This window comes from Mesorhizobium sp. M0185 (assembly GCF_040322175.1).
Classification (GTDB): domain Bacteria; phylum Pseudomonadota; class Alphaproteobacteria; order Rhizobiales; family Rhizobiaceae; genus Mesorhizobium.
The window spans coordinates 1-57,446 of sequence record NZ_JAMYSY010000005.1; the positions used below are offsets into that span (position 1 = coordinate 1).

The window sequence follows — 57,446 nt, forward strand, 5'->3', positions numbered from 1 at the left end:
CCCGCGTTCCGCCGGATGCTGACGCGCGCCCGTGCCGGCCTCGGCTCCGACATGGCGGGCGACGACGCATGGCAGGACGTCTCGGCGCGCGCCTCGCTGCTGCCCGAGGACATGCAAGGCGTGTTCATGATGATCGCTCGCGCCGCCAAGGAGGGCTGGCCCTGCCCGAGCGACGCGGCAATCGCGCGCGCCTACGGCTCGCACTCGCTACGCCGCGCCCGGCGCCTGCTGACCTATATCGAGGAGCAGGGCCTGATCGTCTGCCAGCTTGATGGCACTGGAAGGCGGACAGTGACGCTGGTGGAGCTGGCCTGGGCGACGGCGCCGGGCGATCCGAATGCGGCGGAGGCGGAGCAGGGGAGGGTGGCTGTTTGATTGGGGTGGTTTAGGCCAAAACTGACGTTACTCAACATCAGCAAAGCGCCATATCCGGACCTTGCCAGTGATGCCGTGAATGTTAAGTCTCGGCTCCGATGCGGACGTTCCGCCCGAGTTCAAAGACTGACCGCGACCGTTCTGCGGCCTTCGCATCGATAGCGCCAATGAGCGGCGTCCCACATCCCACTCCTTGTGTCCATTGGGAGGGATCGTTGTGGACCAAGCCCTACTACCCAGGCTTGTGACGAAGCCGATCCAGCGCGTCTCGAAGTGCATTGGCGGCATCGCCACGCTCGTCAGGGGACATCAGCTCCGGTTCAAGTTCCAACCTGAAGTGCGGCAGCTCGGTTCGAACAGCACGACGAGCGGCCGCCAGATTGGCCTTCAGATCGATGACGCGGTAGGTGGCGACGGGATAGGCGATCCCCTTGACCTGGACTTGCCCCAGTTCCTCACAGTCGATTGCGTCCTTCACTTGCGCAAACGTCTCGTAGGAAATGAGGATGGCCCCCGGCGGCGCCTCCTGCTCCAGGCGCGAGGCGAGATTCACGGCGCCGCCGATTATCGTGTAGTCCATCCGGTCCTCGCTGCCGAAGTTACCGACGGTGCAGTAGTCGGTATGGATGCCGATGCGACAGCGCAGCGGTGTTTCGATCCCCATGTCCCGCCAGACTTCGGCAAGCTCGCTAATCCGCTTTTGCATTGCAAGTGCCATCTGCGCGCAAGCCAGCGCGTCCTCCTTGACGCCGCGAGTCTCGGGATCGCCGAAAAACATCAGGATCGCGTCGCCGACATATTTGTCGATCGTCGCGCCGTGATCCGAAGCAATTTTCGACATTTCCGTCAGATAGTGATTGAGGAGTTGGGTGAGATCCTCGGATTCCATTTTGTCAGTGGTCTCGGTAAAGCCGGCGATATCGGAGAAGCATATTGTCAGTTTCTTCCGCTGGCTGGCGATCCTGACCTCCTGGCGGCCGGTGAATATCGAGCGATACACCTGGGGCGCCAGATACTTCGCCAGCTTGCTGGAAAGCGCCTCCAGAACCACGGATTTCTCGGCGAGGTTCTCCTCCCTTTGCTTCAGCTCAGTGATGTCCGAATAGACGGCGACCGTGCCGCCGGCGCTGATCCGCCGCTCGCTGACCATGACCCATCGCCCGTCGCCTCGCCTCTGCACCCAAGGTTCGCCAGGGTTGCGGTGCCGCGAGAGGCGCTCGGCGACCCACTCCTCGACCCGCCCCTCGGCGTCCCTGATGTAGCCGCGCTCAGCGGATCGGCGAATGATTTGCTCGAATGTCGTGCCGGGCGTCAGTTCGGTCTCCAGACCGGTGTAGAGCAATTCGCGGTAGCGGCTGTTGCTGAGGACGAGCCGGTCCTCCCAGTCGTACAGAGCGAATCCTTCGGAGATGCTTTCGATGGCATCGATGAGCCGCTGACGAGCTTCCGCAACGTCGCGCAGGTTCTTTTCCTCGACCTCGACAGCAGTATCCCGGAAGAGTCTCAGCGCTTCGGCCATGCGCCCGATTTCGTCGCTGCCCGCGGCTGGCAGCGGCGCACGAAGATTGCCCCCCGCAATCGCGAGCATGCCTTGGCTCACGGCCCCCAGTCGGGCGAGGAGGCTGCGGTCGACATAGAGCCAGACAACCAGAACCGAACTCAGGAGGCTGAGAAAGGCGGAGCCGAGTACAACCGCGGTGCCGTAGCGCTGGACGAGCGCCGCTTCGCGACCGGACGCAGCGATCTCCTGATCTGCCGTGGCGACCAGGCGATCGACGCCAGCGGTGAGATTGCGCGACAGTCGATTGTTCTCGGCCAGAAGCCTTTCGCCCTGTGCCAGGACAGCAAACTCGTCCTCCCGCACCTTGGAGATGCTGTCCTCGCCGTCGGTCAAACCCCTGAACTCGTCAACACGCTGCCGGAAGCGGGTCCGCAGCTTTTCGTCGATCTCCGTGGAAACCTTTTCAAGAGCAGTGAGCGAACGGCGTAGCGGAAAAAGGATCAACGCCAGGTCGCCCGGCGTCGGCGCGTTCGCGACCTTCACCAGCGCGTCGTTGACCGCCGAGATCTCCAGCTGCGCCTTCTGCTGGGGAATGTAAGCCGCAATCGCCTGGACCAGGTCGGCCATCGCCGCTGCGCGTCGATCGGGCGACAGCGACGTGTCGGCCGCGACCGCCCGCCATTGCGGGAGCCTGGAATCCATTACTAGGATGCCGGTGGCCACAAGGCGCTGGCTTCCGGTCGTCGTCGCGGCGAGGCGGTTCAGGAGCTCCTCCTTGCGGGCGACCACGTCGAGCCGGGCGACAACAAGAGAGTCGAGCTCCTTCAGGTTGCGCCTCAGAACAATCGCGGCTTCCTCGATCTCGGCCAAAGGCACTGTGCCCAACGTGGCATCCCGGAGGTCCGTGCGCAGGGCCTCGAGGCGGGACATCTCGAGCGCGACGGCAGCCGAGACCTCGCTGTGCTGAGCCCTGCTTGTCGCTGCTAGCACCGATGGCGCGGCAGCAGCGACCCGTTCGGCCTGGCGCGACAGCTGGAGGGAGGCGAGCGCCGACGGCACTCGATCCGTGGTAATTCGGTCCACGACGTCGCCAACCTGGAGGAAGGCATAAAGCGCCGCAGCGGTTGCCAGCACCGCAAGGGCGCTGATCCCGAAAAAGGCGAGCAACAGCCGGCCGCGTATGCCGAGGCGTTCAAGCTCGGCGAGTCGGAACAGTCCGGCCACACTGGTCTGCATCAGACTAGACATCTCAGCCGGCACGCCGGCGATCAGCGAACCCTATTCAACCGGCACGTACTCTCCGCCGCGCCAGACGTACCAAACCCAACTCTGCTTCGTGAGGTCGCCCTTGTCGTCGAAATCGACCCGGCCGATGACGGTGTCGAATTCCTGTTCGTGCAGTGCCGCAATGATGGCCTTCTGCTCCAGCGAACCTGCCTTCGAGACTGCCTGGGCCCAAACCTGGACCGCGCAGTAGCTCAACAGCGTGTAGCCCGCGGGTTCGAAATTCTCCGCACGGAACTGCTCAACGACCGCGGCCGCTTCGGGGCTTCGCCTCGGGTCCGCCGGGAACGTGAAGAGGGTCCCCTCCGCCGCGGGGCCGGCGATCAGGGCAAATTCCTCGGTCGCCAAAGCATCTCCGGATATGAGCTGAACCGTGTAGCCACTGTCGTGTGCAGCGCGAGCAATCAGCGCAACCTCGGCATGATACCCTCCCACATATAAGGCGGAGACGCCGGCGGTCTGCAACGTAGCGACCTCGGCCGAATAGTCGTCCTTCCCGGGAATGTATGCGTCGTAAACGGCCTCAGTCACGCCCGCTTGTTCAACTGCTTCCTGGTCTCGTCGGCGAGACCCTTCCCATAGGTCGAATTGTCGTGGAGGATCGCAATCTTCTTGTTGCCCCAGCGATCGGCAAGGTAGTTGCCGGCGATGAAACCTTGCGCGTCGTCGCGGCCAATGGTGCGAAAGACATTGGCACGGCCCTGTTCGGTCAGCTGCGGATTGGTCGAGCCTGGGGATATCTCAACGACGCCCGCCTCCTCGTACACTTTTGATGCGGGGATCGAGGCCCCGGAGCAATAATGCCCGACGACGAGCACGACCCCGTCAGCCACCAGCTTCTTGGCGGCCGCCACAGCTTGCTCGGGATCGCAGAAGTCGTCGACCGAGATGAGCCTCACCTTCTGGCCGAGCACGCCGCCCGCCGTGTTGACGTCGGCCACTGCCATCTCCGCGCCGCGCTGTCCCTGCTCGCCGATCCAGGCGAGCCGTCCCGTCATCGCAGCCGAGACGCCGATCAGCACCTCCGCCCGCGCGGAGCTGAACACGGCCGCGAGAACTAAGATCGCTATGGCGATGATGCGGTGCATGTGTGCACCCCCTTAACTGTAGCTTACGCCAATCCCGTCAAAGCCGACAGCCCCTTCGGCAAGCGCGACTGTCTCGGGCTGCTATTGCAGCGCACACCCAATTTGGCGAAGTAATCATACACTGGATTGGCGTGTCATAACTTCGTTCGCTGAGGTCGGAATCGCGCGCCAAATCCGGACGTTACCACTGACCGGAGTGAGCGTCGTGATTGGGTCAAAGCAGCCCCCCGCCTCAGCTTCCCCCTATCTCTCCTCCACAATCCGCAAATAAGCCGCCGTCACAAACAGCACGATTAACCCAAACAATATCCACCACGCCCCTTCCGGCATCTGCAAAATCGTCAGCAGCGTCGTCAGCGCGGTGGGGATCAGCGCCGTTGATTGATTGTGCCGGTGCAGGCGCCGCGGCCGCCGAAGATCGAGGTGCCGCCGACGACGGCGGCGGCCACCCAAGGCAGCACCAGCGGGTCGGCGAGCGACGGCCTTGATCAGGCCGATGTAGTGCAGTGCCGACGAGCACGCTCGAGATAACGTAGAGCGCCGTGATCACCTGCCAGCAGCGTACGCCGGACAGGCGTGTTGCCCGTTCGTTGTCGCCGACCGCCCCAGCACCACCGCCGCGACGCTGGCCGTCGCGTCCAATTCCTCAGGCGACGCCTGGACGCCGGCATTGTTTCCGTGAATCTCGGGATGCCGCATTGCACAATCGTCTCGCCTGCGCAAAATGCGGCATGATCCGCAAATCCCTCACTGTCCTGGTGATCGATGAAAACCACATCCGCGCTTCGATAATCGAAGCGGGATTGCGGGAGGCTGGGCATCAGCAGGTCACGGTCATCCACGACGTCGCCGGCATCGCGCGACGGATCGCCGAGATCGAACCCGACGTCATCGTCATCGATCTCGAAAATCCCAACCGCGACATGCTCGAAAACATGTTCCAGCTTTCGCGCGTGGTGAAGCGGCCGATCGCCATGTTCGTCGACCGCTCGGATCAGGCTTCGATCGAAGCCGCGGTGGAAGCGGGGGTATCAGCCTATGTCGTCGACGGCCTGCGTCAGGAGCGGGTCAAGCCGATCCTCGACATGGCGATCAGCCGCTTCAACGCCTTCTCGCGTATGGCGCGCGAACTGGAAGAAGCCCGCAGCGAGTTGGAGAGCCGCAAGGTGATCGATCGCGCCAAGGGCATCCTGATGAAGTCGCGCGGCCTGTCGGAGGACGCGGCCTACACGCTGCTGCGCAAGACCGCCATGAACCAGAACCGCAAGATCGCCGAGATCGCCCAGAGCCTGGTAACGGCGGCAGGCCTGCTGGATCCCGAGGAGAGTTGAGAATGGCGGCCGAGCACCGGATCAATGCTGGCTTCATGCCGCTCTTCGACAGCGCTATCCTTGTCGCGGCGAAGGAAATCGGCTTCGCCCTGCGCGAAGGCATCGACCTGACGCTCAACCGGGAAACGTCCTGGGCCAACATCCGCGACCGCATCGCCATCGGCCATTTCGATCTGGCGCACATGCTGGGGCCGATGCCGATCGCCTGCAATCTGGGGCTGACACCGCTCGCCTCCGATACCGTCGTGCCGTTCTCGCTCGGCCTCGGCGGCAATTGCGTGACGGTTTCGAACGCGGTCTGGGTGGGCATGGCCGCGCACGGCGCCCAACCCGATCTCGATCCGGCGCGGGCCGGCAAGGCGTTGGGAGCGCTGATTCGTGAACGGGTGAATGCCGGCGGCGATCCGCTTCGCTTCGCCGTCGTCCATCCGCACTCCGGGCACAATTATGAATTGCGCTACTGGCTCGCCGCCTGTGGCATCGACCCGTCGCGTGAAATCGAGATCGTCATCGTGCCGCCCCCGTTCATGGCCGACGCACTCGCCGCCGGCAGGATCGACGGCTACTGCGTCGGCGAACCCTGGAACAGTGCCTCGGTCGTCGCGGGCACCGGCCGTATCGCCACGGTCAAGGCGGCCATCTGGAAGACCAGCCCCGAGAAAGTCGTCGGCGTGCGCAAGGCATGGGCGGAAAGAGAGCCGGACGCGCTTTCAGCCCTGCTGCGTGCGCTTCATCACGCGGCGCGCTGGTGCCAGGATCCGGCAAACCGTGACGAACTCGCGGCCCTGATGGCGCAGCCGGCCTTCCTCGGGCTTGCGCCGGCGCTGCAGATGCCGATCCTCAGCGGCCATCTGGCGCTCGGCGGCGGCGCCGAACTCAGCGTCGGCGACTTCTTTCTGCCCTTCGGCAAGGCGGCGAACTTCCCGTGGAAGAGCCATGCGCTGTGGTTCTACACGCAGATGGTGCGCTGGGGGCATGTCGCGCACACGCCGGAAAACCTCGCTATTGCCCGCGACTGCTACCGCCCCGATCTCTACCGCTCGGCGTTGAAGCCGCTTGGCGTAGCGCTTCCCGGTGCCAATGCCAAGGTCGAGGGCGCGCTGAAGGCCGCGACTCCGGTCGGTTCGGCGGGGGCGAGCCTGGTGCTCGGTCCCGATGGATTCTTCGATGGCCAGATCTTCGATCCCGACGAGATCGACGCCTACATTGCCGGCCAGAAATTGGCGCGCGCCGAAGTCTGATCATTTCGGCGGCATTCTTGTGAGCTGCACAAAAAATGTGCGTGCAACTGCTAATGAACAATCTTTGGCTTGCTCGCCCAGCGGGCCGGCGCGCCGACGATTTTGGCATGTCGTTGATCTCGTTGATGTTTGTCATCCATTCCGAAACTGGCACGGTTCCTGCGTTGCAATAGGCAGACTCTTCTCGGGTCACGGAATAGGCGTCCAATGGCGGGCGCTACAGGCAACGCTGCCGCTCAGGTCAACACGCGATCCCGGATGGACGGACGCGCGCGGCCTGGCCGGCGGCTTTTTTGTTTTGGTCGAACACGCAATCGACGGCGCCGATCCCAAGCCGCGCCCAACCGGAGATGACGATGACGAAACGCATCAAGAGCCATTCCGCCCAAACGGCGATCAGCCGCCGCGATTTCCTGAGGATCAGCGCGGCCACCGCGGCAACGCTGGCCGCGGCGCGTGCGCTGCTGCCCTCCGGCGCCTATGCGGCGCCCGCCGCGCCGGAAGTCACCGGCGCCAAGCTCGGCTTCATAGCGCTGACCGATGCGGCGCCGCTGATGATTGCCAAGGAGAAAGGCCTGTTCGAGAAATTCGGCATGCCCGATGTCGAGGTGCTCAAGCAGGCCTCCTGGGGGGCGACGCGCGATAATCTGGTGCTCGGCGGCGAAGCCAACGGCATTGACGGCGCCCATATCCTGACGCCGATGCCTTATCTGATGCACACCGGCAAGGTGACGCAAAACAAGCAGCCGCTGCCGATGGCGATCGTGGCCCGCCTCAACTACGACTGCCAGGGCATTTCCGTCGCCCAGGAATATGCCGGCACCGGCGTCGGCCTCGACGCCTCAAAGCTGAAGGACGCCTTCGCGGCCAAGAAGGCCGCAGGCAAGGAGGTGAAGGCCGCCATGACCTTCCCGGGCGGCACGCACGATCTTTGGCTGCGCTACTGGCTGGCCGCCGGCGGCATCGATCCCGACAAGGACGTATCGACCATCGTCGTGCCGCCGCCGCAGATGGTCGCCAACATGAAGGTCGGCAACATGGACGTGTTCTGTGTCGGCGAGCCGTGGAACGAGCAACTCGTCCACCAGGGCGTCGGCTTCACCGCCGCCACCACGGGCGAGCTATGGAAGGGGCATCCGGAAAAGGCGCTCGGCCTGCGCGCCGCCTTCATCGACAAGTATCCGAACGCCACCAAGGCGATCCTGATGGCCGTCATGGAAGCCCAGCAATGGTGCGAAGCCAAGGAAAACAAGGACGAGATGGCCGCCATCATCGGCAAGCGGCAATGGATGAACGTGCCGACCGCCGACATAATCGGCCGCCTCAAGGGCGACATCAATTACGGCAATGGCCGCGTCGCCAACGGCACCGATCTCTACATGAAGTTCTGGCAGGGCGGCGTGTCCTATCCCTTTAAGAGCCACGACTCCTGGTTTCTCGCCGAAAACATACGCTGGGGCAAGTTCGCGCCGACCACCGACATCAAGGCGCTGGTCGACCGGGTCAACCGTGAGGATCTGTGGCGCGAGGCGGCCAAGGATCTTGGTGTCGCCGCGGCAGATATCCCGGCCTCATCATCGCGCGGCACCGAAACCTTCTTCGACGGCAAGATCTTCGATCCGGCCAACCCGTCCGCCTATCTCGACAGCCTGAAGATCAAGGTGTCGGCCTGAGCCTGACATAGATGCGCGGCAGACGGTGGCAGCGCCGCCTGCCTTGCACCTGCCGCCAAGGAGTTTTTCGAGAAATGTCTATCCAAGCCATCGAGGACCGCAAGGTGAAGCCGTTCCCCGCACCGGCCAAGCCCGCCGAAATCATCGCCTTGACCGCCAGGGCGCGGCGCCGCTTCGACCCGGCCGCGATCGCCGCCAAACTGGCCAGCACGCTGGTGCCGCCGGTCATCGTCATCACCATTATGCTCGTCGTTTGGCAGGTCGCCTGTTCGTCGCCCACAGCCAGCCTGCCACCGCCGAGCCAAGTGTGGAACGAGGCCTATGACCTGATCGCCCACCCGTTCTTCGACAATGGCCCGCAGGACATCGGACTCGCCTGGCGGGTGCTGATCTCGCTGCAGCGCGTCGCCATGGGCTTCGGCCTGGCAGCAATCGTCGGCGTCGCGCTCGGCGCGCTCGTCGGCCAGTCGATCTGGGCGATGCGCGGTCTCGATCCGGTCTTCCAGATCCTGCGCACGGTGCCGCCGCTCGCGTGGCTGCCGCTGTCGCTGGCGGCGTTCCGCGATTCCAGCCCGTCGGCGATCTTCGTCATCTTCATCACCTCGATCTGGCCCATCATCATCAACACCGCGGTCGGTGTCCGCAACATCCCCGAGGACTACCGCAACGTCGCCCGTATCCTCCGGCTCAACCAGTTCGAGTTCTTTGTGAAGATTATGGTGCCGGCGGCCGCGCCCTACATCTTCACCGGCCTGCGCATCGGCATCGGCCTGTCGTGGCTGGCCATCGTCGCCGCCGAAATGCTGACCGGCGGCGTCGGCATCGGCTTCTTCATCTGGGACGCGTGGAACTCGTCGCGCCTGCCCGACATCATTGTCGCGCTCGCCTATATCGGCGTCACCGGTTTCTGCCTCGACCGCCTGGTCGCGGCGGTCGGCGCCTTCGTCACCCGCGGCACAACGGCAAAGTGAGGAGAGGGACGATGACGGCCTATCTGAAACTCGACCACATCGACAAATCCTTCGCCCGCGGCAGCCAGGTCAGCGACGTGCTGAAGGACATCCGGCTGACCATCGACAAGGGCGAATTCGTCTCGATCATCGGCCATTCCGGCTGCGGCAAGTCGACCTTGCTCAACCTGATCGCCGGCCTGACCAAGGTCTCGGCCGGCGCGGTTCTGCTCGAAGACAAGGAGGTCGATAGTCCCGGCTCGGAACGCGCCGTGGTGTTCCAGAACCACAGCCTGCTGCCATGGCTCACCGTCTACGAAAACATCAATTTGGCAGTCACGAAGGTCTTTGGCCGGAGCAAGAGCCGGGCCGAGCGGCATGAATGGATCATGCGCAATCTCGATCTCGTGCAGATGGCGCATGCCAAGGACAAACGTCCGGCCGAGATTTCGGGCGGCATGAAGCAGCGCGTCGGCATTGCGCGCGCGCTCGCGATGGAGCCGAAGATTCTTTTGCTCGACGAGCCGTTCGGGGCGCTCGACGCGCTGACCCGCGCGCATCTGCAGGACGCGGTGATGGATATCCATTCGAGGCTCGGCTCGACGACGATCATGATCACTCACGATGTCGACGAGGCGGTGCTGTTGTCCGACCGCATCGTCATGATGACCAACGGGCCGGCGGCCACCATCGGCGAGGTTCTTGCCGTGCCGCTGGCCCGGCCGCGTCGGCGCATCGAGCTTTCCTCCGACCGCACCTTCCTGCGCTGCCGCGAGGCGGTGCTGAAATTCCTCTACGAACGCCACCGCTTCGTCGAAGCCGCGGAGTAAGGCCATAATTGGAAACTCGTCATCATCATTGGCAATCTGCATCGGCAATGGGCAATCTACCGCATTGCACAAATATTATGCTGCTGTGCAAGGCATTTTGACTAATCTTTGATCCGCTGCCGAGCTTGGTCAAAAGTCGCGCGGCTGCGGTTCATATTGATTTCATTCGATAATTAAGAGCGCTGTCGAATTGGCACGCTTCCTGCTTTTCAAAATGTAGGTCCGCAAGGGCCAAGTGACACGGCGTCCAATGGCGGGCGCCACAGGCAAAGCTGCCGCTCAGGTCCACACGCGCTCCCGGAAGCCCGGACGCGAAGACCTGGCCGGCGGCTTTTTTGTTTTGATGCAATCGACGGCGCTGGTCCCAAGCGGCGCCCAACCGGAGACGACGATGACGAAACGGATCGGACCTGGCGCGTCCCTCGCGGACTTCACGCGCCGCGATTTTCTGGCCGTCAGCGCGCTGACGGCGGCGCTGTTCACCGCCGCGCTCCTCCTCTTTCCCGCCGGCACCAAGACTGACGGCAAGGGTCTCGAAGTGACCGCGCAGAGGTCGGTTTCAACCAGTTCGCCGATGCTGCGCCGCTGACAGTCGCGAGCGAACAGACAAGGGCGGTGCCTCCCACGCCGCAAACCGGAGCCAGAAAATGACCGCAAATCTCCCAGCCGCGCCCAGCCAGGACAGCGCTCCCCGGCAGGCGCTTGTGATGTCCACCATCGCCTTCACCGTCTGCTTCGCGGTGTGGACGATCTTTTCAATCATCGGCGTGCGCATAAAGCAGGAGCTGGGGCTGAACGAGACGGAGTTCGGCCTGCTCGTCGGCACGCCGATCCTCACCGGCTCGCTCGTGCGTATGGTGCTCGGTGTCTGGACCGACCGTTTTGGCGGACGGCTGGTATACACCGCGACCATGCTTGCGGCGGCGATCGCGACCTTTCTGCTCGCTTTTGCGCACAGCTACGGGCAGATGCTGGTCGCTGCGCTAGGCGTTGGGCTCGCCGGCGGGTCCTTCGCCGTCGGTGTCGCCTATGTCTCGCGCTTCTTCCCGGCCGGCAAGCAGGGCACGGCGCTTGGCATTTTCGGTGTCGGCAATGTCGGCGCCGCGGTCACCAAGTTCCTGGCACCGTTCGTGCTTCTCTCCTGGGGCTGGCAGTCGGTCGCGCTGATCTGGGCGGCAGCACTCGTCGTCATGGCCGCCGTCTTCTGGTTCACGACCGGCGACGATCCGGTCATCCGCGAGCGCCGCGCCGGCAAGGCAGCGCCCGCGAGAAGCTTCTTGCAGGAATTCGCGCCGCTCAAGAACCTGCAGGTCTGGCGCTTCGCCTTCTATTATTTCTTCGCCTTCGGTGCATTCGTGGCGCTCTCGCTGTGGCTGCCCCGCTACCTGATCGGCGTCTACGGCTTCGGGCTTGCGACCGCCGGCATGATCGGGGCGGCCTATTCAATTCCGGCAAGTATTTTCCGCGCCTATGGCGGCGTGCTTTCCGACCGGATCGGCGCCCGCACCGTGCTCTACTGGACCTTCGCTGTCAGTGCCGTCGCGACTCTCGTTCTGTCTCTCCCCTCGGCAGATTACGTCGTGCGCGGTGTCAGCGGGCCGATCGCCTTCCATTTCGAGGTCGGCCCGCTCGCCTTCATAGCCGTTGCCTGTGTGCTCGGCTTCTTCATGAGCCTTGGCAAGGCTGCCGTCTACAAGCACATCCCGGCTTACTATCCGCAGAGTGTCGGCGCGGTCGGCGGCGTTGTCGGCATGATTGGCGGGCTCGGCGGCTTTATCCTGCCAATCGTCTTCGGCGCGCTCAACGACCTCACCGGCGTCTGGTCGAGCTGCTTCATGCTGCTCTTCGTCATCGTCGCCACCTGCTTTGCCTGGATGCATTTTTCCATCCGGCGGATGGAGCGCACGGCGTCTGACGAAGCTTCAGGCCTTTCCTACGCGGCTGAGTGAGACCGGAGTGGATCAGGACATGACCGAGAAACTAGTTATCATTGGCAACGGCATGGCCCCCGGGCGCATGCTGGAGCACCTCCTGGAAAAGGCGCCTGGGCGCTACCAGGTCACCATCTTCAACGCCGAGCCGCGCGTGAACTACGACCGCATCATGCTCTCGCCGGTTCTGTCGGGCGAAAAGGCCTATGAGGAGATCATCATCCATGGCGACGGCTGGTACATCAAGCACGGCATCACCCTCTACAAGGGCCACAAGATCGTCGCCATCGACCGGCAGGCAAAGACCGTCACCTCCGATCATGGCGTGACCGAGCCCTACGACAAGCTCGTCATCGCCACCGGCTCGGTGCCGTTTATCATTCCGGTGCCAGGCCATGATCTGCCCGGCGTGCTCACGTATCGCGATCTCGACGACGTCCGGGCCATGATGCTTGCCGCCCAGTCGCGGGCCAAGGCTGTGGTCATTGGCGGCGGCCTGCTCGGGCTGGAGGCCGCGGCCGGCCTCAACGCGCAAGGCATGGACGTCACCGTGCTGCATGTCATGCCGACGCTGATGGAGCGCCAGCTCGATCCAGCCGCCGGCTATCTCCTGCAGCGCGCGGTTGAAGAACGCGGCATCAAGGTCATCACCAAGGCCAACACCCAGGCGATCACCGGCAACGGCAAGGTCGGGCGGGTGGAGCTTGCCGACGGCACAGTCATCCCGGCGACGCTCGTCGTCATGGCGGTGGGCATCAGGCCGAATGCGGCGCTGGCGAAGGAAGCCGGCATTGCCGTCAATCGCGGCATCGTCGTCGACGCCGGTATGCGCAGCAACGATCCCGATATCTACGCAATCGGCGAATGCGCCGAGGTCAACGGCCAGGTCTACGGGCTGGTCGCGCCGCTCTACGAGATGGCGCGCGTCGCCGCCAGCCATCTGGCCGGCAATGAGGCGGCGGCTTTCGTCCACATGGACACGCCGACCAAGCTCAAGGTCACCGGCATCGAGCTGTTCTCGCTCGGCGACTTCGCCGAGGGCGATGACCGCCAGGAGATCGTGCTGCGCGATGCCGCGGCCGGCGTCTACAAGCGCCTGGTACTCAAGGACGACCGCATCATCGGCACCGTGCTCTATGGCGAGACGGCGGACGGCGCCTGGTTCAACGACCTCAAGAAGAAGCAGACCGACATATCCGAGATGCGCGATACGCTCATCTTCGGCCAGTCCTACCAGGGAGGCGCCCCCCTGGACCCTATGGCGGCCGTTGCAGCCTTGCCGGATGATGCGGAAATCTGCGGTTGCAACGGCGTATGCAAGGGAAAGATCACCGGCGCGATCACGGCCAGGGGCTTGACCTCGCTCGACGATGTGCGCGCCCACACCAAGGCGTCGGCGTCCTGCGGTTCGTGCACCGGGCTGGTCGAAAAGCTGATGGTGCTGACCATCGGCGATAAATACAACCCCGCGGCGGTCCAGCCGATGTGCAGCTGCACCGCGCTTGGCCACGACGAGGTCCGCCGGCTGATCAAGGCCAAGGGCTTGAAGACCATTCCCGCCGTCATGCAGGAACTGGAGTGGAAGACCTCCTGCGGCTGCGCCAAATGCCGGCCGGCGCTCAACTATTATCTTGTCTGCGACTGGCCCGACGAATACGCCGACGATTACCAGTCGCGCTTCATCAACGAGCGCGTCCACGCCAACATCCAGAAGGACGGCACCTATTCGGTGGTGCCGCGCATGTGGGGCGGCGTCACCAACGCCGCCGAATTGCGCGCCATCGCCGACGTCGTCGACAAGTTCGAGATCCCGATGGTCAAGGTCACCGGCGGCCAGCGCATCGACATGCTCGGCATCCGCAAGGAAGACCTGCCGGCGGTATGGGCCGATCTCGGCCAGGCCGGCTTCGTCTCCGGCCACGCCTATGCCAAAGGACTGCGCACGGTGAAGACCTGTGTCGGTTCGGACTGGTGCCGCTTCGGCACGCAGGATTCGACCGGCTTGGGCATCCGTATCGAAAAATTCATGTGGGGCTCGTGGACCCCGGCCAAGGTCAAGATGGCGGTGTCGGGCTGTCCGCGAAACTGTGCCGAGGCGACCTGCAAGGATGTCGGCGTGATCTGCGTCGATAGCGGCTACGAGATCCATTTCGCCGGCGCGGCCGGTCTCGACATCAAGGGCACCGAAGTGCTCGGCCTGGTCAAGACCGAGGACGAGGCGCTGGAGCATATTGTGGCGTTAACGCAGATGTATCGCGAGCAGGGCCGCTATCTCGAGCGTATCTACAAATGGGCCAAGCGCGTCGGCATAGCTGAGATCAAGCGTCAGATCATGGACGATGGCGAGAAGCGCAAAGCCTATTTCGACCGCTTCGTCTTTTCGCAGAAATTCGCCCAGGTCGACCCATGGTCGGAACGTGCTTCCGGCAAGGACAAGCATGAATTCCGGCCGATGGCTTCGGTCGGCTTTGCCCAGGCGGCGGAGTAGGCGCGTGTTCCCGAAAAGTGGAATGCGGTTTTCGGACAAGAACACGCGCAAAAGAGGAATAGCCACATGAACTGGGTATCGATAGGCACGCTCTCGGACATTCCGCGTCGCGGCGCGCGCTGCGTCGCCACGCCCGAAGGCAAGATCGCCGTCTTCCGCACGGCCGACGATCAAGTGTTCGCCATCGACGACCATTGCCCGCACAAAGGTGGGCCGCTCAGCCAGGGCATCGTCCATGGCACGGCGGTGACCTGTCCCTTGCACAATTGGGTGATCTCGCTGGAGACAGGCAAGGCGCTCGGCGCGGACGAGGGCGCGGTGCGCACCATTGCGGTGCGGATCGACGGCGAGCGGCTGTTCATTGCGCTGGAAGCGCTGGCCAACCGCGCGGCGTGAACCATGCAGATTGATGAAGCGCGCGAGGTGAGGACCACCTGCCCCTATTGCGGGGTGGGTTGCGGCGTGCTGGCGAAGGTCGCCGCGGACGATGAAATAACCGTTCGCGGCGACCCGGACCACCCGGCGAATTTCGGCCGGCTCTGCTCCAAAGGCTCGGCGCTGGCTGAGACCATCGACCTCGACGGCAGGTTGCTATACCCGGAGATCCACGGTCGCCGCACCGACTGGGACGAAGCGCTCGACCTTGTCGCTTCGACCTTCTCGCAAACCATTGCCGAACACGGCCCCGGTTCGGTCGCCTTTTATGTTTCCGGCCAGTTGCTGACCGAGGACTATTACGTCGCCAACAAGCTGATGAAAGGCTTTATCGGCTCGGCCAATATCGACACCAATTCGCGCCTGTGCATGGCCTCGTCGGTCGCCGGCCACCGCCGCGCCTTTGGCTCGGACACCGTTCCGGGAAATTACGAGGATCTGGAACTTGCCGACCTGATCGTGCTGGTCGGCTCCAATCTCGCCTGGTGCCATCCGGTACTCTACCAGCGCATTGCCGCCGCCCGGGAAAAGCGGCCCGAGATGAAGGTGGTGCTGATCGACCCTCGCCGCACCATGACCTCAGACATCGCCGACATGCATCTGGCGATCGCGCCCGACGGCGACGTCGCTTTGTTCACCGGGCTGCTCGCCTATCTCGGCCAGCACAACGCGCTGGACCGCACCTATATCACGGCGCACACGACCGGCTTCGGGCAAGCGCTTTTCGCCGCCTCGGCGCTCGATCTTGCCGGCATCGCGGCTGCCACGGGTCTCAGTGAGGACGAACTGGCCCGCTTCTACAGCCTGTTTGCCGCGACGGCGAAGACGGTGACCGTCTACAGCCAAGGCGTGAACCAGTCGTCTTCGGGCACCGACAAGGTCAACGCCATCATCAACTGCCATCTGGCCACCGGCCGGATAGGCCAGCCCGGCGCCGGGCCGTTCTCGGTGACCGGCCAGCCCAACGCCATGGGCGGCCGTGAGGTCGGCGGCATGGCCAACATGCTGGCCGCCCACATGGAGATCGAAAACCCCGAGCACCGCGAACGCGTGCAGCGCTTCTGGAATGCCCCAACCACCGCCGAAAAACCCGGCCTGAAAGCGGTCGAGATGTTCCAAGCGGTGGCCGACGGACGCATCAAGGCGCTGTGGATCATGGCTACCAACCCCGTCGATTCGATGCCGGACGCCGATGCCGTCGAGGCGGCGATCAAGGCCTGCCCGTTTCTCGTGGTCTCGGACGTGCTGGCCAAGACCGACACGGTCCGCCACGCCCATGTCCGGCTGCCGGCCACCGCATGGGGCGAAAAGGATGGCACCGTCACCAATTCGGAGCGCCGCATCTCGCGCCAGCGAGCCTTTTTGGCCACGCCCGGCGAGGCAAGAGCCGACTGGTGGATCATCGCTGAAGTCGCCAAGCGGATGGGCTTCGGCGAGGCTTTTTCGCATGTGTCGCCGGCCGACATCTTCGCCGAGCACGCGGCGTTGTCGACATTCGAGAATGACGGGGTACGCGATTTTGATATAGGCGCGTATGGCGATATCGGTGCAGAGGCCTATGAGGATCTTCTGCCGTTCCAATGGCCAGCGCCGGCCTCACCCTCCCCCTTGAGGGGAGGGTCGGCACGCGCGTTGAGCAAAGCGAAACAAGCGGGATGGGGTGGGATCGGTGGTGAAGTCTCGACCTCTCCGGGTCGCCCCACCGAGGTGGAGGCCGTCGCAGATGACCCTCTCTGGCCTGCCGGCCATCTCCCCCTCAAGGGGGGAGATCAGCCTGCTGCTCGGCTGTCGCCAGTCTCCCAGGTTGATGAGTGGGCGCAGCCGGCAAAGCCGCCAATCTCCCCCCTTGAGGGGGAGATGGCCGGCAGGCCAGAGGGGGGTGTTCAGGCTGGACATAGCTCAGCCAGCACCCGCTTCTTCGCCAACGGCAATTTCTACACGCCCGACGGCAAGGCGCGCTTCATTGCCATCCGCCCAGCCGCACAAACCCGCACCAACCCGGACTACCCGCTCGTCCTCAACACCGGGCGCGTCCGCGACCATTGGCACACCATGACGCGGACCGGCAAGAGCCCGCGTCTGTCGCAGCACATGGCCGAACCGTTCGTCGAAATCCACCCGGCGGATGCGCAGCACTATGGTATCGGCGATGCCGACATCGTGCGCGTCTCGACTGCCCATGGCGAGGTGCTGGTCCGCGCCCTGGTGACGGTGCGTCAACGCCAAGGCTCTGTATTCGTACCGATGCACTGGACCGATCAGATCTCCGCCCGCGCGCGTGTCGATGCACTGGTCCCGCCGACGACCGATGCGATTTCAGGTCAGCCGGCCTCGAAGAACGTTGCCGCCCGCATCCAGCGGTTCGCCGCCACTGCCTTCGGCTTCGCCATGCTTGCCGAACGGCCCGCATCGATCGACGCCGATTACTGGAGCCTCGCCCGCTGCCCCGCCGGCTGGCGGCTTGAAATTGCGCTGCAGGACAGCCGTGACTGGACCGGGTTTGCCGCCTCCCTGTTAGGCATGGAAGGCGAGACGCTCGCCTATCACGACATCGCCGGCGGGCACCATCGTTTCGCCCGTTTCGCGGGAACTCGGCTGGTCGGCGCGCTTTATCTTGCGCCTACCCCGGTAGCGGTGTCGCGCGGGTGGGCAGTCGAACAACTTGGTGCTGACCATGCCAATCGGCAGGCGCGGTTGGCGATTGTCGCCGGGCGGCCGGGCGGCAACAGCGTCGACCGCGGTGCCATCGTCTGCGCCTGTTTCGGGGTCGGTGCCAACCAGATCGCGGAAGCGGTACGCGGCGGCTGTACCAGCGTCGCGGCAATCGGCGCCGTCCTTCACGCCGGCACCAATTGCGGCTCTTGCCGCGCCGAGATCAAGACCATTATCGACGGGCGGCGTCTGCAAGCTGCGGAGTGATGCGCCGGGAACTCTGCCGTGCCGCTACATGATGCTTACTAGCAATTTACAAACCATGGGCTACCAACGCTCTGACTTCGATTCGCTCGGAACGGGAGCCTCATGAGCAAAGCCCTGACCTCATTCGCGCTTGCCGCCGCGCTGGCGGCCTTGCTGATGGCGCTCAGCCTGATGGTGGCCAGGCATGGCTATCCCTATGGCGCGATCGGCGCCAAGCGCTTGAGCGACATCGCCGATGCGGGGACGTTCATTCCGCTCGCGGCGATCTATTTTTTCAGCGCACTGCTGATGATGGTTCTGCCGATCAGGCTCGCTGGCATCGTCCTGACACATGCCGCCGATGCGATCTTCTGGACGGTCATCGTGTTGTTTGCGGTCTTCGTTGGATGTCTCGCCGCGAGATTTGCTTTTGGTCAGCGCGATGTGCTCTCCGCACTGCTGAACTGGCGGTTCCTGTTTGTCGCAGCCGTCGTCGGATGCCATCTGTTCATCAACGAGCTGCGCCGCAACATCTTGTTGAGAAGCCTGTTCTTCGTCGTCTTCGCCGCAGCGACACTGGCCTGCCTGTTTTGGTCCTTCACCGTCTGAGCATGTGCGACCCGTCGGGCAGACGGCCTAATTCTTGTCGACCGGCTTCGAACGCATTCGCGAAACGGTCTCACGCTCGGCCCGCTTCGAACGCATCGGCGGCAGGCCGCGGTCGACCAGGTCCATGTCTTCCAGCACCATGTCGCCCATCCGCTTGAAAGCGATGTCGAGCGCACCGGCCCGGTGGGCGGAGCGCAGGAACCCCGGCAATGTGCGGACCGGGTGATCCTGGGCAAGCGGCTCCTCAGGAAAAACATCGCTGGCGGCGACGATATGGCCGCTGCGGACGGCGTCCATCAGTGCCGGGAAATCGACCACGCCGGCTCGGCTGAGCAGGATGAAAGCGGCTCCCTTGCGCATCCTGGCAAACGCCTCGGCACCAAGGAAACCCTGGTTTTCGCTGGTCACCGAAGCGACGACGAAGATGAAATCGCTGTTCGACAGAACGTCGTCGAGAGAGGCCGGCTCGACGCCGTTTTCGATCAGGATCGACGGCGGCAGCCACGGGTCGAAGACTTTTGTCCGCGTGCGAAAGCCTGACAGCAGCCGGTTGAGCGCACGGCCAAGATCGCCGAAGCCGATAATGCCGACATCCGCGCCGGAAAGAAGCCGTGCCGTCCGGTTGCCGTCGCCGCCCCACAGCTCCTTGCCGTGACGAAATGCGAGATCGGCGTCGACGATGCCGCGGGCGAGGTTGAGCGCCATGGCAAGGCCGAGCTCGGCCACCGGTTCGGCAAACACCAGCCCGGTGGTGACGACATGGATGCCGCGCGAAAACAGCGTCTCGTAGGGCATGTTGTTGATGAGGTTGCTCTCGACATTGAAGATGCAGCGCAGCGCCTTCATTCTTTCCAGCGTCTCCGGCGCGATAGGTGGCTGGCCGACGATGTAGCGCGCCTCGGCAAGGATATCGGCCGGCAGCGCCGCCACCGCTTCGGGCGATATTTCGACGATGCGGTATTTCGATCGAAATTTCGCCAGCGCAGCCGGCGTGAAGATCAGGTCGAGCGTGCGCGGTTCGGGTGCGCTGATCACCAGCGGCAAGGCGCTGTCGGACATGATGATTTCCTCCCGTGCGATCCGCGTCGCACCACACTAGAATCGTCTTCCCCGCCCCGACACCTATCACATGCCTGTCGAGGAGGAGAAGTTTGCCTGCCTTCGGCCTTGCGGTGCGGCGGTCGGTGGTCCAGATAGACGGCGATCGAAGGACGACAAGGAAGACAGCGACATGATCCCGTTTCGAAAGAACCTCATCGATGGAGAGTGGGTAGGCGATGCCGGCTCCCGTAACATCAACCCGTCCAATCTCGACGACGTGGTCGGCGAATATGCATCGGGAGGCGCCGAGCACGCCCGGCAGGCCATCGCGGCGGCGAAAGCGGCATTTCCGGCATGGTCTCGATCGGGCCTGCTGGCACGCCATGCGGTGCTGAGGAAGGCGTCGGACGAGATCACCGCGCGGAAAGATGAAATAGGCCGGGCGTTGGCGCGCGAAGAAGGCAAGACGCTGGTCGAGGGCATCGGCGAGACTGTGCGGGCCGCCCAGATATTCGATTTTTTCGCCGGCGAGGCGTTGCGCCTGTCGGGCGAGCTGGTGCCGAGCGTGCGGCCCGGCGTCGGCGTCGAGATCACCCGCGAAGCGGTCGGCGTCGTCGGCATCATCACGCCGTGGAATTTCCCGATCGCCATTCCGGCTTGGAAAATCGCTCCGGCGCTGGCCTACGGCAACACCATCGTCTTCAAGCCGGCGGAACTCGTTCCGGAGAGCGCCTGGACCATTGTCGACATCCTGCACCGCGCCGGGCTGCCCAAGGGTGTGCTCAACCTGGTGATGGGCAAAGGTTCGGTGGTCGGCCAGGCGATGCTCGACAGTCCTGACCTCAACGCCATCACCTTCACCGGCTCGGTCGGCACCGGCAAGCGCGTCGCCGCCGCCAGCGTCGAGCACATGCGCAAGTTCCAGCTCGAAATGGGCGGCAAGAACCCGCTTGTGGTGCTCGACGATGCCGACCTTGCCGTCGCCGTCGACTGCGCCATCAACGGTGCCTACTTCTCGACCGGCCAGCGCTGCACGGCGTCGTCCCGCCTGGTGGTGACGGACGGCATCCACGACCGCTTCGTCGAGGCGCTCAAGGACCGCATGGCCAAGTTGGTCGTCGGCGACGCTCTCGATGCCAAGACGCAGATCGGGCCGGTTGTCGACCAGAGCCAGCTCAAACAGGACGAGGACTATATCGCCATCGGACGTCAGGAAGGTGCCGATCTCGCCTTCGGCGGCGAGCGGCTCGATCGCGAAACCCGCGGCTTCTATTTGCAGCCTGCGCTGTTCACCGAAACCACCAACGCCATGCGCATCTCGCGCGAGGAGATTTTCGGCCCGGTCGCCAACGTCATCCGCGTCAAGGATTATGACGAGGCGCTGGCGGTGGCCAACGACACGCCGTTCGGGCTGACGTCCGGCATCTGCACCTCGAGCCTCAAGCATGCCACGCACTTCAAGCGCAATTCGGAAGCCGGCATGGTCATGGTCAATCTGCCGACGGCCGGCGTCGACTTCCACGTGCCTTTCGGCGGGCGCAAGGGATCGAGCTACGGCCCGCGCGAGCAGGGCCGCTATGCCGCAGAGTTCTACACCACGGTGAAGACCGCTTACACGTTTGCCGGCTAAGAAAAGGCGGCAGACCAGCCAGGCAGCGAGCAAGTCGATGGCATCTGAGAATACGGACCTGACCTGGCTCAATCCGCCGCCGCACCACGCCTTCGGCAACAATACGGTGCATGTACGGACCGGTGAGGAGACCGACTTCTGGCGCGAGACGTTCTACGGCTTCTGGCGCGACAATGGCCATTTCCTCTATCGTGAGGTCGAGGGCGATTTCAGCGCCGAAGTCACCGTCAAGGGGCACTATGAGGTGCTTTACGATCAGGCCGGGCTTATGGTCCGCCTGAGCGAGACGCACTGGATCAAGGCCGGCATCGAATACACCGACGGGCTGATGTATTTTTCCGTCGTCGTCACCAACGATGCCTCCGACTGGTCGCTGGCCAGCATTCCGGCCGATCCGGACGGGGTCAGGATCCGCATGACCCGCCATGCCGAGACGATCCGCGTCCAGTATCGCGACCCATCTGACAAGCACTGGAAACCGGTGCGGCTTGCCTATTTCCCCCCGTCGAAAACGGTCGATGTCGGCATGATGTGCTGTTCGCCGCAGCGCGAGGGCTTCGAAGTGACATTCAGCGACTTTTCGATCGGCCCGCCGATCTCGCGGGAGCTTCACGACTGAGGCGCCGCGATCCGGTCGGGCGGTTTGCGTCCGGCCCCGCCTCAGTAGGTCGCCCGGCCGCCGGAGACGTCGAAGACGGCCGCCGTTGTGAACGAGCATTCCTCGGACGCGATCCAGCAGATCAGCGCCGCCACCTCCTCGACCTCGCCGAACCGCGCCATCGGTATTTTGGACAGCATGAAGTCGATGTGTTGCTGGCTCATCTGCTGGAAGATCGCGGTGCGCACGGCCGCCGGCGTGACGCAGTTCACCGTTACTTTGGTCTTGGCCAGTTCCTTGCCGAGCGATTTGGTCATGCCGATCACCGCCGCCTTGGAGGTGCTGTAGGCCGAGGCGTTCGGGTTACCTTCCTTGCCGGCAATCGAGGCGATGTTGATGATCCTGCCGTAATTGCGTTCGAGCATATGCGGGACCAGCGCCTTGTTGCAGAAGAAGACGCCGTTGATGTTGATGTCGGTGACCCGGCGCCAATCCTCCACCGAATACTCCCAGGTCGTCATGTTCGGCCCGGTGATGGCAGCACTGGTGACAAGGACATCGACCGCGCCAAGCGCTTCGATCGTCTCTCCGGCGGCGGCTTCGACCGCTATGGGGTCGGCGACGTCTAAGGTGACGCTGTGCAGGCCTGGAACAATGGCCTTGGCCTGCTCGATCTGGGCGGCATCGCGATCCCAGACCGAAACACGCCCGCCTTCGCCAGTGATCCTTTGCGCGACGGCCAGGCCGATGCCTGAGGCGCCGCCGGTGATAACAGCAGATCGTCCGGCAAATCGTCCCGCGAAACTCATCGGCATGTGGTCTTCCTCCCAATTGGCGGCGAATGTGAAGTCAACGGCGGACAAGTTCAAGCGCGGACTTGCAACCTCAGAACAGCTTATGATGGGCCAGCACCGGTCAATTGTACGGCACTGCCTTCTGGCCAAATCGTCTCGCCCGGTATGGAGAGAACGGCTGGAACGACGCGCCCGGTTGGCATCCGGGTGACAGGCGGCGCCGGATGGGTTATATTGCACTGCACAATGCGAGCGCCTGCAGGCGAGGCTCCCATCGATCCGACGAATCGGCCCACGAGCGGCCCATGAAATCGGCATTGAGCTGCAAGGACGGAAAACCGCTATCGAGATGAAGATTCCAAAATCTCTGTTGATCGATCCGGACAAGAACACGGTCTATGGCAGCTTTGCCGTTGCCGTCTCGATCTGGGCGTTTTCCTACTCGACCATTTTCGGCCAGGCCATGATCCTGGCCTACTATGCAGTCTGGCTACCGCTCATCCTGGTCGACTACCGCAAGATATTAAGGCACGCTTCCAGCGCCTGGCTTCCGCTGGCCTTTGCAACCTATGTCTGCTTCTCGGTGTTCTGGTCGGCGGCTCCCGGCACCACGGCAAGAACGGCCGTCCAATATTGCTCCCATATCGCCTGCGCCTACATTGCCGCGCGCACCGTCAGCGTCCGGACCTTGACCATAGGCGCCCTGATCGGGATTTTCGTCGTCCTGCTCTACTCGCTCAAGGTCGCGAGCTATTCCTACGACGTTCTCGATGGGACGTATAATTTCGTCGGCGCGTTCAGCTCCAAGAACCAGATCGGCTTTGTCGCATCGCTTGGCATCTATTTCTGCGTTGTCTACCTGGCCTTTCTCAGGCGCGGCCGGATAAGCTGTTTGTTGATCGTACCGATTGTCCTTCTATCGGGCTATCTGCTGGTGGTGTCGCATTCCGCCACTTCGATGGCATCTACCCCCGCGGTTCTCGCTCTGGTCGCCCTGCTTTCCATCGGCAAGCTGCTTTCGCTCCGCCATCGCCGGGTAATTTTCATAATCGGTGCGGGCGGGCTGGTCGCCTGCACCGTGATTGCGCTGAATCTCGGGCTGATGGACTTTGTCCTTGGCCTTTTCGGCAAGGATTCGACGCTCACCGGACGAACCTACCTCTGGCAACAGGGCTGGAATGCCGCGCAGCAATCGCCCATCCTCGGCGTCGGCTACGCGGCTTATTGGGTGCAGGGCTTCTCCGAGGCCGAGCGGCTGTGGAACGAATTCTATATCGCCGCGCGAAGCGGCTTCCACTTCCACAACACCTACATCGAGACCTTGGTGGAACTCGGCTTCGTCGGCGCGACACTGCTTTCGCTGATCATCCTGCGCACGCTCTGGGGTCACGTCTCGGCGCTGATATTCAGGACATGGCAAGCCGACTCCGTGATTCTTGCCGGCGTCATGGTGCTTCTGTTCATCCGATCCTTCGTCGAGGTCGAGACCCTCAATCCCTACATCATGGGATCGTTCCTGCTGTACTACAGCTACTTCAAGCTGGTGAGGGTGCCGGCCGTCGCTCCTTCCCGGTGGAGCGCCGTGAACCATCTCGAGGAACCGGACGCCGTGCGAGGCTAGAGCGGGCGGATCCAGGCGGTTCGTTGCCCGAAGGCCGCCTTGTTTTCTGATCCATAAGATCCCAAACGCAAAAACCCCGCAGACCGCTGCCTGCGGGGTTGGTGCTTTGCTCCGGTGGAAAGAAGCTACTGGATGGCCATGGGCGCCGGTTTGACCTTGATCACGTCCCCTGGCAGCACCGGCGTGTCTTCATCGGCGGTGATTTCGCTGGTCTTGCCGTCGACCACCCGCACCAGGGAAAATGACAAGGCCGCTGGTTCGTTGTTGCCGTAGAATTGCGGCATGGGGCTGCCCGACAAGGCTTCGGACATCAAGGCCTTTTCCATATTCAGCTTCAGCGTCGCCTCGTTGAGATCGGCTTCCGTCTGTTGCCGGTCGGTCGCGAGGCTGGAGTTCTGGGTGTTCTCGAGATCGATGGCGTCCTGGGTGGCCTTGCTGATCGACTGCTTGGCCGTGAGAATCGCCGTTTCGTAATCCAGGATCTGGCCCTCGAGGTCGGCGATGGTTTGCTGCGAGTTCAAAACCCGCGTGTTGACGACCAGGCCCTTTTGCGCCAGCGAGCCGATGCCGTTGAGCTGCTCCTTCGCCAGATCAACCTGCTTCTGCTGGTTGACGATCTTTTTCTGCAGCGAATCGATCTCGCTCTGCAGCAGCGCCTTCAAATCGTCGAGCGCCTGCAAGCGCAGCTTGAGTTTCTTCTGGTCGGCCGCCAGGATCGCCGTCTCATCGGCAACGATGCTGGGCAGCTTCGGATCGTCGGCCACCTCTTTCGGCACCGCGAATGTCGGCTTGTCCGCCAGTTCCGCTTCGATGCGGGCGCGCTTGACGGTCAGCCTGACCAATTGGTCTTGTAGTACGTCGAAATTGCCCTTGGCATTGATCAGGTCGCGGTCGTAGCGCTGTCCGCTCTCCGGGTTCCGCCGGGCTCCGCCGGCAATGCTCATCGCTTTCAGCACGGACAACCCAGGCACACAAGGATACTGGCCGGGCGATTGCACCTCGCCAGAGATGTAGAATGGCCGGTACTGCGCCATTTCGACGGAAGCCTCCGGCTTGTCGGCCAGAGCGAGCTTGCGCTGCAGCGCCTCGCCGAGCGATGCCGCGATCTCCGAAGTCGTCTTGCCGGATGCGGGCATCTCGCCGACGAAGGGAACCGACAAGGTTCCAGCGGGGCCGACCGTGTATTCTCCATTGATGGCCGACCAGTCACGGAACGTGCCTTCGACGGTCTGCCATTCCGCCACGCGGATGGTCAGCTTGTCCTGTGCTCCAAGCCGATAGTCGTCGGCGAAGGCAAACTGTGGCAAGGCTAGCGACAGGGTCAGGCCGGTCGCCATTGTAAGGCAAGTCGTCAAAAGCCGTACTCGCCGCATGCGTCTGGAGAGAATGCCGGTGCAAAAGATATCGATTATATCTGCTTTCAACTGAGCGTTTCCGATCTGGTTTGCCCCGCCCGATGAGCTGCCGATGCCTGAGTTAGGGGCCTGAGTTCCGGGCCCGAATTCTGGACAGCCGCTCCTCGATGCACGGCCAGCAAGCGGCCGTCAGTAGCAGCCTCGCGACATCCAGACCGCAGGTACGGTCTTGATGATGATGCGAATGTCTTCGAACATCGACCAGTTCTCGACATAGTGCCTGTCGAATGCGACGCGGCTGTCATACGAAACATCGTTGCGTCCGCTGACCTGCCAGAGCCCGGTGAGGCCGGGGCGCGATTTCAGGTAATAGACGGCCGAATTGCCATATATCTCCAGCTCATCGCGCACCACGGGACGAGGCCCGACCAGGCTCATATCCCCCTGCAGGATGTTGATGATCTGCGGCAACTCATCGAGGCTGAGCTTCCTCAGCACCGCTCCGACGCGCGTGATCCGCGGGTCGTTCTTCAACTTGCGGGTCGCTATCCATTCGGCGTTGGCCTCCGGATTCGCGGCGAGATAGGCAGCAAGCACCCGCTCGCCGTCTGCAACCATGGTGCGGAACTTGAGGCACGGAAAAATCCGTCCTCCGCGGCCGATTCGGCTGTGACCATAGAAAATCGGCCCGCCATCGGAAAACCTGACAAGCAGCGCTATCATTACGAACAGCGGGCTGAGAGCGACCAGGCCGATCAGCGAACCGACAATATCGAAGCTGCGTTTGAGCAGGCCGCCAATCGGTGGCGGAAAATCGACGCCGGCCTGCGAAAAATCCGCATCGGCCGGCTTGGCTACGTCCCTCATGCGTAAACTCCATACGTTGAACGGATGGTTTACCGCACGATACCAAAAAAATGTTGCAGCGCAACACACAATTTCTCAGACGGCTGTAATAGTCGCGTCATGAACTGACTAAATAATAAACTCGTCCTGCACAAAATTTCCCATTTATGTCGCAAAAGAGACAGATTATGGGCAATTTTGGAAAAGCTAGTCCAATTTTTGGGCTGATTTTAGGCGAATCGCTCTTTATACCCTCCTGTGGAGCTTTGCCGTCATTTAGAATTTCAAGATAATGACTGATGTTATGATAAAATACTATTCAATATTATGAATCATACTGGAGCGAGTCGATATCCGGCAATCAGTGGTGATGCCGACGTGTGCGTTGCACCATGGCGGAGTCGATCCCGAGGATTCGTTTAAAATTTATTCCGCAGCTGCCCTTGCCGCCTATTGCGCGGCTCAATAGAGTTGCAAATTGTTTCTGTCGGACTATGGACAGATTGGGCTAGGCCGGAAGCAACCGGCCAGAAGCGGGCAACCTAAATAAGCTCGCAGAGTTTAAGGGAGGTGCTCGGGGTGGGCTTGTCGACATTTTTTCCCGAGCCGGTTGATGGGCTATCGGGTATGTCACTGCCAAAGTTCATTATCGGAATGTGTTTTGCGCTGGCGATCGTGATCGTCTGGTCCTATTTGGGCGGCGCCTCGCTCGGTACGACGCTGTTTCGTGTCATCGGCTGCGCTATAGTCATCCAACTGGGTTATTTTCTGCTGGTCTTTGCCATGGTTGCCAGAAATGCCCCGACCCCGGCCGACAAAATCCGCGACGCTGAACGAAAGCTGAGTTCGAACGAAGCGGCCGAAGGCGAGAAACTCAGCGCCAGGAGAGGCCTTCACTGATTTCGGGCCTGGTCGCGGTCTGCGATGTCCATGTGACCTGTGGTTAAGCTCGCCGGTCCTCTGACGAATTGCTCGCCTCAAACGACACCGGCAGTCGGCATTCCTGCTCTTTCAATTCCTTGACACTGCGGGCCTCGACGCGCTCGCTCCGCCCCGCCGCCGTCCGGTCGGCGAGGATCAGCAACTGGTTTCTGCCAGTCGAGCGCTCTGATGGAGCGTGTAGGAACGGCTCTGCCAAGCGGCGCATTTCTGGAGCCATCCCGATTGAGGCTCGCCGCCTGCCCAACCGGGCCATGACACCCAGCAAAATGAAAAACTGGACGGCGCCGATGATTTTGGCGATGCTTGCTTCGCACTTGCAGCATAGGCGTTTGGGCCGATGCATTTCAGAATGGGCGGTGGGGCATTGAGCGGACGGGGCGAGGAAATCCGCAACGACTTCTGCAATCGAGAGGCATGTTCATGACATCATTCCAGGTCTGCGTGATCATCGCCGCCCGCAATGCGGCGCGGACAATCCCGGCTGCCATTGCATCGGCATTACGCGAGCCTGAGGTTGCGGAAGTTGTCGTCGTCGACGACGCGTCTACCGACGATACCGCGAAAGTCGCCCATGCGGCCGGCGACGGCACGGGCCGCCTTTCCGTCATCCGCTTCGACGTCAATCGCGGCCCATCGTTTGCACGCAACGCCGCGATAGCCGGTTCCAGGTCGCCGTTCATCAGCATTCTGGACGCTGATGATTTCTTTTTCGAAGGCAGGTTTCACAGACTGTTCGCCAGCACCGATTGGGATTTCGCCGCAGACAACATCATGCTTGTCAGGGATGACGCGGCAACCGACGTTTCGAAAATCGTTGCTCCACCGTTCTCGCCCGAGCCGGAATTCCTCGATTTCGAGGGTTTCATCGACGCCAACATCTCCAGGCGCCGTGTGCAACGCGGGGAACTGGGCTTCCTCAAGCCGGTGATCAGCCGCGCCTTTCTCGATCGGCATGGGCTGCGCTACGACGAGAAGCTGCGCCTGGGTGAAGACTATGAACTCTATGCGCGCGCGGTTGCCCATGGCGCGCGCTTCAAGGTCATCAAATCCTGTGGCTACGGCGCGATCGTGCGCGCCGATTCGCTGAGCGGACGGCACAAGACCCAGGACCTGAAGCATCTGGCCGATGCCGACCTGGCGCTGCTTGCGATCGACAGTTTGCCGGAGGCATCGAAGGCTGCGCTGAGAAGGCACGAGCGGCACATCCGCGACAAATACCGGTTGCGGAAGTTTTTAGACGTGAAGGCTGAGCGTGGGCTGGCGCCGGCCGCGGCCTACGCCTTGGCCGGCTCGTCCAACCTCACAGCCGTCGTCCGCGGCGTCGCCTCCGATAAGCTGGATGCGCTGTTTCGCCGCGCCGGCCTCGCCGCGAAGCGTCAGCATGTGCCGCCGCTGCGCTTCCTCATGGCCGGAACCAGCACGGCCAGCGAAAGCTAGGCCCGTCAACGTGCGACGGCGGTAGCTACTCCCTTACCCTTCGGTCGGCTCGGACCGTTTCAACGAGATTCATGAGTTTACGATCTAGGTGGTTGCCTATCCGCGCAGGGAATGGCAATCTATGTTGCGGTGCAGCAATTTTGGACGGCCAACCGAACTGGCCCGAGACATACCCTGTCGGAGGAGCTGGACGATGCAAGAAATGTCTGTTGAATGTGGACGCGCACTAAGGCCGTTCACCAGCTCGACGATGATGGGGCGCTGACTGCATGGCCTCGATCTTTCGCTTCCGATCGAGAGATCCGGCGCGCGACACGCAGACCGACACCTCGCGCCTCGATCGGTTGGCAAAGCTGCTGGACCAGATCTCGGCCGAAGTCGAGGCGGAGAAGAGCGGCCTTGAGAACCGCTACAGGACGACGGCTACCAATGCCGCCTTTCTGGTCGAGGCCATGGAGAACGGAGCGGTCTCCTCTCGCAGGTCTTCCGAAGTCGGCGAACTGACCAGGTCGATTCTGAATTGCGAGCGGCGCATCGCAGCGCTGTCGCGCCAGATGCAGATGATGAAGGATCTCCGTCATTCGCTGGATGAAATCTTCGACGAGAAGCGGCAGAACGGTCCCGACATAAGGACCGATGTTGTGAAGCCCGCCGATTCCGGCACAGGCTGAGCGAACACCCCGGGTCGGCGCAATGGTTTTAGGCACAACACGGAGCTTGGGAGCGACAGAGGTCAAGATCAGGTTGTTTCGTCACGGTTCGAACGATCGCTTTGGGGGCGCACAGCACAAGGTGAGTTTGATATGAATACAGATCCTAAAAGCACGTCCGCCCCGGCAACCCGCGGCACCCCGTTCACGCGCCCGATCCCAGGCAAGCTGCAGCGGCTCCTTTCAGACGGCGCGTTTCTGCTGGTCGTTCTCGGCAGCATGGTTGCGGGCCTGGTCCCCGTGCGCGCCCAGGATCTCCCAACCGCGCCGTCCTTTGTCGATGATTTCACCAGCCTCAGTCGCGCGCGCTGGTACATTTCCGACGGCTGGACGAACGGCAAGCATCAAAACTGTACCTGGTCCAAAAGCCTGATCGGGCTTTCCAACGGCATGCTGACGCTTGGTTTGGAGAAGCGCAAGCTGAAGGATCGCGAATTCGCCTGCGCCGAGATCCAGACCAAGCAGCGCTTCGGCTACGGCACTTATGAGGCGCGGATGAAGACCGACACGGGCTCCGGCGTCAACGCGGCATTCTTCAGCTTCGTCGGCGATGCCGACAAGCAGCCGCATGATGAAATCGACTTCGAGGTGCTGACCAAGGACACGTCCAAGGTTCAGGTCAACGCCTACATAGCCGGCAAAGGCAAGAACGAGAAACTGGTCGACGTCGCTGGCGGCACCGACAAGGCCTTCAACGACTACGCCTTCGTCTGGGAAAAGGACCGGCTGCGCTGGTACGTCAACGGCAAGCTTGTCCACGAGATCACCGATCCGGCGAAGCTGCCCACCCATTCGCAAAGGATCTATTTCAGCCTGTGGGGCAGCGATACGATGAAGGGCTGGATGGGGCCGTTCTCCGATCCCGGCCGCAAGCTCACCATGCAGGTGGATCGCGTTGCATTCACCGCACTTGGCCAGCCCTGCCAATTCCCCGAATCGCTGGCATGCAACACAAACTAGAAGCGCATCTGAACCGGCCGGCCCGAAGGTGGTCGGAAACCCGAAGCTCGAAAAGGCCCGAAACCTTGAACAGGAATGAAACCGAATGAATTTGACTGTCTTTGGAATCGGCTATGTCGGTCTTGTACAGGCGGCGGTGCTTGCCGAAGTCGGCCATCAGGTGGTCTGCGTCGACATCGATGCAAAAAAGGTCGAGCGGCTCAACCAGGGTCATGTCCCGATCTTCGAGCCTGGGCTCGAAAACATGGTCAAGGAGAACCATGCCGCCGGCCGCATCAAGTTCACCACCGACGCCGCCGCGGCGATCAAGCATGGCCAGATCCAGATGATCGCCGTCGGCACGCCGCCGGGCGAGGATGGTTCGGCCGACCTCAAATATGTGCTGGCCGTCGCCGAGGCCATCGGTCGTGAGATGGACGAGCCCAAGATCGTCGTCGGCAAGTCGACCGTGCCCGTCGGCACCTGCGAAAGGATAAAGGCCAGGATCGCCGCAACGCTGAAGGCGCGCGGGCGCGAGGATCTGGCTTTCGACGTCGCCTCCAATCCGGAATTCCTCAAGGAAGGGTCCGCTGTGAGCGACTGCATGAAGCCCGACCGGATCATCGTCGGCACCAGCAACGAGGACACCGAGGCGGTGATGCGCGAACTCTACGCGCCGTTCAACCGCAACCACGAAAAGATGATCGTGATGGACGTGCGCAGTGCCGAGTTCACCAAATACGCGGCCAATTGCATGCTGGCGACCAAGATCAGCTTCATGAACGAAATGGCCAACCTAGCCGAGCAACTGGGCGCCGACATCGAGGAGGTCCGCAAGGGCATCGGCAGCGACCCGCGGATCGGCTACCACTTCATCTATCCGGGCCTCGGCTATGGCGGCTCGTGCTTCCCGAAGGATGTGCGTGCCCTGATCAAGACCGCCGAGGCCGTCAAGTTCGACGCCAAGCTGCTGCGTGCCGTCGAGGAGCGCAACAACCAGCAGAAGTCGGTCCTGTTCGAGAAGGTGGACCGCTATTTCAAGGGCAATCTCAAAGGCAAGACATTTGCGCTGTGGGGCTTGGCCTTCAAACCCAATACCGACGACATGCGCGAGGCCCCGGCCCGCACGCTGATGGAAGCGCTCTGGGCCGCCGGTGCCAATGTGCAGGCCTATGATCCGGAGGCGATGCAGGAATGCCAGGCGATCTACGGGCTGCGCGACGACCTGCAACTGTGCGGCACCAAGGAGGCCGCGCTGCGAGGCGCCGACGCGCTCTTGATCGTGACCGAGTGGAAGAGCTTCAGCGCGCCGTCCTTCGATGCGCTGAAGAACGCGCTGACCACGCCCGTCATCTTCGACGGACGCAATCTCTACGACCCCAAGGTCATCGCCCGCCACGGCATCGAATACCACAGCATCGGCAGAATGGCGGCGTGACGCTAGGGCGGTCCAGCAAGGAGCCAGGTCCATGAAAGTTCTGTTTGCAGGCGGCAACGGCTACACACCGCAGTTCAGCGGTGGCGTTCAGTCGAGCACGCACCATCTGGTCGAGCAGCTGCGCGAGCACGGTCATGACGCCTCGGTTCTGGCGGCGCTGTTCGGTGACGGCATGTTCGGCTTCAAGGCGCGCGCCAAGATGAAGCTGCTTCGTCAGCGAGCGGTCATCGACAGCTATCCCGGCTATCCGGTCGTGCGGGCATGGTTTCCCTGGGAGGCGGCGCGCTTCGCGGTCGAACGGCTCGATCCCGATGTCGCCGTCGTGCAGTGCCACAAATCGGTGCCGATCGGAAAGGCGCTGCAGGCACTCGGCGTGCCGCTGGTGGTCTATCTGCGGAACGTCGAATTCCACGAACTGGCCGGCGACCTGCGCGAATTGCATTCGGCGCTTTATATCGCCAACTCCGAATTCACTGCGCGCACATATAAGGAAAGGTTCGGCATCGATTCGACCGTGATCCCGCCGACCATCAATCCCGGGCTCTACAGCACGCCGACCACCGGTGAATTCGTCACGCTGATCAATCCCTACAATGAAAAAGGGTTCGAACTCGCCGTGCGCATCGCCGGCCAATGCCCCGAAATCCCGTTCCTGTTCGTCGAAAGCTGGAAGCTCGACGACGACCATCGGGCGCAGATCGAACAGATCATCGCCCCGCTGCGCAACGTCAGGCTGGAAAGCCGCACTAGCGACATGAAGACCGTCTATGGCCGCACCAAGATTCTGCTGGCGCCCAGCAAATGGGAAGAGGCCTGGGGGCGGGTGGCATCCGAGGCCCATTGCAGCGGCATTCCAGTCGTCGGGTCCCGTCGCGGCGGCCTGCCGGAAGCGATTGGCGCCGGCGGCGTGGTGCTCGACTATGACGCACCGCTCGACGACTGGGTCGCCGCGGTCAGGCGACTATGGAGCGACAAGGCCGAGTACGATCGGCTGTCGGCGGCGGCGCAGCTGTTTTCGGAGCGGCCGCAAATGAACCCCGACAGCCAGTTCGCGACCTTCCTCCGCGTTCTCGACAACGCCAGGCAAGGCGCGCTGGAGCGTGCCGCCTGATGCATTTCGTCCAAAACCATGCACGTTGCCCAAAAGCCGGCTCTCGCGCCTGACCGGGGTGGGAGCTGCCTTGCGACAACGACACGCACAACACCAGACGCTTGAGGCGCCTCGCACGGTGGCGACGGGCGTCAGCCCTCATCCGCGCGAGCAGATCGCCGACCGGCCTCGAAAGATCGTCCATCCGATGAAGATTTGCTTCGTAGTTGATAAGTTCCCCTCTTTGTCGGAGACCTTCGTCCTCGACCAGATAGAAGGGTGCCTCGAGCGCGGCATGCAAGTCGGCGTCGTCTGCAACGAGACGTCCTTCGGCAAGGACAGCAACATCGACGATCGCCGCTGGCAGGCTCTCCCTGGCAAGGTCGTCTGCTGGTGGGGCGGGCTGGGGCGCTTTCGCCCGACGCTCAGGAGATGGTCGGGCAGGTTCTGGGATAAGCTCTCGACCGCTATCGACATCGCTTTTGCGCGCAAATTGCAGAACGCCGATGTGATCGTCGCGCATTTCGGCAATAACGGCATGCGCGTCGCCCGCGCCATGAAACGAGGCCGGATTTCCGCTCCGCTGTTGACCATATTCCACGGCCGCGATGTCGGCGAACCGCTGCATGACAACACGCTCACGCGCTACAAGGTTGTCTTCGACAAGGGCGTTCTCCAGCTCCCGGTGAACGCGTTTTTCCGCGATGCCCTGATCGGCGTCGGAGCACCCCCGGCGCAAGTCATGGTTCACCATATGGGCGTGCGGCCCGGTGAGATCGGCTACCATTGGCGTTCCTGGGACCGGGACACGCTGTCCTTCATCTCGGTCTGCCGGCTGACCGAAAAGAAGGGCATCGAATTCGCCCTTCGCGCGCTCGCCAGCCTGCCGCGGCGCGACTGGGTCTATTCGGTGATTGGCGGCGGCGAATTGCTGGAAGAGTTGAAGAAGCTCGCCGCAAATCTCGGCGTTGCCGACCGGGTGACTTTCCTCGGGCCGCGTCCGCACGCCGAGGTCAAGCAGCGCCTGCGCAATGCCCACGTATTCCTGCTGCCTAGCGTTGCCGCGCGAGACGGCGATCTCGAGGGTATTCCGGTGGCGCTTATGGAGGCTATGGCCGCCGGGCTGATCGTCGTCAGCACCTATCACTCGGGCATTCCCGAACTGATCGAGGATCAGGAGACAGGCTTCCTCGCACCGGAGCGAGACGTTGCGGCGTTGGCCCGCAAGCTTGTCTGGGTGGCCGAGAACCCGGACAAATGCGAGCGCATCGCACGTGCGGCGCGCCGCAAGATCGAGCAGGATTTCAACGCGGACGTACTCAACGAACGTTTTGCGGAGATCGTTGCTCAACTGGCCGAAGCCAGGCAGCCGGCATGAACGCCAACCCGCCCCCCCAGTTCGGTCGCGTCGCCTTGCGCGGCGGCGTGGTGACGATCGGCGCGCAAGGCTTCAAGATGGCGATCCAGTTTCTCTCCGTCATCGTGCTTGCGCGTCTGCTCGTGCCCGAGGATTTCGGCCTGGTGGCTTCCGTCGGGCCGATCGTGGCCTTTGTCGGGCTGCTTCAAAACCTTGGCCTGCAGCAGGCCGTGGTCCAGCGCAAGGACATCAGTACCGAGCAGCTCAACCAGGTATTCTGGATCAGTGCGCTGGTGGGGCTGGGCAGTGCCGTGGTGGTTGCATGCCTGGCGCCCGCCATCGCTGCCTTCTATGGCGATCAACGCATGGTCGGGATCACCATCGGCTCTGCCTTGCCGCTGCTGCTTGGCAGCCTCGCGGCGGTGCCGCTGGCGCTGATGAACCGTCACTTGCGCTTTGGCCAGCTCGCGCTGAACGATGTGATTACCGCCGCTGCCGGACTTGCGACTACCGCAATCGCCGCCTATGCGGGGCTGGGCTACTGGTCGCTGGTCATTGGCCCGGCGGTTTCGGCTGTTGTCGCGCTGGCCGCGGCATGGCAGGTGGCGCGCTGGACGCCTTCGCGGCCGGACCTGAAGGTCGATACCGACATATTGTCTTTCGGCGCCAATCTGACCGGCTTCAATCTGGCCAACGTCTTCTCGCGCAATCTCGACAACATCCTGATCGGAAAATATTCGGGCGCGATCGAGCTCGGCTATTATGACCGCGCCTACAAGCTCCTGCTGTTTCCGCTGCAGAACATCAACCAGCCGCTGACACGCGTGATGGTGCCGCTGCTGAGCCGCATCCATGAGGACAAGCCGCGGTTTCGCGACATCTATGTGCGAACCAATTGGATGCTGGCGGCCATCACTATGCCCGGCATCGCGGCGCTGACGCTGACGTCGGACCAGGTCGTCGGGCTTCTCTTCGGCGAGCGCTGGACAGCGGTGGCGCCGATCTTCGCCTGGCTGGGCATCGCCAGCCTGATCCAGTCCGTCTCGAGCACCACCGGCTGGATCTTCATCTGCCAGGGCAAGACCAAGACCATGTTCCATTGGGGCATCTACTCGTCGCTGACGACGGTCGCCGCCTTCATCATCGGCCTGCACTGGGGCGCCGTCGGTGTCGCGGCGGCCTATGCGATCAGTGGTTATGTGCTGCGCGTCCCGGTACTTGCCGTTCTTGTCCATCGGGTCGGCCCGGTGACCGCAGCCGACTTCCTGGTCATGCAGGGGCTTTTCATCGCGTCATCGCTGCTTGCCTGGTCCGTGTACCGCGAGTTGCCGGCATCGCTGACCGGCCAGTCAGACCTGCTCGCGGTGGTCCTGGCGGTTGCCCTCAATTATTCGATCGGCCTGGTCCTCATGCTTGCCCTTCGCCAGTCGCGCAGCGCCCTGTTCACCACGCTTTCCGGCGCCATGCGCAACGCCCGCTAGGCCGGCAATCACCGGCCTCAAAAGCTCACCTGCCGACATCGCCGACGCATGCTCCTCAAGCACTGCCTGAAGGCTCGTCCTGCGATAGAGGTCGAGATTGGCGGTAAGTCTGCCGAGCTTCTCGCTCGCTTCCTCGGGCGTCACCGTGTCGATGTCGAGCAGCAGGTCGGCGACGCCGATCCGCTTGGCAAGTTCCTTGGTCTTGAATTCATAGGCGATCGGCAGCACCGGCGTGCCGACGCAGAGCGACATGATCATCATGTGCATGCGCGTTGCGACAACGAAGTCGAAGCCTTTCACCAGTGCCATCAGTTGCTCCGGCGTGTGGAACGAAGCGTCCACGCTGACATGCTTGGCGATCTCCGAATCGAGTTCGGCAACGATAGCCCGCGCCGTCTTGGAATCATCATGGGCGTATTCCGGCACGCCCTGGCAGGTGGAGACGAAGGTGACCTCCTTGGCGTGGTCCCTGACCAGGATGGTCGCGATCGCGCGGATCGAGTCGATGTAGCGGCGCATGCCGCCCTCGCCGTCGCTGACATAGTTCCAGTGACGGACTGAAATGGCGACGCGGCCGGTGACGGTCGCCGACCGACCGGAGGCCAGAATTTTTCCGATCCTGTCAGTATCGGCCAGGGCAAAGACAGCGTCGGCCACGACGTGGCATTTGCCGGGGTCTTTCACCATGTCCACAATGTGACCTCGCGAACGTTCGTCGCGCAGCAGGATGAGCGGGCTCCGATCGAAGATTGGGCTCAACTCCTGGCGATTGTAACTTTTGTTGAACGGGCCGAGCGATTGCGTGAAGAAGACGGGGTCCTTCCCCAGAATCGCGTCGATCCGGAATTGATTGAGTCGCCGTTCCAGATTGTAAGTCTCGACAAGATAGGTTCCGCCTGTCGTGACCACGAGGTCGGCGTCTTTGTAGATCTCGAGACCACGGCGATTGCTTGAGTTGAACAAACGCCCGAGAACTCCGCGGAAGCCGAACCGCCGCAGGGCATTGAGGACGAGCCGATTGTAGATCGGCTTGAACAGGTTCTTCAGCCCGCTGCCGTATTTGTAGCGGAACAGCGATTCCGACAGCAGCTTGTGGAATTCGAGATCAGGATACTCTTTCTTCGTGTAGAGCCTCGCCGCCACCTCCGGCTGGCTGTCGAAGACGTAGAACTGGATATCGTCTAGCACGATCGTCTTGAAAACATGGCGGATCGCCAGGAGAATCGCTGCATCCCCGGTATTCAGGCAGACGGTGTTTTCAACCGCGATCTTCATGGAATGACCTCATTTCGTGAGTAGTCCCGTGCTTCCATCGACGGGTGCGAAGGGCGGATTGCAGGCGGGTTGGCCGAAAATGCTGCACGCCAAGGATGGTCCTCGCGTCGTGATTATTGGCGCGCAGCCCGATGGCAGGCCAACGCGCGGTCCATGTGGCCCAAGCAGAGCGAGATTAACCCATCGATTTTGCAGTGCAACAAAAAACGGGGATCTTTGCTACGCTGCAACCAAAAATGTTGCGATGCAGCAAGAGCTGTACTAGCATTGTCGCGGGCGGGCCAACAGCGGTCGAGTTTTCATGCTGCATGTCTTGTACTTGGTACACGACGTCTCCGACCCGGCAGTGCGCCGGCGGATCATAATGCTCAAGGCAGGCGGCGCCCAGGTTACGCTGGCGGGCTTTCGTCGTACGGCAAGCGCAGTTGCTGATGTCGAGGGCTTGCAGCCGATCGATCTCGGCCCGACTCGTGATGGCCGATTCGCCCAACGTCTGGCCGCGATCATGAAGGCAGTTGTCTCGACCGGCTCGAAGCTGGGCTCAATGCCACGGCCCGACCTCATTGTCGCGCGCAATCTGGAAATGCTGGCGCTTGCCCGCCGCGCCAGATCGGCTTTCCAGGCAACGGTGCCGATCGTCTACGAGTGCCTGGATATCCATCGCCTGCTGCTTCGCGACGATCCGCTGGGATGGGCGATGCGCGGCGCAGAACGCTTCCTGGCTAGGGATGTGAAGCTTCTGGTGACCAGCTCTCCGGCCTTCATCGCCAACTATTTCAAGCCGTTCGGGCAGATTGCCGCCCCAGTCGAACTGCTCGAAAACAAGTATTTCGAGCCAGCCGCGGCCTCGCTGGATGACCGCGCGGCGCCGGAGAACCCCGTAGCGCCGCCTTGGCGGATCGGCTGGTTCGGGGCGCTCCGCTGCCGCCGTTCCCTGGAGCTTCTGGCCGAATTTTCGCGCCGCCTCGACGGCCGCTTTGAAATCGTCCTCAGGGGCCGCCCGGCGCTGTCCGAATTTCCCGATTTCCACGGTTTCGTCGAATCGGAACCCTGGCTCTCGTTTGGCGGGCCCTACCGCAATCCCGAGGATATGGCGGCGATCTACCGCGAGGTCCACTTTTCCTGGGCCATCGACTTTTTTGAGCAGGGCCTGAACTCCGAATGGCTGCTGCCCAACCGGCTCTATGAGGGCTGCCGCTTCGGAGCCGTGCCGATTTCGATGGGAGCCACCGAAACCGGCCGGTTCCTCGACCGGCAAGGCATAGGGGTTCTTTTGCCAGAAGCCACGCCCGAGGCGCTCGAAGTCGCCGTCGGCACGATGGAGCAGCATCGGTTCGGGACATTGAGGGCGCGTGTTCTCGCCCGCAATCCGCGCACCTGGAGCTACGACCGCGCCGATTGTCGGGCGCTCGTCGAAAAGCTCCGCGGGCTGACTGCGGCTCCCGGTCCATATGCTGCCGAAGCATTGGCATAGAAGGACTGCCGATGACGCAAACCGAAATTCCATCCTGCACGATCGTGGTTCCGTGCCTGAACGAGGCGGCCCATATCGGCGCGTTGCTTCGAGAGCTCCGCCCTGCGGCCGAGAGGCTGGGCGCGGTGATCATCGTTGCCGATGGCGGCAGCACGGACGGCACCAGGACGATGGTCGCGGACATCGCCGCAAAAGATCAGCGGGTGATCCTGCTGCACAATGAAAAGCGCTTGCAGAGCGCGGCAATCAATCTCGCCGTCGCCAGGTTCGGGGAAGGCGTCGACTATCTCATTCGCATCGACGCGCATGGCGGCTATCCCGCGGATTATTGCGACCGGCTGGTCGAAGAAGCGCAGGCCACCGGTGCGGATTCGGTCGTCGTCTCGATGCTGACCAGTGGCAGCGGCATGGTTCAGAAAGCAGCGGCAGCGGCGCAGAACTCCAGGCTCGGCACCGGCGGTTCCAAGCACCGGCATCTTTCGGCGGGGGAATGGGTCGATCATGGCCACCACGCACTGATACGGATATCGGCGTTCACCGCGGTCGGCGGCTATGACGAAACCTTCAGCCACAATGAGGATGCCGAACTCGACTATCGGCTCCGCCAGGCCGGCTACCGCATCTGGATGACCGGCAAGACGCAAATGGTCTACTACCCGCGCTCCTCGCTGAAGGGCCTCTATTTTCAATATCTCGGCTATGGCCGTGGCCGGGCGAAGAACGTTCTCAAGCACCGCATGATCCCGAAGATCCGGCAGATGGTGCCGCTTCTGGTGTTCCCCGTGGTTCTTCTCGCCGCCTTTTCCTTCGTCCACTGGCTGGCGGCCGTGCCGCTTTTGCTATGGGCGTCGGTCTGCCTCGGCTACGGCTTTTGGACCGCCGTCAGCCAGCGCAAAGCCGACATTGCGCTGGCCGGGGTCTCGGCAATGGTCATGCATTTCGGCTGGTCGGTCGGTTTCTGGCTGCAACTGCTCGCACCGCGACCGCAGCGCGGGGTAGCGTGATGGACCCGGTCAGGAAAAATCGAAGCATCGATATCTGCGTCTGCACATTTCGCCGGCCGGAGCTTGCCGACACGCTTCGCTCCATAGCGGCCATGGATATGCCCGCGGGATTCGACGTCGGTGTTATCATCGCCGACAACGACGATACGCCGACGGCCGAACAGATGGTGACGACGCTGGCTGCGAAGTTGAAGCTGCCGGTGACCTACCGGCACGCCCCGGCCCGAAACATCTCGATCGCGCGCAACGCTTGCCTCGATACCAGTGCGGCGGATTTCGTCGCCTTTATCGACGATGACGAGACGGCCACCGCTGGCTGGCTTGCCGAACTGGTGGCGACGGCGGAAGCAACAGGTGCTGCGACGGTGCTTGGGCCGGTGCAAGCCCGTTACCTGCCGGATGCGCCCGCCTGGATGCGCAAAGGCGATTTCCACTCGACCTTGCCGGTCTGGGTGAGCGGCGAAATCCGCACCGGCTACACCTGCAACGTCCTGCTCAGGATTGGCGCTGAGAGCCTGCGCGGCCGGCGCTTCAGCCTGGCGCGTGGCCAGACCGGCGGCGAAGATACGGAATTCTTCGACCAGATGGTCAAGGCCGGCGGCCGCATCGCCTTTTCGCCGGAGGCTTGGGTCGACGAAGCGGTGCCACCTGCCAGGGCGGCATTCGACTGGCTCGGCCGCCGCCGGTTCCGCGTTGGGCAGACGCACGGTCATCTTCTGGGGCGCAACACACACGGCCTTGCCCGGCTCAAGCAGGTCGGCATTGCCGCGGCAAAGGCCGCCTACAGTTTCCTGTCGGCAATTCCGGTCGCCATCGACCCCGTACGCCGGAACCGCAGCCTGCTTCGCGGCATTATGCATGTCGGCGTCGTCAGCGGCCTCGTCGGGGTTCGTGAAATCCGCCAATACGGCCTGTCTTCGCCGCAGCAAGGGGGCAAGCGTGCAGCCTGACGTGAGCTTCGTGATTGCCGCCTACAATGCCGAGGCGACCATCGATCGGGCGATTGCCAGCGCCGTCGCCCAGCGCAATATCAGCGTCGAGGTCATCGTCGTCGACGACAAGTCGCGCGACCGGACGCTCGACCTGGCGAGATCCTACCCCGAAGACATCGTACGCGTTGTCGCGCTTGAGCAAAACCGTGGCCCCGGCGGCGCCAGGAATGCCGGCCTTGAGCTTGCCCGCGGCAGGTGGGTCGCGGTCCTCGATTCGGACGACGCAGTCTATCCCGGGCGACTCTGCACCATGATCGAACGCGCGGAGAAAGCGGGCGCCGAGATCGCGGTCGATAATCTGCAGGTCGTTCGCGAGGATGGCGTTGCCGAAGAGACGATGTTCCCGGCCGACTATCTGGAAGGCCTCGGTTCAATCTCGCTGGCGGATTTCATCGGCGGTAACGTCCTCTTCGAATCGAGGTTCAATCTCGGCTACCTCAAGCCGATCTTCCAGCGCCGGTTCCTGAACGAGAACGGGCTTCGTTACGATGAAAGCCTGATCATTGGCGAAGACTATATCCTCCTGGCCAGTGCTCTGGCTAAAGGCGGCAAATGCGTCGTCGAGCCGACGACGGGCTATATCTACCACATTCGCACCGGTTCCATCTCCCGGGTGCTCGAACTTCATCACGTCGAGGCGATGCGCAGGGCCGATGCCACCTTCGCCGCGACCCGTTCCATGGATGCTGCGGCCGAGGCGGCGTTCGCCAGGCGCGCTCGCAGCCTGCGCAGGGCGGCATCATTCCTGTCGCTGGTCCAGCACATCAAGGCGCGGTCCCCGCTCAAGGCGATATGGACGGCGCTCAGCGATCCGGCGGCGGTTCGGCATATGAGCATGCCGATCGCCGTCCGGCTGCGAAGGGTAGCGGCACAGTTTGCCGTGGTGGCGGGGAGGTGAAGGGCTGCAGGTGAATGAAGACAGTTTCGCCGCCTGCGACAGGGTTGAAATCGATCTCCTCAGAAGGAACATGCAATGAAAAAAGTCAGGAAGGCAGTCATACCGGTGGCGGGGCTCGGAACGCGGTTCCTGCCGGCGACCAAGTCCATGCCGAAGGAAATGCTGCCGGTGGTCGACAGGCCTGTCGTGCAATATGCGGTTGACGAGGCGTTCGAGGCCGGCATCGAGCACATCGTCTTCGTCACCGGCCGCAACAAGGCGGTGATCGAGGACTATTTCGACCTGCATCCTGAACTGATCGGAACCCTGGAGCAGAGCGGCAAGAAGGCGCAACTCGAATCGCTTGAAAGCCTGCTTCCCGTCGCCGGCGCGACGAGCTTCATCCGCCAGCAGTCGCCGCAAGGCCTCGGCCATGCCGTCTGGTGCGCGCGCGAAGTCATCGGTGACGAGCCCTTCGCGTTGCTGTTGCCGGACATGGTATCCTTTGGCGGGCGCGGCTGTCTCGCCGAAGTCGCCGATCTTTATGCGCAGACTGGCGCAAACGTTATTGCCGTCGAGCGTTGCGACCCGACCGAGACCAGCAAATACGGCATTGTCGGGCGCGGCGCGGATGTCGGCACGGGCTTCGAGGTGACGGCCATGGTCGAAAAGCCGGCTCCTGCCAACGCGCCATCGAACTTCTACATCAACGGCCGCTACATCCTGCAGCCCGAGATATTCTCGTTGCTGGCCAGCCAGCAGCGCGGCGCCGGCAACGAGATACAACTGACCGACGCAATGGTGCGTCTCGCACAGACCCAGGCCTTCTTCGCCCAGCCTTTCGACGGCCGCATGTTCGACTGCGGTTCGAAGGAGGGCTTCATTCAGGCCAATGTCGCTTTCGCGCTGGCGCGGGAGGACATGAAGGGCCCGATCTTCGAGATGCTGCAGGAATTCGTCCGGTCGCATCAGCGTCGGGAAGAAGCCGCATAATGCCCATTTTTTCGAGGCATTGTGGGTGCGGCTGATGACGCAGGACAGGCCGTTGCGCCGCGCGCGACGCGCACTGTCCGGCGCAAGGTTTGCACCCTATGTCCCGACCTTCGAGGCGGTAGCGCCTGCAAACTAGAATTGGACCGAAGATGAACTATGCCAATTTTCCTGTCGACAAGAGGACGCCATTGCCGGCTTCTAATGCGGCAAACGCCGAAGACTTCATCGACATCGAGCGCCTGCTTGGCATGGCCGCGCGGCAGGCGAAAGTGGTTGCCGCCTGCGCCGTCATCGGTCTCTTTCTCGGCGTGCTCTATTTGCAGACGACGCCTCCTACCTATGTGGCGACGAGCAGCGTGCTGATCGACGAAGGATTGAACAAGGTCGTCGACGACATTTCGGCGGCGTCGGTCAGCATGCAGACCGACTCCGCCGTTCTGAGCCAGATCGAAATACTACAGTCGGCCAGGCTGGCTGGGGTGGTCGTCGACAAGCTGAAGCTCGATCAGAACGACGCTTTCATGAACCCTCCGACATCGGCCCTGTCGAAGGTTGCTGGCTTTGTGCGCGGTATCGTCCAGTCTGTCCGCCCCAAGCGCGCCGCTAGCACAACCGATGTCACTCAGCTTGATGCTGCGACGCGTGACGCGATCACCGCATCCTCATCGCCCCGTGACTACGCAATCTTCAAACTGCAGACCCAACTCGATGCCGAGCGGATCGGCCGGAGCTTTGTCATCAGCATCTCCTTTCAGGCGACCGATCCGGCGCTTGCGACCGCCATCACCAAGGCCTATGCCGATGCCTATCTAGCCGATCAACTTGATGCCAGCTTCGACGCGACCGAGCGGGCGGCGGTCTGGCTGCAAGGCCGGCTGACCGAGCTTCGTGAGAGCTCCCAGGCGGCTGCACTGGCGGTCGAAAAGTTCAGGGCCGAACACGGATTGGCCGTCAATGACGGCCAGCTGATCAGCGACAAGCAATTGTCCGATCTCAACACCCAGCTGATCGTCGCGCAGGCCGATACCGCACGTGCCGGCGCCCGCTATCAGCAGTACAAGTCGATCGTCGAAAGCGGCTCGGACAATGCGTTCAAGGACGCTGCGATATCGAACGACCAACCGAGCAGCTCGGTCATCACGACGCTGAAGAACCGCTATCTCACCGTATCCAAGCGGCAGCAGGATGTCGAAGCCAATTTCGGCCCGCAACATCCGCAGGCCGTCGCGCTCGCCAAGGAGAAGGCCGACATATCGGCGCAGATTTTCGGCGAGCTGAAGCAACTGACCGAAAGCTACCGCAACGAATACGAGGTCGCTCTGGCGCGCGAAACCGCGCTCCGCGCAAATGTCGCCTTGGCGGCTGGCAAGAGCTCCATCGACAACCAGTCGCAGGTCAAGCTGCGTGAGCTGGACCAAAAGGCGACGGCGCTGTCGACGCTCTACCAGACGTTCCTGAACCGCTATGAGGAGGCCGCCCAGCAGCAATCCTTCCCGGTCGGCAAGATCCGGGTCATCTCGGACGCGACGATGCCGCAGTCGGCCGCAACCCCGCGCACAGCCATCGTGCTGGGGCTTTCGCTGGCGCTTGGCATGATGCTGGGGGCAGGGGTTGGTGGCCTGAATGAATTCAGGGAACGCTTCTTCAGGACCGGCGAGGATGTCCGCGACCGTGTGGGCCTCAAATTCCTCGGCTACCTGCCGGTCATCGGCAAGGCTGGTAAGGATGACCAGCGCAATGGCGGTCAGCCTGACGTCAAAGTCGTTGAATCCAAGTCCGCCAAGTCCTCCAAATCCCAGCCCTCCAAAACATTGTCGGCAGCCGAAAAACGTGCGCGGATGCGGGTAACCGTCGATGCCCCGGCATCGATGTTCTCCGAGACGCTGCGCAACGCCAAGATCGCTTTCGACGTCGTGATGGAGGGCCAGGGCAGCCGGGTCATCGGCGTGGTCTCGGTGCTTCCCGGCGAGGGCAAGTCGACGGTGGCGGCCAATCTTGCCGGGCTGCTTGCCGTCAACGGATCGAAAACGCTGCTGATCGATGGCGACCTGCGCAATCCCGGCCTCAGCCGCAGCCTCGGTATGGAGGCCGAGCAGGGCCTGATGGAAGCTGTGGTGAGCGGGCAGACATGGCAGTCGGTCGGCAAGATCGACCGGCAGACCAAGCTGGCTATCATCCCGGCCGTCCTGCGTGGCCAGTTTTCGCATACCAGCGAGCTTCTGTCTTCAGCCGGCATGCGGCGTTTCATCGATAACGCCAAGGAAACCTTCGAATACATCATCGTCGATCTGCCGCCGCTCGGGCCTGTCGTCGACGCCAAGGCCTTCGCTCCGCTTGTCGACGGCTTCGTGCTGGTCACCGAGTGGGGACGCACGCCGCGTGCGATGGTGCAATCCATGCTCAGCTCGGAGCCCTACATCGCCAAGAAGATCATTGGCGCGGTGCTGAACAAGGTCGAACTGAAGAAGCTGGCCAAATATGGCGCGATCGGCGGCTCGGAAAAATTCTTCGACAAATATTCGAGCTACTATCTGGAAAAATCGGAAGCGCGCACCAAGGCAGCCGCCTGAGCGACGACATCGCGCTCAAGAAAATATCAACCTGGCGCGGTTGTCGACGATCCTGAGGGCGGTCAGCTGGCCGGTTTGGAAGGCGCCGGTGTCTATGCCAAGCCGGCGTCCCTCGAGCTTCGGAGTGTCGACCGGCGTATGTCCGTGCACGACATAGCGGTCGAGAAGATGCGCAGCGTCGAAGAAGTCCGAACGGATATTCAGCAGGTCGTCTTCGTCCTGCGCGGCGAGGTCGATGCCGGGCCTGATGCCGGCATGGACGAACACGAATTTCGCCGAACAGACCATGACCGGCAGCGCGCGCATGAAGCTAATGTGGTCGGCTGGAATGACTTCCCGAATGCGCTTGTCGACCTCCTCGCTTGACCCATAGAGATCGGCCATGCGCGACGGGTCGACGCCGTAGGAAAACAGCGTTTGCAGGCCGCCTATTGCCAGCCACGACTCTCTCGAAATGATCCCGTCGACGTAGTTCAGCATCACGACTTCGTGGTTGCCGGCAAGGCAGATGCGCTGGAAATCACGGAGCGGTGGCGCCAGCAGATGATCGAGCACACGCGCCGACTGGGGTCCACGATCGACGTAGTCGCCAAGCATGATGATGAGCTTGCGCCCTTCGAAGGGCGCCGAATCGAGCAGGATCTTCTGCTCCAGGGCGCGGAGTTCCTTGTAGCAGCCATGCACGTCGCCGATCGCATAGACGACTGCGCCCCGCATATCGATCTCCAGCCGCTGGCGTGCCGCGGCCTGGGGCTTTCTCGATCGCTGGAACAGGGTCACGTATGGCATCTCGCATGGCTGTGGGTGCGTCTCGATTCCGAAACAACATGACGACACCGCGCGTGGATACCACGTCCCGCGCCGGTCGTTCCATACCGGAGCTTCGGACGCAACTCGGCGCCCCTTACAGGCCGATGCTGCGCCGGTTCAGCGCGGCGGTGATCTCGTCGAGGATGGCCGGGTCGTCGATCGTTGCCGGCATGGCCCATTCCTCCTTGTCGGCGATCTTCTGCATGGTGCCGCGCAGGATCTTGCCAGAGCGCGTCTTCGGCAGGCGCTTGATCGTCACCACCGTCTTGAAGGCAGCGACCGGGCCGATCCGTTCGCGCACCAGGGTGACAACCTCATTTTCGATGATGCCGGCGTCGCGGTCGACGCCGGCATTCAGCACGACGAAGCCGAGTGGAACCTGGCCTTTCATAGCATCGGCAATACCGACGACGGCGCATTCGGCGACGTCGGGATGCGCGGCCACAACCTCCTCCATGGCGCCGGTCGATAGCCGGTGGCCGGCGACATTGATGATGTCGTCGGTGCGAGCCATGACATAGAGATAGCCGTCCTCGTCCATCATGCCGGCATCCGCGGTTTTGTAGAAGCCGGGGAACTCGTCGAGATAGGCTTGGCGAAACCGCTCGTCGGCATTCCACAGCGTCGGCAGGCAGCCGGGGGGCAACGGCAATCTCACCACGACATTGCCAAGCGTACCACGCTTGACCTCATGCCCGGCATCGTCGAGCACGCGGATGTCATAACCGGGCATCGGCACGCCGGGCGAGCCGTATTTGACCGGCAGCAGGCCCAGTCCGGCGGGGTTGATGGTCATCGGCGAGCCGGTCTCGGTCTGCCACCAATGGTCGATCACCGGCACGGTCAATTTCTGCTCCGCCCATTTGATGGTTTCCGGATCGGCGCGCTCGCCGGCGAGGAACAGCGTCCGGAATTTGGACAGGTCGTATTTCGGGACGAATTCGCCCTTCGGGTCCTGTCCTTTGATAGCGCGAAAGGCGGTTGGCGCGGTGAACAGCGCGACGACGCCATGCTCGGCGATCACACGCCAATAGGTGCCGGCATCGGGCGTGCCGACCGGCTTGCCCTCGAACAGGATCGTTGTGCAGCCATGCAGCAGCGGGCCGTAGACGATATAGGAATGGCCGACCACCCAGCCGACATCGGAAGCCGCCCAGAACACTTCGCCCGGTTTGACGCCGAACTCGTTTTCCATCGACCATTTCAGCGCGACCATATGGCCGCCATTGTCACGCACGATTCCCTTCGGCTGGCCGGTCGTGCCCGACGTGTAGATGATGTAGAGCGGATCGGTGGCAAGCACCGGAACACAGTCGACATTGGCACCCGCGGCCCGCTCCCGCGCCACGGCGTCGGCATAGTCGATATCGTGGTTTTCCCTGAGTTCGCAGCGCAGTTGGTCGCGCTGCAGGATAAGGCAGCTTTCCGGCTTGTGCCGCGACATCTCGATCGCCTTGTCGAGCAGCGGCTTATAGGCAACGACGCGCCCTGGCTCCAGGCCGCAGGAAGCGGAGATGATCAGCTTCGGCTTGGCGTCGTCGATACGGGTGGCGAGCTCATGCGAGGCAAAGCCGCCGAAGACCACCGAATGCACGGCGCCGATCCGCGCACAGGCAAGCATGGCGAAGGCTGCTTCCGGCACCATCGGCATGTAGATGATGACGCGATCGCCTTTTTGGATGCCACGATTCTTGAGCACCGAGGTCAGCGCGATCACCTCGCGCTTCAACTCGGTATAGGTGAACTTCCTGATTGTGCCGGAAATCGCGCTGTCATGGATCAACGCGATCTGGTCGGCACGGCCGCCCGCCACATGACGATCGACGGCATTGAAGCAGGTGTTGCACGAGGCGCCAATGAACCACCTGCCATAGACGCCGGCATTGGCGTCGAACACCGTCTCAAAGGGCGAGAACCAGTCGATTGCGCCCGCGGCATCGGCCCAGAATTTTTCCGAGTCGCGTTTCCAGTCGTCATAGACCTCGTGGTAGTGTGACGCCATCCAGCTTCCTCCCCAGGAATGTTTGCTGTCCTTGAAATAGCGTATGCTGGTTTGTGTAACCATGTATTTGTGCGTTTCGTTTGCCGTCGTTCTAACTTGGCCGCAAGTGCGGGTCATGGTGGTCTGGGGGCCGGTATCGTTCGAATTTTCGGCATTAGGGGCAGGGCGCGATGAAATTGCGATATGAGCTTGGGTTTGCCGCGGTTGCGACGCTGGCGGTGGTGCTCGCTTCAGCTGCTCAGGCAGGCGACGCGGCGGCTCGGCACGTCATCGGCTTTTCGCCAGACGGCAACTACTTCGCCTTCGAACAGTACGGCACGCTCGATGCCGGTGCTTCGGATTCGGGCTGGTCGGAGATCGACATCATCGACACGCGGACCGATGAGTTCGTCGGCGGCAAGCCGATCGTCATCGCCGACGAGACGGAGGATTCGACATTGACGCTTGCGCAGGCGAGGGCACAGGCCGCCGAACTGGCGGCGCCTTTGCTGGCCACATATGCCATCGCGCCGCGCGGCGAGCGGACTGCCTTGGACAGGTTCACCTTTCCCGACGACATGGTCGCCTACAATGACATTGCGCGCCTCGAGCAGGTTTCGCAAAAATGGCTTTCGCCGGCCTATGACGAGCTTGGCACCATCCAGCTCGAGCAGATCCGTGCCGACAGCACGGCGGATTGTTCAGCGAGTTTCGACGCGACGCAGCAAGGCGAAACGACCGGCAAGGCGCTCGGCTTTCGCCTGACGCTGCAGGGTCAGGACGGCAAGCCGATCAAGCTGCTGCATGAGGACAAGGCGGTGCCCGGTTCGAGGAATTGCCCGACTTCCTACAGCCTGTCGGAATCTTACGCATTCACCCCGGATGGAAAACCGGGCGTGCTTGCGGTGCTCGTGCAGCGCTTCAGCCAGGGATTTGAAGGGCGCGACCGCCGTTTCATCGCCGTGACTGGCCAGGCGCATTGAGGCAACGCGCTGAGACGTAGTCCGCTACCCGAGTTTGTTGTCCCTAAAGCGGGAGGGCAGCGAGCATAAGTCCGACCCCGCCGACGATCAGCAAGGCGGCTGCCAGCACCTTTCCATGGCGCTCGAAACCCGTCGGCGCCCGATCCCAATTGTAACGCATGCTCGAACTCCCCAAACCCGCAGATCTTACGCAGGGTGAGGAGGGCAACTGTCTGGCGATGCGCGGCGTTGCCGATACCGGTCTTGTCACCGACTATTTCTGGGGCATTCTCCGCCGCTACATGCCCCAGCGCAGCGCGGCCGTATGTACCGGTGCATCCCACCAAACAGCCGCCTCGTCGTCGAGCATGCTCAGCGTGATCGAACAGCCGGCCATATCGAGCGAGGTCACATAGGACCCGACCAGCGACCGGATCACCGTCACGCCGTGCTTCTCGAAGATTTTGCGGGCGCTGTTGTACATCAGATAAAGCTCCATCAACGGCGTGCCGCCAAAGCCGTTGACGAAGAGCAGCGCCTGGCCTCTGGCACCGTCGCCCAGGTCACCCAGGATTGCGGTACAGATCTCCTCGGCGATAGCATCGGCGCTTTTCAATGTGTCGCGCCGCCTCCCAGGCTCGCCGTGGATGCCGACCCCGAACTCCATCTCGCCGTCGCCGATATCGAAGGTCGGCTTGCCCGCCGCCGGCACGGTGCAACTGGTCAGCGCCACGCCCATCGAGCGTGTTGCGCCATTGATGCGCTCGCCGAGCGCCTTCAACGGCTCCAGTGCCATGCCTTGCTCGGCCGCCGCGCCGACGATTTTCTCGACCACCAGCGTGCCGGCGACGCCGCGCCGGCCGGTGGTGTAGGACGAGTTTTCGACCGCAACGTCGTCATTGGTCACGATTTGCATCACGCCTTCCGACATTTCAGCGGCCATGTCGAAATTCATCACGTCGCCCTCGTAGTTCTTGACGATGAACAGGCAGCCGGCGCCCGTATTGACGACTTCGGCCGCCGCCATCATCTGGTCAGGCGTCGGCGAGGTGAATACCTGGCCGGGGCAGGCCGCATCCAGCATGCCGTGCCCGACGAACCCGCCATGTAGCGGCTCGTGACCCGAGCCGCCACCGGAGATCAGCGCCACCTTGCCCGGTGTGACCAGCTTGCGGCGGACAAATTTGTGTTCCTCGCCAAGCGCCAGGATATCGGCATGCGCGGCAACGAAGCCGTCCAGGCTCTCGGTCAGCACCGTATCGACCGAATTCAAAAATTTCTTCATGGCCGTCCTCCCGAAATAGCCCAGCGTCAGCTGCCCTTGCCGGCGATGCTGGTGATCTTCTGGATGAAATCGTTGACCGCCCGGTCGAGCGCCGCGTTCTGCTTGTCGTCGCCGAAATCGGGAACGATCAGCGAGACATGGCGTGTCTTGCGCAAGCCTGCGGCCAGCGACATCTTTCCCGGATGCGCCCGATGGTAGGCCTCAAGGAAATGATCGCGTTCGGCCGGGCTGAAATGGCAGACGGAGAAGATAGCCGGCAAATGCTTCGACGGGATCGGCGTCGAATAGGCCGGGCTGGAAATCTGCGTGACGAAGCTGCGATGCTTGCCCAGCGCATCAGCGAGGCGCTGGCGCATGCCGGACGGGCGCTGGTCGATCACCTGCGACAGGATCGTCTTGTAGGCGCGGATTGCCTCTTCGGGGCCGGATTGCGACGTCTTGTCTGCCATACCGGGGCCTAGATCGAAACGTCCGCGATGGCCGCCTTGGCCATCGCGAGTTGGGCGGGAGCGACGGAGAGGTCACGCAGGCCGGTTTCGAGCAGCGCCGGGATCGAGGCGGGGTCGCCGCCGGCATCGCCACACAGGCTGACCGGGATATTATACTCGCGACCGAAGGCGGCAACCGAGGCGATCAGCCGGAGCACGGCCGGGTGCCTGACCGAATTCAGATGCGCGACCGACGCATTGTCGCGCGCGGCGGCCATCACGTATTGGGTCAAATCATTCGAACCGATCGAGAAGAAGGCGGCCTTGGCGAATGCCTCCGGTGCGATGGCCACCGACGGCACCTCGACCATGATGCCAAGCGGCGGCATTTTGTGCGCGATGCCGCGCGCCAAAAGGTCAGCCTGCTCCTCAGCGAACAGCGCGGTGGCGCGTTCATACTCTTCCGGAACGGCGATCATCGGGAACATTACCTTCAGATTGCCGCGCATGGCGGCACGTAGCAAGGCGCGGATCTGCACGCGAAAGACCTCCGGACGCATCAGCGACAGCCTGATCCCGCGCAGGCCAAGGAATGGGTTACCTTCCTCGACGGTCAGGCCCGGCACAGGTTTATCGCCGCCCGCATCGACAGTACGGATCGTCACCGGCCTGTCGCCTGCCCATTCCAGCACTCTACGGTAGGCGCGATATTGCGTCTCCTCGTCCGGCAGCGTCTTGCCGAACAGGAATTCGGTCCGCATCAGCCCGACACCGTCGCACGCCGCAGCATCGATGCGGTCGACATCGGACGGATCGGCAATATTCACCTGCACGTGGACCGATATGCCGGTCTTCGTTGCTGCCGGCCTTGTCAAATAGGCTGCCGCTTTGTCGCGATGCGCCGCGAAAGACGATGACGATCGCCGGAATGCATCGATCTCCGCTTTCGAAGGCGCCAACACGATGCCGCCATGTTCGGCATCGAGCAGTGCGATTCCGGCAAGGTGAGCCGGCGAAGCACCGGGCCCGGCTACCCCACGCGCTACGAGCCCCAACCCCACCACCATTGGCACGCCGCGTGAGCGTGCCAGCATTGCGACATGACTTGCGGCACTTCCGGCCGTAAGTGCTATGCCGCCGCCGGCACTCCAGTCGGTTTCGAGGAAGCGCGTCGGTGCGATATCCTCGCCGTAGAAGATCGCACCTGCCGGCGCGGCAATGTCGCCGCCCCCGGCAAGCGCGCGTAGCACCTGGTCGCGTATGTCGCGCATGTCGGCCGCGCGCGCCCGGAAATAGTCCTGCTCGGATGTTTCATAGCCGGCTATCTCGGCGTCGAGCGCTTTTCGCCAGGCCACATCAGCAGCCATGCCCTCGGCAATTCGCGCAAAGGCCGGGCCGGTCAGCGCGTCGTCCTCCACCATGGCGAGCTGGAATTCGAGGATCCCGGCCGCCTCGCTGTCGCTGGTTTCGATCAATGTCGCGAGCCGGCCTGCGGCAATGGAAATGGCGGCCTCAAGCGCCGCCTTCTCGTCCCCGGCAGTCGCCTTGCGGACATAACGCACAGCAGCCTGGTCCAGATTGAACAGCGGCCCCTCGGCATAGCCGGCCGATGCCGAAATGCCCTGCAGCCTAAGCGGTTCGGGCATGGTCCTTGCCTTCGTCGAAATCGCGCCGCACCAGCTCGACCAGTGCGCCGACCGCCTCGCCGGCGCCGTCCCCTTTGGCTCTGATATGCAGGACAGTGCCTTTCGGCGCTTTCGCCGCCATCACCTTGACGATGCTCTTGGCGTCGAACCATGGCCCGTTGGCGGCGAGCGCAATCTCGACGTCGGCCGAAAACGTCTTGGCAAGCTTGGTGAACTTCACCGAAGGACGCGCATGCAGTCCCACCTCATGGGTGATCAGGACGCTGGCTTCGGCTGCTGCGGACATGCTTGTCAAAATTCCCGTTCGTTCACGACGGCGACAATTCGTGCGCCGTCGCCACCACTTCCCTGAGCGAGGCGCCGCCGGAAGCCTCGGTCGCCGCCATCACCGCGCCTTCGACGATCGGCGCATTGCAGACGATGATCTTCTGGGCGCGTGGTTCGCCGATCATCTCGACCGCCATCTCGCTATTGGTCTCGGCACCGCCGAGATCGACGAGGATCGCGACCCCCGCCTCCGACCAGGCCTTGTCGATGGCGTCCATGATCGCCTCGACATTGGTTCCCAGCCCGCCATGGCCGTTTCCCCCGCACCATGCAAGCGGCACTTCGTTGCCGACCATCTGCCGCACCATGTCGGCGGTGCCTTCGGCGACCAGCGGCGAATGCGATACGATGACGATGCCGACATTGCTCATGCGCGCCTCTCGATTGCCTCCGCTACGGCCCGCACCAGAAGCGCAGTCGAGCGTGCGCCGGCATCCATATGACCGATCGAACGGTCGCCAAGGAACGAGGCGCGCCCACGCAGCGCCTTCATCGGCACGGTCGCGTCGGCCGCGTTGTCGGCGATCTCGACGATGTCCGCTGCCGTCTTTCCCTGCAGCAGGGCCTCATGCACCGGCTGCAGCACGTCGAGCATGGTTTTTTGCCCGGCCTGCGACTTGCCTCTGGCTGCAACCGCGTCGATCGCCTTGCCGAAGGCCGCCGCCAGGTCGGCGCGACCTGGCGCGGCGGAAATCTCCTTGCCGAGCGCCATGAACAGCGTGCCGAACAACGGACCGGAGGCTCCGCCGACGGTCATCACCAGTTTGGTGCCGATCGCCTTCAGCGCCTCGGGCAACGGCTTTGCCGCAAACGCGCCGGCCTCGGCCCGCACTGCCTCGAAGCCGCGTTTCATGTTGAGCCCATGGTCGCCGTCGCCGATGGCCTGGTCGAGACTGGTCAGCTCGTCGGCATGTGCGGCGATCGTGTTTGCCGCCGCCTCGATCAGCCTGGAAATATCCGCCGCCGCCATGTCACCCATGCTCCTGGCCCCTGCGCTGCCGGCAGTACGAGAAAATTGCATATCCGGCAATTGAAGCATTTTTTTCCCCAGTCAAGCGGGTTCGAGCAACGCAGCGAGGGCAGTGAAGACCTCGGCGACGGCAAAGGCGCCGGGGTCGACCACGCCGTCGAGCTGGCTGCCAATATAGGCGGACCGCCCGGCCTTGGCCTTGCGCATGGCAGCGGTGGCCTCGGCTCCGCGTTGCGCCGCGACCGCCGCATCTTCCAGACTCCCCCTATCCAGCGCCCTCAAGGCGGGTTCCAGGGCATCGATCATCGTGCGATCGCCGACCCTCGCTCCACCATAGAAGGACATCCGATCGAGGCCGGCGAGAAGCGCCTTGGGAAGCGTTTCGCCAGACTCCAGCGCCTGCGCGGCGGCGGTGAAGAAGATCGACAACAGCACGCCGCTAGAGCCGCCCATGCTGGCGCTCAGGATGTCGCCGACGACGGCGAGCGTTGCGGCAGGGTCAGCGAGCGGCAGTGTCGCAATGCGACCAAGCACGCTGCGCGCACCGGCCGCCACAGTCGATCCGGTGTCACCGTCTCCCGCCTTGGCATCCAGTCCGTTCAACGCGCCTTCAAGCGAGATCAGCCGTTCGCAGACCGCGACAACCAACCGGTCGGTGCGTGCGTCCTGGCTGGCTTTCGACGCGTTCGGGCCGGCGGCTTTGGCCATCGGCACGACGCTGGCTTGGCGAGCGGCTCTTGCCGGCAGCCAGGCGTGAGGGCCTACCGGCGCCCGCAACGCCGCTTCGCGCGACGCATCGAGCCGGATCAGCGACAGGGAAAAGCCGTTCATGTTGAGCGCGGTCACAAGCTGCCCGGGCCCGATTGTCAGCGTCACCTTTTGTGCCAGCGGTGAAGCCAATACCGCATTGGCGACAAGCAACATTTCCAGCGGTGGCACCGAACCGAGATTATTGATCAGCAAGGCGTAGTCGCTGACCGGATCGAGCCGCGCGGCAAGGCGCTCCGACATGATCGCAACCAGCCTTTCGGCACTTTGCACCGCAATCCGCTCAACGCCCGGTTCGCCATGGATGCCGAGGCCGAGTTCAGCGTCGTCGGCGCCAAATCTTTCGTCATGGCTCTGACCGGGGATCGAGCAGGATGACAGCGATATGCCGAGCGAAACGATATCCGCCGCCGCTGCCCGCGCCGCAGCGGCAACCGTCGCCAGGTCAATGCCGACTTCCGACAGATGGCCGGCGATCTTGTGCACGAACAAGGTGCCGGCCACGCCACGCGGCTGGGCAATGTCCGGCAGGGCGATATCGTCGGCGACAATTACCATCTCGACCCGAAAACCTTCGGCGCGCGCCTTCTCGGCTGCCAGGCCGAAGTTGAGGCGATCGCCGGTATAGTTCTTGACGATCAGCAGGCACCCGGCGGGACCGGTCACCGCGCGGATGGCGGCCAATACCGCTTCCACGCTCGGCGAAGCAAAGATCTCGCCCGAAACCGCCGCCGTCAGCATGCCAATGCCGACAAAGCCGGCATGGGCAGGTTCGTGCCCGGCCCCGCCGCCGGAAATGACCGCGACCTTGCTCTTATCCCAGTCCGCGCGGAGAATGACCTTGATCTCGGGATAGCCGTCGAGGCGAGCGAGATCGCCGGCGCCGGTCGTACCGAGGAAGCCGTCCAGGGCCTCAGTTACGATCGTATCCCTGCGATTGAAAAAATGCTTCATCGAATTGGTCCAGTCCGGTGCCCGAAATTGCCGGTTGAAAGGTGCCAGGAAAACACTCGCGCAGCGCTCACATCAGCCGTCGCCCATCGGGGCCGAAATACAGCGGCGAGCGATAGCGGATCATGATCTTGTCGCCCTGAGCCAGGTCGGTGTCGGGGTCGGTTAGCGTCACCAGCTTCCTGGTCCCCACCGTCACATGCAGATGGTTCTGGTCGCCGAGATGCTCGACCCAATCGACGACGCCGTCGGCATGGCCGTTCGCCGCCTTCTCGATCGAAAGATGTTCGGTGCGAGCACCGATCGTCTTTGTTCCCGCCGGCGCGCCGCCATCCGGCAGCAGTCCGACCGGCAACAAATTGATTGCCGGTTGGCCGAGCCGTGCGGCGACGTGTAGGTTTGCCGGCTCAGAATAGATCGTGCGCGGGGAACCGATCTGCACCAGCACGCCGTCGGCGAGAATGCCGATGCGGTCGGCCATGGTCATCGCTTCGATCTGGTCGTGCGTGACGTAGAGCATTGTGGCGCCGAGTTCCGCCTGGATGCGCTTCAGCTCTAGCCTGAGATCGGCGCGCAGCTTGGCGTCGAGCGACGACAGCGGCTCGTCCATCAGGTAGATCGACGGCTTGCGCACCAAAGCGCGGCCGATGGCGACGCGCTGCATCTCGCCGCCAGAGAGTTTGGTCGAGCGATTATTCAGCTTGTGGTGGATGCGCACCATCTTGGCCACGTCCTCGACGCGGCGGCGGATCTGATCCTCCGGCATTTTCCGTGCTGGCGAGCGCAGCGGAAAGGCGAGGTTGTCGTAAACCGACAGATGCGGATAGAGCGAATATTGCTGGAATACGAAAGCGGTGTCGCGCTCGGCCGGCGACAGCGTCGTCGTGTCGTGGCCGGCAATATGGATCGAGCCCGCTTCCGGACGCTCCAACCCGGCGATCAGCCTGAGCGTCGTCGTCTTGCCGGCGCCGGTCGGCCCGAGCAGCACGACGAATTCCCCGTCGGCGATATGCAGGTCGAGATTGTCGACGGCGACATGCTCGCCAAAAGCCTTGGTCACGCTTTTGATGTGAACGTCAGCCATGATGTGCTCTCCCCTGGGAGGCCGAGTCATGGATTTCGGTGCGCACCGCACGCCCGGATCCTTTTGCGAACAGCGACAGCCGCGCGCTGCTCAGCGCCAGGCCCACATGATCGCCCGGATTGAGCCGGATTTCGGCCGGCACCCTAGCCTTGATGATGCCGTCCGCTGTCTCCACCGCGACGATCTGAGTGGTGCCGAGATATTCCGTGCCGTAAATAGCACCGCGCAGCTTCGAAGCGTCGTCGAAGCGGATGTGCTCCGGTCGGATGCCAAGCGCCATCTCGGCCGGCGCGACGTCCTCGCGGATCTCCGGCACGGCCACCTTCGCTCCTTGCACAACAATTTCCCTGGCGCCCTTTGAAAGCCCGCCGCCGAAGCCGAGGAAATTCATCGGCGGCGAGCCGATGAAGTCGGCGACGAACATCGTCGCCGGCCGGTCGTAGATCTCGCGCGGCGTGCCGAACTGCTCGATGACGCCGTGGTTCATCACCGCGATCTTGTCGGCCATCGACATCGCTTCCATCTGGTCATGCGTGACATAGACGGTGGTGGCGTGGATGCGGTTGTGCAGTTCTCGCAATTCATGGACCATCAGGTCGCGGAATTCGGTGTCGAGCGTGCCGAGCGGCTCATCCATCAGGAAACATTTTGGCCGCCGTACGATGGCGCGGCCGAGCGCCACGCGCTGGCGATCGCCGCCGGCAAGCCCGGAGACCGATTTGTTGAGCAGATGGTCGATCCGCAAAAGCTTCGCCGTCTCCTCCACTCGGCTCCGGATTTCAGCGCCTGGCATGCCTTGCGCCAGCAGTGGAAAGCCGATGTTCTTCCGCACATTCATGTGCGGATAGAGCGCGAACAGCTGGAAGACGAAGGCGATGTCGCGCTCGCGGGCACGCCGCATGGTGACGTCCTCGCCGCCAAGCAGGATCTTGCCGCCGGTCGGCAGTTCGAGCCCGGCGATCATGCGCAACGTCGTCGTCTTGCCGCAGCCGGACGGCCCCAGCATGACGAAGAATTCGCCGTCCTCGACGACGAAGTTGGAATCCTGCACGGCGACGAAATCGCCGAATGCCTTCCTCAGATGTTCGACCCTGATCTCGGCCATCGTCTACTCCGGAAATTTCGAGACGATGATG

At 62.8% G+C, this 57,446-nt stretch carries 48 protein-coding genes and 4 pseudogenes (1 of these 52 running past the window's edge); 30 read left to right on the top strand and 22 right to left on the bottom strand.

The genetic code is table 11. The features are described from left to right. Positions 1-375, top strand: a pseudogene (locus NKJ20_RS05750) (ATP-binding protein); the annotation flags it as partial. A 232-nt stretch (positions 376-607) separates the two neighbouring features. Here the strand turns inward: NKJ20_RS05750 and NKJ20_RS05755 are convergent. From NKJ20_RS05755 to NKJ20_RS05765, 3 genes and pseudogenes are all read right to left on the bottom strand, one after another. Beyond that, the gene (locus tag NKJ20_RS05755; protein WP_352743016.1) at positions 608-3,112 is read right to left on the bottom strand and encodes an adenylate/guanylate cyclase domain-containing protein; all 2,505 of its coding nucleotides are present in this window, start codon (positions 3,110-3,112) and stop codon (positions 608-610) included. A gap of 42 nt (positions 3,113-3,154) precedes the next feature. Then, positions 3,155-4,248, bottom strand: a pseudogene (locus tag NKJ20_RS05760) (branched-chain amino acid ABC transporter substrate-binding protein). Between the two features lie 243 nt (positions 4,249-4,491). Beyond that, positions 4,492-4,852 (bottom strand): annotated as a pseudogene (locus NKJ20_RS05765) (ABC transporter permease subunit); the annotation flags it as partial. A 127-nt stretch (positions 4,853-4,979) separates the two neighbouring features. Between NKJ20_RS05765 and NKJ20_RS05770 the strand changes: the two are divergent. Together NKJ20_RS05770 and NKJ20_RS05775 are read left to right on the top strand one after the other, a co-directional pair. After that, positions 4,980-5,579 (top strand): ANTAR domain-containing response regulator, encoded by a 600-nt coding sequence (locus NKJ20_RS05770; protein ID WP_023676288.1) that lies wholly within the window; start codon positions 4,980-4,982, stop codon positions 5,577-5,579. Between the two features lie 2 nt (positions 5,580-5,581). Continuing rightward, complete coding sequence (locus NKJ20_RS05775; RefSeq protein WP_352743018.1) at positions 5,582-6,820, top strand: CmpA/NrtA family ABC transporter substrate-binding protein; 1,239 nt, start codon at positions 5,582-5,584, stop codon at positions 6,818-6,820. A gap of 241 nt (positions 6,821-7,061) precedes the next feature. Here the strand turns inward: NKJ20_RS05775 and NKJ20_RS05780 are convergent, their stop codons facing one another. Next, a complete protein-coding gene (locus NKJ20_RS05780) occupies positions 7,062-7,190 on the bottom strand; it encodes a hypothetical protein (RefSeq protein WP_280952097.1) in 129 nt (42 codons plus the stop codon). On the opposite strand from NKJ20_RS05780, the gene NKJ20_RS05785 reads away from it, so the two are divergent. The 9 genes from NKJ20_RS05785 (at position 7,177) to NKJ20_RS05825 (ending at position 18,634) form a co-directional block, all read left to right on the top strand. Then, positions 7,177-8,493: a CmpA/NrtA family ABC transporter substrate-binding protein gene (locus tag NKJ20_RS05785; RefSeq protein ID WP_352743020.1), complete on the top strand. Its 1,317-nt coding sequence runs from the start codon at positions 7,177-7,179 to the stop codon at positions 8,491-8,493. The two genes, NKJ20_RS05780 and NKJ20_RS05785, sit on opposite strands and share 14 nt — an antisense overlap. A 74-nt stretch (positions 8,494-8,567) precedes the next feature. Beyond that, on the top strand, positions 8,568-9,464 hold the full coding sequence (gene ntrB / locus NKJ20_RS05790; protein WP_352743022.1) for a nitrate ABC transporter permease: 897 nt from the start codon (positions 8,568-8,570) through the stop codon (positions 9,462-9,464). 11 nt (positions 9,465-9,475) lie between these two features. Then, on the top strand, positions 9,476-10,273 hold the full coding sequence (locus NKJ20_RS05795) for an ABC transporter ATP-binding protein (protein WP_352743023.1): 798 nt from the start codon (positions 9,476-9,478) through the stop codon (positions 10,271-10,273). A gap of 391 nt (positions 10,274-10,664) precedes the next feature. Next, complete coding sequence (locus tag NKJ20_RS05800) at positions 10,665-10,862, top strand: twin-arginine translocation signal domain-containing protein (protein WP_352743025.1); 198 nt, start codon at positions 10,665-10,667, stop codon at positions 10,860-10,862. A gap of 58 nt (positions 10,863-10,920) precedes the next feature. Further along, complete coding sequence (locus tag NKJ20_RS05805) at positions 10,921-12,222, top strand: MFS transporter (RefSeq protein ID WP_352743026.1); 1,302 nt, start codon at positions 10,921-10,923, stop codon at positions 12,220-12,222. 19 nt (positions 12,223-12,241) lie between these two features. Then, positions 12,242-14,692 (top strand): nitrite reductase large subunit NirB, encoded by a 2,451-nt coding sequence (gene nirB, locus NKJ20_RS05810; RefSeq protein ID WP_352743028.1) that lies wholly within the window; start codon positions 12,242-12,244, stop codon positions 14,690-14,692. A gap of 66 nt (positions 14,693-14,758) precedes the next feature. Further along, positions 14,759-15,088, top strand: a complete 330-nt coding sequence (gene nirD / locus NKJ20_RS05815; protein ID WP_352743030.1) for a nitrite reductase small subunit NirD — start codon at positions 14,759-14,761, stop codon at positions 15,086-15,088. A gap of 3 nt (positions 15,089-15,091) precedes the next feature. Continuing rightward, a complete protein-coding gene (locus NKJ20_RS05820) occupies positions 15,092-18,046 on the top strand; it encodes a nitrate reductase (RefSeq protein ID WP_352743031.1) in 2,955 nt (984 codons plus the stop codon). A gap of 102 nt (positions 18,047-18,148) precedes the next feature. Next, positions 18,149-18,634 (top strand): hypothetical protein, encoded by a 486-nt coding sequence (locus tag NKJ20_RS05825; protein ID WP_352743033.1) that lies wholly within the window; start codon positions 18,149-18,151, stop codon positions 18,632-18,634. Positions 18,635-18,661: 27 nt separating this feature from the next. On the opposite strand, the gene NKJ20_RS05830 is transcribed toward NKJ20_RS05825, so the two are convergent. After that, on the bottom strand, positions 18,662-19,693 hold the full coding sequence (locus NKJ20_RS05830; protein WP_352743035.1) for a hydroxyacid dehydrogenase: 1,032 nt from the start codon (positions 19,691-19,693) through the stop codon (positions 18,662-18,664). A 175-nt stretch (positions 19,694-19,868) separates the two neighbouring features. Here NKJ20_RS05830 and NKJ20_RS05835 point away from each other — a divergent pair, with 175 nt between their 5' ends. Beyond that, positions 19,869-21,305, top strand: a complete 1,437-nt coding sequence (locus NKJ20_RS05835; RefSeq protein WP_352448672.1) for an aldehyde dehydrogenase family protein — start codon at positions 19,869-19,871, stop codon at positions 21,303-21,305. Between the two features lie 37 nt (positions 21,306-21,342). After that, on the top strand, positions 21,343-21,924 hold the full coding sequence (locus NKJ20_RS05840) for a DUF1349 domain-containing protein (protein WP_352448444.1): 582 nt from the start codon (positions 21,343-21,345) through the stop codon (positions 21,922-21,924). Between the two features lie 41 nt (positions 21,925-21,965). Here NKJ20_RS05840 and NKJ20_RS05845 read toward each other — a convergent pair whose 3' ends face one another. Then, positions 21,966-22,718 (bottom strand): SDR family NAD(P)-dependent oxidoreductase, encoded by a 753-nt coding sequence (locus NKJ20_RS05845; RefSeq protein WP_352448445.1) that lies wholly within the window; start codon positions 22,716-22,718, stop codon positions 21,966-21,968. 328 nt (positions 22,719-23,046) lie between these two features. Between NKJ20_RS05845 and NKJ20_RS05850 the strand changes: the two genes are divergently transcribed. After that, the gene (locus NKJ20_RS05850) at positions 23,047-24,318 is read left to right on the top strand and encodes an O-antigen ligase family protein (protein ID WP_352448446.1); all 1,272 of its coding nucleotides are present in this window, start codon (positions 23,047-23,049) and stop codon (positions 24,316-24,318) included. Positions 24,319-24,443: 125 nt separating this feature from the next. Here the strand turns inward: NKJ20_RS05850 and NKJ20_RS05855 are convergent, their stop codons facing one another. Continuing rightward, a complete protein-coding gene (locus NKJ20_RS05855) occupies positions 24,444-25,655 on the bottom strand; it encodes a polysaccharide biosynthesis/export family protein (RefSeq protein ID WP_352448673.1) in 1,212 nt (403 codons plus the stop codon). Between the two features lie 207 nt (positions 25,656-25,862). After that, a complete protein-coding gene (locus NKJ20_RS05860; RefSeq protein WP_352448447.1) occupies positions 25,863-26,540 on the bottom strand; it encodes a sugar transferase in 678 nt (225 codons plus the stop codon). A gap of 558 nt (positions 26,541-27,098) precedes the next feature. Here NKJ20_RS05860 and NKJ20_RS05865 point away from each other — a divergent pair. Then, complete coding sequence (locus NKJ20_RS05865) at positions 27,099-27,419, top strand: exopolysaccharide production repressor protein (protein WP_352454700.1); 321 nt, start codon at positions 27,099-27,101, stop codon at positions 27,417-27,419. 43 nt (positions 27,420-27,462) lie between these two features. Here the strand turns inward: NKJ20_RS05865 and NKJ20_RS05870 are convergent, their stop codons facing one another. Next, positions 27,463-27,603 carry a hypothetical protein gene (locus tag NKJ20_RS05870; RefSeq protein ID WP_352448448.1) on the bottom strand — a complete coding sequence of 47 codons (141 nt, stop codon included), beginning with the start codon at positions 27,601-27,603 and terminating at the stop codon, positions 27,463-27,465. Between the two features lie 272 nt (positions 27,604-27,875). Between NKJ20_RS05870 and NKJ20_RS05875 the strand changes: the two genes are divergently transcribed. The 7 genes from NKJ20_RS05875 to NKJ20_RS05905 all read left to right on the top strand — a co-directional run bounded on the left by NKJ20_RS05875 (position 27,876) and on the right by NKJ20_RS05905 (position 35,913). After that, on the top strand, positions 27,876-28,898 hold the full coding sequence (locus NKJ20_RS05875; RefSeq protein WP_352448449.1) for a glycosyltransferase family 2 protein: 1,023 nt from the start codon (positions 27,876-27,878) through the stop codon (positions 28,896-28,898). A gap of 269 nt (positions 28,899-29,167) precedes the next feature. Next, positions 29,168-29,569, top strand: a complete 402-nt coding sequence (locus NKJ20_RS05880; RefSeq protein WP_352743037.1) for a hypothetical protein — start codon at positions 29,168-29,170, stop codon at positions 29,567-29,569. A 132-nt stretch (positions 29,570-29,701) separates the two neighbouring features. After that, complete coding sequence (gene exoK, locus NKJ20_RS05885) at positions 29,702-30,568, top strand: endo-1,3-1,4-beta-glycanase ExoK (RefSeq protein WP_502894792.1); 867 nt, start codon at positions 29,702-29,704, stop codon at positions 30,566-30,568. Between the two features lie 85 nt (positions 30,569-30,653). Further along, positions 30,654-31,985 (top strand): UDP-glucose dehydrogenase family protein, encoded by a 1,332-nt coding sequence (locus NKJ20_RS05890; RefSeq protein ID WP_352448451.1) that lies wholly within the window; start codon positions 30,654-30,656, stop codon positions 31,983-31,985. Positions 31,986-32,016: 31 nt separating this feature from the next. After that, positions 32,017-33,096 carry a glycosyltransferase gene (locus NKJ20_RS05895; protein ID WP_352448452.1) on the top strand — a complete coding sequence of 360 codons (1,080 nt, stop codon included), beginning with the start codon at positions 32,017-32,019 and terminating at the stop codon, positions 33,094-33,096. Positions 33,097-33,166: 70 nt separating this feature from the next. Further along, the gene (locus NKJ20_RS05900; RefSeq protein ID WP_352743040.1) at positions 33,167-34,453 is read left to right on the top strand and encodes a glycosyltransferase; all 1,287 of its coding nucleotides are present in this window, start codon (positions 33,167-33,169) and stop codon (positions 34,451-34,453) included. Continuing rightward, on the top strand, positions 34,450-35,913 hold the full coding sequence (locus NKJ20_RS05905) for a lipopolysaccharide biosynthesis protein (protein ID WP_352743041.1): 1,464 nt from the start codon (positions 34,450-34,452) through the stop codon (positions 35,911-35,913). The genes NKJ20_RS05900 and NKJ20_RS05905 overlap by 4 nt, the downstream gene beginning before the upstream one ends. A gap of 222 nt (positions 35,914-36,135) precedes the next feature. Here NKJ20_RS05905 and NKJ20_RS05910 read toward each other — a convergent pair. Beyond that, a pseudogene (locus NKJ20_RS05910) lies at positions 36,136-37,188 on the bottom strand (polysaccharide pyruvyl transferase family protein); the annotation flags it as partial. Positions 37,189-37,489: 301 nt separating this feature from the next. On the opposite strand from NKJ20_RS05910, the gene NKJ20_RS05915 reads away from it, so the two are divergent. From NKJ20_RS05915 to NKJ20_RS05940, 6 genes are all read left to right on the top strand, one after another. Next, a complete protein-coding gene (locus tag NKJ20_RS05915; protein WP_352540408.1) occupies positions 37,490-38,662 on the top strand; it encodes a glycosyltransferase family protein in 1,173 nt (390 codons plus the stop codon). 11 nt (positions 38,663-38,673) lie between these two features. Further along, complete coding sequence (locus tag NKJ20_RS05920; protein WP_352743043.1) at positions 38,674-39,666, top strand: glycosyltransferase family 2 protein; 993 nt, start codon at positions 38,674-38,676, stop codon at positions 39,664-39,666. Continuing rightward, the gene (locus NKJ20_RS05925; protein ID WP_352743044.1) at positions 39,666-40,616 is read left to right on the top strand and encodes a glycosyltransferase family 2 protein; all 951 of its coding nucleotides are present in this window, start codon (positions 39,666-39,668) and stop codon (positions 40,614-40,616) included. Before NKJ20_RS05920 ends, NKJ20_RS05925 begins: the two co-directional genes overlap by 1 nt. Then, the gene (locus NKJ20_RS05930) at positions 40,606-41,556 is read left to right on the top strand and encodes a glycosyltransferase family 2 protein (RefSeq protein WP_352743045.1); all 951 of its coding nucleotides are present in this window, start codon (positions 40,606-40,608) and stop codon (positions 41,554-41,556) included. Before NKJ20_RS05925 ends, NKJ20_RS05930 begins: the two co-directional genes overlap by 11 nt. 75 nt (positions 41,557-41,631) lie before the next feature. Continuing rightward, entirely contained in the window at positions 41,632-42,528 is an 897-nt protein-coding gene (locus NKJ20_RS05935) for a UTP--glucose-1-phosphate uridylyltransferase (RefSeq protein ID WP_023676320.1), read from the top strand. A gap of 149 nt (positions 42,529-42,677) precedes the next feature. Further along, positions 42,678-45,098, top strand: coding sequence for a polysaccharide biosynthesis tyrosine autokinase (locus NKJ20_RS05940; RefSeq protein WP_352454691.1), 2,421 nt, complete (start codon positions 42,678-42,680; stop codon positions 45,096-45,098). Positions 45,099-45,113: 15 nt separating this feature from the next. Here NKJ20_RS05940 and NKJ20_RS05945 read toward each other — a convergent pair whose 3' ends face one another. Then, positions 45,114-45,815, bottom strand: coding sequence for a metallophosphoesterase family protein (locus tag NKJ20_RS05945; protein ID WP_352743046.1), 702 nt, complete (start codon positions 45,813-45,815; stop codon positions 45,114-45,116). A gap of 187 nt (positions 45,816-46,002) precedes the next feature. Then, positions 46,003-47,910 carry a propionyl-CoA synthetase gene (locus NKJ20_RS05950; RefSeq protein ID WP_352743048.1) on the bottom strand — a complete coding sequence of 636 codons (1,908 nt, stop codon included), beginning with the start codon at positions 47,908-47,910 and terminating at the stop codon, positions 46,003-46,005. Between the two features lie 170 nt (positions 47,911-48,080). Between NKJ20_RS05950 and NKJ20_RS05955 the strand changes: the two genes are divergently transcribed. After that, positions 48,081-48,872, top strand: a complete 792-nt coding sequence (locus NKJ20_RS05955; RefSeq protein WP_352743049.1) for a DUF2259 domain-containing protein — start codon at positions 48,081-48,083, stop codon at positions 48,870-48,872. Positions 48,873-49,149: 277 nt separating this feature from the next. Here NKJ20_RS05955 and dhaK read toward each other — a convergent pair whose 3' ends face one another. From dhaK to NKJ20_RS06005, 10 genes are all read right to left on the bottom strand, one after another. Then, a complete protein-coding gene (dhaK, locus tag NKJ20_RS05960) occupies positions 49,150-50,136 on the bottom strand; it encodes a dihydroxyacetone kinase subunit DhaK (protein WP_352743051.1) in 987 nt (328 codons plus the stop codon). Positions 50,137-50,162: 26 nt separating this feature from the next. Next, positions 50,163-50,585 carry a hypothetical protein gene (locus NKJ20_RS05965; RefSeq protein WP_352743053.1) on the bottom strand — a complete coding sequence of 141 codons (423 nt, stop codon included), beginning with the start codon at positions 50,583-50,585 and terminating at the stop codon, positions 50,163-50,165. A gap of 8 nt (positions 50,586-50,593) precedes the next feature. Further along, positions 50,594-52,210 (bottom strand): phosphoenolpyruvate--protein phosphotransferase, encoded by a 1,617-nt coding sequence (gene ptsP / locus NKJ20_RS05970; RefSeq protein WP_352743055.1) that lies wholly within the window; start codon positions 52,208-52,210, stop codon positions 50,594-50,596. Then, positions 52,194-52,496, bottom strand: a complete 303-nt coding sequence (locus tag NKJ20_RS05975; protein WP_023676329.1) for an HPr family phosphocarrier protein — start codon at positions 52,494-52,496, stop codon at positions 52,194-52,196. Before NKJ20_RS05975 ends, ptsP begins: the two co-directional genes overlap by 17 nt. A gap of 22 nt (positions 52,497-52,518) precedes the next feature. Beyond that, complete coding sequence (gene dhaM, locus NKJ20_RS05980) at positions 52,519-52,908, bottom strand: dihydroxyacetone kinase phosphoryl donor subunit DhaM (RefSeq protein ID WP_352469937.1); 390 nt, start codon at positions 52,906-52,908, stop codon at positions 52,519-52,521. Beyond that, complete coding sequence (gene dhaL / locus NKJ20_RS05985; RefSeq protein ID WP_352743057.1) at positions 52,905-53,507, bottom strand: dihydroxyacetone kinase subunit DhaL; 603 nt, start codon at positions 53,505-53,507, stop codon at positions 52,905-52,907. The genes dhaM and dhaL overlap by 4 nt, the downstream gene beginning before the upstream one ends. A gap of 81 nt (positions 53,508-53,588) precedes the next feature. Continuing rightward, on the bottom strand, positions 53,589-55,229 hold the full coding sequence (locus tag NKJ20_RS05990; protein WP_352743059.1) for a dihydroxyacetone kinase subunit DhaK: 1,641 nt from the start codon (positions 55,227-55,229) through the stop codon (positions 53,589-53,591). Positions 55,230-55,296: 67 nt separating this feature from the next. Then, entirely contained in the window at positions 55,297-56,310 is a 1,014-nt protein-coding gene (locus NKJ20_RS05995) for an ABC transporter ATP-binding protein (protein ID WP_023676332.1), read from the bottom strand. After that, positions 56,303-57,415, bottom strand: coding sequence for an ABC transporter ATP-binding protein (locus tag NKJ20_RS06000; RefSeq protein WP_023676333.1), 1,113 nt, complete (start codon positions 57,413-57,415; stop codon positions 56,303-56,305). Before NKJ20_RS06000 ends, NKJ20_RS05995 begins: the two co-directional genes overlap by 8 nt. A gap of 3 nt (positions 57,416-57,418) precedes the next feature. Next, on the bottom strand, positions 57,419-57,446 hold the 3' portion of the coding sequence (locus NKJ20_RS06005; protein ID WP_352743061.1) for a hypothetical protein. 173 nt of this gene lie beyond the right edge of the window; 28 of the gene's 201 nt are visible here — the last part of the coding sequence; its start codon lies beyond the right edge, outside the window — the gene reads right to left on this strand; it ends in the stop codon at positions 57,419-57,421.

Excerpts from the sequence above, each read along its gene's own strand:
- NKJ20_RS05890 (WP_352448451.1), top strand. The coding sequence starts at position 30,654 with ATGAATTTGACTGTCTTTGGAATCGGCTATGTCGGTCTTGTACAGGCG.
- NKJ20_RS05995 (WP_023676332.1), bottom strand. The coding sequence starts at position 56,310 with ATGGCTGACGTTCACATCAAAAGCGTGACCAAGGCTTTTGGCGAGCAT.
- NKJ20_RS05805 (WP_352743026.1), top strand. The coding sequence starts at position 10,921 with ATGACCGCAAATCTCCCAGCCGCGCCCAGCCAGGACAGCGCTCCCCGG.
- NKJ20_RS05880 (WP_352743037.1), top strand. The coding sequence starts at position 29,168 with ATGGCCTCGATCTTTCGCTTCCGATCGAGAGATCCGGCGCGCGACACG.
- NKJ20_RS05820 (WP_352743031.1), top strand. The coding sequence starts at position 15,092 with ATGCAGATTGATGAAGCGCGCGAGGTGAGGACCACCTGCCCCTATTGC.
- ptsP (WP_352743055.1), bottom strand. The coding sequence starts at position 52,210 with ATGCCCGAACCGCTTAGGCTGCAGGGCATTTCGGCATCGGCCGGCTAT.
- nirD (WP_352743030.1), top strand. The coding sequence starts at position 14,759 with ATGAACTGGGTATCGATAGGCACGCTCTCGGACATTCCGCGTCGCGGC.
- NKJ20_RS06000 (WP_023676333.1), bottom strand. The coding sequence starts at position 57,415 with ATGGCCGAGATCAGGGTCGAACATCTGAGGAAGGCATTCGGCGATTTC.
- NKJ20_RS05780 (WP_280952097.1), bottom strand. The coding sequence starts at position 7,190 with ATGCGTTTCGTCATCGTCATCTCCGGTTGGGCGCGGCTTGGGATCGGC.
- ntrB (WP_352743022.1), top strand. The coding sequence starts at position 8,568 with ATGTCTATCCAAGCCATCGAGGACCGCAAGGTGAAGCCGTTCCCCGCA.
- NKJ20_RS05915 (WP_352540408.1), top strand. The coding sequence starts at position 37,490 with ATGCTGCATGTCTTGTACTTGGTACACGACGTCTCCGACCCGGCAGTG.
- NKJ20_RS05895 (WP_352448452.1), top strand. The coding sequence starts at position 32,017 with ATGAAAGTTCTGTTTGCAGGCGGCAACGGCTACACACCGCAGTTCAGC.
- dhaK (WP_352743051.1), bottom strand. The coding sequence starts at position 50,136 with ATGAAGAAATTTTTGAATTCGGTCGATACGGTGCTGACCGAGAGCCTG.
- NKJ20_RS05940 (WP_352454691.1), top strand. The coding sequence starts at position 42,678 with ATGAACTATGCCAATTTTCCTGTCGACAAGAGGACGCCATTGCCGGCT.
- NKJ20_RS05845 (WP_352448445.1), bottom strand. The coding sequence starts at position 22,718 with ATGCCGATGAGTTTCGCGGGACGATTTGCCGGACGATCTGCTGTTATC.
- NKJ20_RS05945 (WP_352743046.1), bottom strand. The coding sequence starts at position 45,815 with ATGCGGGGCGCAGTCGTCTATGCGATCGGCGACGTGCATGGCTGCTAC.
- NKJ20_RS05855 (WP_352448673.1), bottom strand. The coding sequence starts at position 25,655 with ATGGCGACCGGCCTGACCCTGTCGCTAGCCTTGCCACAGTTTGCCTTC.
- NKJ20_RS05920 (WP_352743043.1), top strand. The coding sequence starts at position 38,674 with ATGACGCAAACCGAAATTCCATCCTGCACGATCGTGGTTCCGTGCCTG.
- NKJ20_RS05935 (WP_023676320.1), top strand. The coding sequence starts at position 41,632 with ATGAAAAAAGTCAGGAAGGCAGTCATACCGGTGGCGGGGCTCGGAACG.
- NKJ20_RS05950 (WP_352743048.1), bottom strand. The coding sequence starts at position 47,910 with ATGGCGTCACACTACCACGAGGTCTATGACGACTGGAAACGCGACTCG.
- NKJ20_RS05795 (WP_352743023.1), top strand. The coding sequence starts at position 9,476 with ATGACGGCCTATCTGAAACTCGACCACATCGACAAATCCTTCGCCCGC.
- NKJ20_RS05875 (WP_352448449.1), top strand. The coding sequence starts at position 27,876 with ATGTTCATGACATCATTCCAGGTCTGCGTGATCATCGCCGCCCGCAAT.
- NKJ20_RS05860 (WP_352448447.1), bottom strand. The coding sequence starts at position 26,540 with ATGAGGGACGTAGCCAAGCCGGCCGATGCGGATTTTTCGCAGGCCGGC.
- NKJ20_RS05785 (WP_352743020.1), top strand. The coding sequence starts at position 7,177 with ATGACGAAACGCATCAAGAGCCATTCCGCCCAAACGGCGATCAGCCGC.
- NKJ20_RS05905 (WP_352743041.1), top strand. The coding sequence starts at position 34,450 with ATGAACGCCAACCCGCCCCCCCAGTTCGGTCGCGTCGCCTTGCGCGGC.
- NKJ20_RS05770 (WP_023676288.1), top strand. The coding sequence starts at position 4,980 with ATGATCCGCAAATCCCTCACTGTCCTGGTGATCGATGAAAACCACATC.
- NKJ20_RS05850 (WP_352448446.1), top strand. The coding sequence starts at position 23,047 with ATGAAGATTCCAAAATCTCTGTTGATCGATCCGGACAAGAACACGGTC.
- NKJ20_RS05825 (WP_352743033.1), top strand. The coding sequence starts at position 18,149 with ATGAGCAAAGCCCTGACCTCATTCGCGCTTGCCGCCGCGCTGGCGGCC.
- NKJ20_RS05925 (WP_352743044.1), top strand. The coding sequence starts at position 39,666 with ATGGACCCGGTCAGGAAAAATCGAAGCATCGATATCTGCGTCTGCACA.
- NKJ20_RS05800 (WP_352743025.1), top strand. The coding sequence starts at position 10,665 with ATGACGAAACGGATCGGACCTGGCGCGTCCCTCGCGGACTTCACGCGC.
- exoK (WP_502894792.1), top strand. The coding sequence starts at position 29,702 with ATGAATACAGATCCTAAAAGCACGTCCGCCCCGGCAACCCGCGGCACC.
- dhaL (WP_352743057.1), bottom strand. The coding sequence starts at position 53,507 with ATGGCGGCGGCGGATATTTCCAGGCTGATCGAGGCGGCGGCAAACACG.
- dhaM (WP_352469937.1), bottom strand. The coding sequence starts at position 52,908 with ATGAGCAATGTCGGCATCGTCATCGTATCGCATTCGCCGCTGGTCGCC.
- NKJ20_RS05840 (WP_352448444.1), top strand. The coding sequence starts at position 21,343 with ATGGCATCTGAGAATACGGACCTGACCTGGCTCAATCCGCCGCCGCAC.
- NKJ20_RS05965 (WP_352743053.1), bottom strand. The coding sequence starts at position 50,585 with ATGGCAGACAAGACGTCGCAATCCGGCCCCGAAGAGGCAATCCGCGCC.
- NKJ20_RS05990 (WP_352743059.1), bottom strand. The coding sequence starts at position 55,229 with ATGAAGCATTTTTTCAATCGCAGGGATACGATCGTAACTGAGGCCCTG.
- NKJ20_RS05955 (WP_352743049.1), top strand. The coding sequence starts at position 48,081 with ATGAAATTGCGATATGAGCTTGGGTTTGCCGCGGTTGCGACGCTGGCG.
- NKJ20_RS05830 (WP_352743035.1), bottom strand. The coding sequence starts at position 19,693 with ATGTCCGACAGCGCCTTGCCGCTGGTGATCAGCGCACCCGAACCGCGC.
- nirB (WP_352743028.1), top strand. The coding sequence starts at position 12,242 with ATGACCGAGAAACTAGTTATCATTGGCAACGGCATGGCCCCCGGGCGC.
- NKJ20_RS05775 (WP_352743018.1), top strand. The coding sequence starts at position 5,582 with ATGGCGGCCGAGCACCGGATCAATGCTGGCTTCATGCCGCTCTTCGAC.
- NKJ20_RS05755 (WP_352743016.1), bottom strand. The coding sequence starts at position 3,112 with ATGCAGACCAGTGTGGCCGGACTGTTCCGACTCGCCGAGCTTGAACGC.
- NKJ20_RS05975 (WP_023676329.1), bottom strand. The coding sequence starts at position 52,496 with ATGTCCGCAGCAGCCGAAGCCAGCGTCCTGATCACCCATGAGGTGGGA.